Origin of the sequence: Streptomyces sp. NPDC051322, from assembly GCF_040689485.1 — a bacterium.
Classification (GTDB): domain Bacteria; phylum Actinomycetota; class Actinomycetes; order Streptomycetales; family Streptomycetaceae; genus Streptomyces.
The window spans coordinates 513860-570627 of the sequence record NZ_JBFBAK010000002.1 but is presented as its reverse complement, the minus strand read 5'-3'; the positions used below and the strand labels follow the sequence as shown (position 1 = coordinate 570627).

Here is a 56768-nt window from a genome sequence, read left to right as displayed (position 1 = left end):
TAGTGGGTGTAGGCGGCCTCGGCGACCCGCTCGGCGCGGCGCAGGTACGCGCGGTCGTGGGTCACCTCGTAGAACAGGACGTTGACACCGATCGGCACGCCCTGGTTGTAGGACCACACGGTCTTGTCGATGGAGCCCTTCAGGTCGAGGTTGTCCCAGTACAGTCCCTCGGGGCTCTGCAGGTAGGTGTTGGTCCAGTCGTAGAAACGTTTGGCCGAGTCCAGATAGCTGCGCTTGCCGGTGATCTGATAGAGCCGGAGCCCGAGTTCGGCGGCCGGCATGTTGGACACGGTGTTGCGGGCTTGGCTCCAACCGGCCTGGGTCCAGAACACACCCCCGGGATCTGCGTGGCCCGGGTCGGTGTCCCAGCCCGACTCGACGAGCTCGAAGATATGCTCGGCGCGCGACAGCGCCGCGGGGTCGCCGGCCTGCAGGTAGCGCTGGATTTTCTCCAGCCCCACCCACTCGTTGTCGTCGTAGAACATGTCGCCGCCCGATCCGTACGGGGCGACGGGGTAGGAGGCGTAGCCCGGGAGTCCGGTCGTTCCGCCGGCCGCATTCCAGTAGTGCTCCTGGGACTTGGCGACTTCGGCGAGCTGCGCCTCGTAACGCCGGTCCACCACCGAGATGTCGAGCGCGGCGATGTGAATCTGGGAGTGCGGCCATTCGTACGAGTACGGGTTGTCGTCGGCGGCTGCAGGGTACTGCTCGCGGAAGAGCCCGGAACCATCGGTCGTGCCGAGGTACTTTTCCAGAGCGGTGTACGCGGCGGTGGCCCGTGCCGTCGCTTCCGCTCTGCCCACCGGGGCCGGTCGGTTCGGATCCGGCGCGGCTGCGGAGACCGTCCCCGCAGCCAACACCGCGAGCACGACGCCGGCCAGAACGGTCCGGGAACGACGCGCGTGCATGGAGTACCTCCGTTGGTTGTCGATAGCGCGGACTATTCCCCGGTCCCAACGGCGTGGTGCGTGCCCCGGGGCACCGCCGCGACGAGGGCGCCCAATGCACTGGCCTGGGTACGCCAGTCATGGGCGTTGGGATAACCGGCGGGGTCCGCACCGGACCAGCGCTGCCCCAGACGGTTCTGGGCGTCCCGGTCCCGGGTCCAGATGCTGTTCGCCTGCTGGACGGTGAAAGCGCGGTAGGTGCCATCGCCGGTGGTGTCGGCCAGGTCCATCATGTAGCGCATGAAAACGCCCTTGAACTGCTTGGCGTTGTCGTCGCAGGTCCGGTCGAGGGCGTCGCACTGCTCGGTGAGCACGCCCTGCTGTACGAGGTCGGGCGAAGCGAGCGCCGCGTCGGCCAGGTGCCGGGCGGTCGCCAGCGCTGTTTGGTCGCCGGTGGCACGGTAGACCTCCAACGCACCGCCGATCGCGGCGCCCTGGTTGTACGTCCAGACGGTCCCACCGTTGTTGCGGCAGTCGTTGGTCAGTCCGTCGTTGACCAGACCCGACTTGTTGATCAGTCCGCTGCCGGCCAACCACGTCCAGGCCGTCTGCGCCCGGCCCGACCAGAGCGTATCGCCCGGTATGCGGTTGTGCAGCGCCGCGGTGAGTCGCACGTACAGGCCGTTGGTGATGGAGTTCTTGTAGGTCCGCTCCCGGTCCCACCAGACCCCGCCGCCGCACGTGCTGGTATCCCAGTAACCGTGCACGTAGTCGGCTATGGTGACGGCCTCGCTCAGATACTTCCGCTGCCCCGTCAGGTCATACGCCTGCAACCAGGCCAGTCCCCACCACTCGGAGTCGTCGATGGCGCGGCTGGTGAAGTCCCCCTCGATCGGGTCGCTGCTGCGTTCTCCAGCCGGGAAGGCCCCACGGTTGACCTCGAAGGTGTGGTCGACGATGGGCAGCCAGCGGGTGTTCCCGGTGCGCTGCATGTAATCCATCATCGTGGTCAGTGCGACAGCCGAGTTCCACCAACTGGACGGCCACCAGGCAGTGTTCTGATCGTATGACTGCATCAGCACATCCGCGGCGGCCTCGGCCCTGCCCTGCGGCGTCACTTGCTTCGTGGACGCGCCGGCTGGGCTCGCTGCTCCCAGCAGCATCGCCAGCAGCCCGGCCAGCAACGTGCAGAGGGCTCTGTTCCGGTAGCTCTTTGTCCGCGTGCCCTTACGCATGCCCGCTCCCTCCCTGTTCGTATCGATCAGTTCGGATCTCTGACAACGTTGTCAGAGCGGAAGGTCGACGGTACTCGCGGATCTGATCCGGCGTCAATGGGGCGGCGGACCTCACGGAAGCAGAGCCGGCGCCTCCCGCAGGTTGTGGTCGGCGACGACTTGCATGAATCGCCGGTCGGGATGTCGATGCGGACGGCGCGCCCGGCAGAGTCGATCAGGACGCGGTCGGGGCCGCAACCCCGCTCCAGCAGGTCCACGCTGCCGTAGCGGGGGGGGCATGGTGGCACCGCATGACGTCGAGCGTCCGGGCCAAGTCGTCCACCGCAAACAGCACCCGCGGAATACGCGCCCCGAACTGGTCCGGTCTGCGGCGTGCGGCCAGGAACGGCCGCCGCCCCGGAGGCGAGCGCGAACGGGTCCGCCGCGTCCTCCGGGGCGGCGCCGGCCGGTAGTTCTCCTCGCCCACCACCCCTCAGCCGGGCGGCGCGGTTGGCGAACATCACATGCCATTACATCGGTCAATTCAGACAATTCGCCCCAATTTTTCGAAGAGCTCGTCACCGAGACCCGTACCGTGGCTGCGACCCAGGAACGGAAATCCGAGCCGCCGCGCACCGTGGTCGGCGCCTGGGCTGCCCGCCGAACGCCCTTGCCGGGTGGGGCTCCAGAGTGCCCCCAGGCCACCGTGGGAACAGGACACACCCTCATGCACCGATCACCGCTGTCGAGCTGCGCGCTGCGCGGGCTGACCGCTGCCGTAGCCGCCGGGACCTTGCTCACTGCGGCGGGCCCCGCCTCCGCGAGCGACATCCATGCCGCAACCACCGTTGCCGGCGGCTCCAAGGTCGTATGTGCGTCGAACAAGCCGGGACTGGCGCCGAAGCTCTCGCGGGACATCGCGAACGCCCTCAAGAAGCGCCACGGCACGTCGGCGCTGGCCCTCTACGACCGGCGCTCCGGGACCAGCTGCACGCTCAACGCCGGAAAGCACTTCGACTCGGCCAGTGTCGTGAAAGTCACCGTCCTCGGGGCGCTGCTGCGGCGGGCCGAGGAGGCGCACCGGAAGCTGACGCCGCACGAGGTGAAATTGACCACCGCCATGATCACCAAGTCGGACAACGACTCGACCTCCGCCCTGTGGCGCGAGGTCGGGGTCGCCGGCGTCAAGCACTTCCTGTCCCTGGCGAAGATGCGGCAGACCACCCCGGGGGCGGACGGATCGTGGGGGCTCACCCAGATCACCGCGGCCGACGAGGTCACCCTGATGCGGCTGCTGACCACGGAGAACGCAGTCCTCAGCGCGAGCGCCCGCGGCTACGCGCTCGGGCTGATGAAGCGGGTCGTGCCCGAGCAGCGGTGGGGCGTGCCCACCGGAGCACCCACCACCGCGACGGCGCACGTCAAGAACGGGTGGCTGCAGCGCGCCACCGACGGATGGCGGGTACACAGTGTCGGCGCCTTCACCGGCGGTGGCCACGACTACGGGATGGCGGTTCTCTCCCAGGGCAACCACACCATGGGCTACGGCGTCGCCACCATCGAGGGAGCTTCCCGCGTCATCCACCGTGATCTGGACAGCGCAGTCACGACGACGGGCGGCTGAAAGCGCCGGCGTCGCGACCAGCGGTGGTGGCCGGCTGTCGCTCGGGCCGCCGGGCGCGTTCGTCGTCCCGGGGCCATCCTGAGACGCATGACATCTGAGATAGCCGAGAGCCGGACGACGGCCGAGCAGACGGTGGCCGCACAGCCCGTGGCCGCACCGACCGTGGCCGAGCAGCCAGTGGGCGCCCCCACGGCTTTCCCCTTCGGCAGCTGGGACGACATCGAAAGGCGGCGGCCGGTCGGTCACCTCGCGGGCCGACGCCGCCTGAGCGCACGAGCGGTGCGGGCGGCGCGCCTCGATCGGGCGGCGCGGACGGGGGTCTCAACGACCCCGGTCGGGGCAGTGCGGCAGGCCGCGCGTCACCCGGACGGCCGTTGATCGACTGATCGACGTCGTCGGCGCTCCGGGCCGGTCCCGGTTCACGCTTGCCGGATGGCGTATCCGGGCGCGACGCACAGGACGGGCCGATGAACGGCGAGGCGGGGCAGGACCGCGGGGGCGGAGACCAGGACGGCGGTGGTCTCGGCCGCAGGCACTTGCTCGGTGCGGCGGTGGCAGCCGGTGCCGGGCTCGGCATGGCGATAGCAGGCTGCGATGCGCCGCAGGGCAGGCGCACCCCGTCGTCCCATTCGTCCGCCGGGCTCCGGACCGGCAGCCGGGACTGGCGTATCCGTACGTTCGGTCTGCCTGAGGCCGTGCAGGCTACACCGACAAGGTGGGCGTCCGGCCGGGAGGGACGTTCCGGCTGTACGTGTCGACCACCGCTCAGGGGTTCCGGGTCTCGGCCTACCGCGTCGGCTGGTACGGCGGAGCGCAGGCGGCGCTGGTCTGGAGATCGGGCAGCTTCCCCGGCCACGACCAGGGCAAGCCACGCATGGTCTCCGGCACCCGAACGGTTCAGGCGGACTACCGTGGAGAGCGGTGCCGGTGTCTTCGGCTCCGGCACGATGCGGTGGGTCGAAGGCATCATGGCGGGAACTCCGCAGGACGGCAGCCGGCGCCCCGGGACTACGTCCGCAGCGTGTGGCCGCCGTGTGAGGGAAGCCGATCCGCCGGCGGGCCGGGTACGGTCGGCTGGTGGAACTCGACACGTTCACCGATGTGCTCAACTACCCGATGTACCTCGTGACAGCCTCGGCAGCGGGGGAACAGGCGGGGTGCCTCGTGGGCTTCGCCTCGCAATGTTCCATCCATCCGGTGCGGTACGTGGTCTGGCTGTCCAAGGCCAATCGCACCTACCGCGTGGCGCGACAGGCCACACACCTCGGGGTACACCTGGTGCGCCGTGAGGACGAAGCACTGGCCGCCCTGTTCGGCGGCGAGACCGGTGACCGCGTCGACAAGTTCGACCGCGTCGGGTGGCAGCCGCGGGACGGTGGTACGCCGGTGCTGGACGATGCCTGGGCGTGGTTCGTCGGACGGGTACTGGATCGTTTCGAGGGAGGCGACCATGAGGGTTTTCTCCTGACCCCGGTGACCGAATCCCCCCGCCCGTCCGGCCGTCCTCCGTTGCTCTGCCTCACCGACGTCGTGCACCTCTCCCCCGGCCACCCGGCCTGACCGGAAGAGCCGTCACCGCGTCGCCGGAAGCGCCGCAGCGAGCATGGCGCCGGCATTCCGCCGGACGACGAACAGGACGCACCCCGGCAGCACGGCCAGACCCAGCAGCGGATCCTGGTTGACCAGCAGCACGGCAACGGCGAGCAACCCGAGATTCATGAGTCCGAGCATCCAGCGCCGGGTGACGGCGTAGAACGCGGCCAGACAGCTCCGCCCGCCGACGCGGACGGAATCGTCAGTGGCCAGGTGGACCATGGCCACCACCCCCGAGTTTCCGGTCAGGAGGGCGAGGACGACGAGCGCCGGGACAAGGGCGAGGCCCGGAGCGGTCTCCCGGAGGAGTACCGCGTCGGCTGCGGCCGTACCGGCGAGGAGCGCGAACGGCGCCCACATGGCCACGGCCCGCGGGAAGAGGCGGCCGTAGGCGCGGAAGTAGTCGGCTGTGGGCGCGCGTTCGTCCTCCTCGGCCCGCCCGAGGTAGTCGAAGGCGGCCGCGAGTGACGGGCCGATGCCCAGGGAGAACAGCAGGAAAGCGATCGGGTGCCGCCATGGCTGGTGGGTGGCCTGCAGGGCCACGAGAAGCGGCAGGTTGGCCGCCGCCAGGCCGAGGTTGACGACGAGCACCCGGTGGACGTGGGACCAGATGAGATCCCACGATCCGTACGCGACGTTGAGCCGGGGGCGTCGGCCGGCGTTCGGCAAGCCGCTCATCGGGCTCATCCCTTCATTCCGCTGGCGGCGATGCCGCGTACGAAGTAGCGCTGGCCGAAGAGGAAGATGGCGAGGATCGGCAGCACGGAGAGGACCGACCCGGCCATGATCATCGCGTACTGCGCGTTGTACTGGCCGATGAACGAGCGCAGGCCGATCTGGACGGTCCACAGGTTGTTGTCCGTCAGGTAGATGAACGGCCCCATGTAGTCGTTCCAGGTGTTGACGAACGTCAGCAGCGCGAGGCTGGCGAGGGCGGGCTTGGACAACGGCAGGATGATGCGGGCCCAGATGCCGTACTCGCTGAGCCCGTCGAGACGCGCGGCCTCGCTGAGCTCGTCCGGGATGGTCAGGTAGAACTGCCGCATCAGGAAGACGCCGAAGGCGCCGAACGCCTGCAGCAGGATCAGGGACCAACGGGAGTTCACCAGCCCGAGGTGCTGCATGATGATGTACTGCGGCACCATGTACGCCTGCCAGGGCACGGCGATCGTCGCGATGTAGCCCATGAACAGCACGTCGCGGCCGGGGAAGCGCACCTTGGCGAAACCGTAGGCCGCGAAGCTGCCGGTGAGCACCTGGAGGAACGTGATGACGACGCTGAGGATCAGCGAATTCCCCAGGTAGGTCGCGAGCGGGATGTCCGTCCAGATGTGGATGAAGTTGTCCCAGTGGTAGCTCGTGGGGATCCACTGGATGGGCACCGTGAAGACATCCCGGTCTGCCTTGACCGAGGAGATCACCATCCAGACGAACGGCAGAAGGATGACCGCCGCCAGGACCACGAGGACCGCGTAGAGCCCCAGGCGACCTGTCATCCGGCGGATCCCCCGGGCAGCGGGCCGGTTCGTCCGGTCGGCCGGCAGGCTCGGTGTCGCCCGGTCCGGCGGGCTGTCCTTTCGCACCACGGTCGTGTTCATCGCTCGCTCCTGCGCTGGAATTGGAACTGGACGAGGGTGATGACCAGGACGATCGCGAAGAGCGCCAGCGAGATGGCCGAGGAGTAGCCGAACCGGCCCTGGGTGATGCCTTCCCGGAAGATCAGCTGGGAGAGCACCAGCGAGGAGCGGCCCGGGCCGCCCTCGGTCATCACCTGCACCAGGTCGAAGATCTTGAAGCTGGAGATGGTGAGCATCATCAGCACGAAGAAGGTGGTGGGACGCAGGCCCGGCAGGGTGATGTGCCAGAACCGCTTCCATGATCCGGCGCCGTCGACCCGCGCTGCTTCGTACAGCTCGATGGGAATGGTCTGCAGGCCGGCCAGGAAGAGCACCATGTAGTAGCCCATGTCCCGCCATACGCTGGTCAGGATGAGCGCGGGCAGCGACCACTGGGTGGAGGTCGTCCACCCCGGAGGGTGTGCCACTCCGAGGTGATGCAGCAGTTGGTTCACCGGCCCGACGTCGGGGCTCAGCAGCATGTTCCAGACGACGGCGACCGCCACCAGCGAGGTGATGTACGGGAAGAAGAACGCGGTGCGCAGGAGCCCCACCCCGCGCAGTTTCTGGTTGAGGAGTACCGCGAGGCCGAGGGAGGCCGCCAGCGTGAGAGGGATGTGTCCCGCCGCGTACCAGGACGTGTTCTGCACCGCGGTCCAGAAGTTGTCGTCCTGCGCCATCCGCCGGAAGTTGGCGAAACCGATCCACTTCGGGGTCGAAAAGGAGTCCCAGTCGGTGAATGCGACCACGAAGGCGCCGATCACCGGCACGAGGGTCAGGGCGGCGAAGCCGATGAAGTTGGGCAGGATGAAGCTCCAGCCGACCAGTGCGCTGCGCCGCCGCCGCCTTTTGACGGCGGCGGCGTTCGTCGTGGAGAGCGTGGTCACTGGACTTCGGTCTTCACGCGGTGGTTCATCTCTTCGATGCCCTTGTCTATGGACTTCTCGCCCGTCATCACCAGCTCGTGCTCCTCGGTGAGGATCTGGTCGATGTCCGAGGACTTGTCGCTGATCGGCATTTCCAACTGCACCTTGGAAGGCTTCATGGCCTGCCGGGACAGCGCGTCGCTGGGCATGCCCTTCACCCCGAAGAAGGCCTTGGTGATCGCGGCGTCCGTGTACGACGGCACGATGCCGATCTTGGCAACGGCCGTGGCGCCTTCGGGACCGGAGGCCCACTCCACGAACTTCTTGGCCGCGTCGGCGTTGCGTGCCTTCTTGTTCACGGCGAAGGCGGTCGGTGAGCCGAAGGTCACGGTCTTGCCGTTTTCGGTGATCTGCGGCATCGGCGCCATCCCCCAGTCGACCGGGTTCTTGCCCTGGGTCTTTTCCGCCAGGAGGGCTGCGGCCCACCAGGTACCCATCGGGACCGTCGCGGCCTTACCGGTGGTGAACTGGGAGTCGTAGCTGACCTTCTGGCTCTTGGCGGTGGCGAACGACAGTGCGGCGCCGGACTTCTGCAGGTCCAGGGCGGTTTTGTACTGGTTCTTCATCCACCCGTAGTCACCGCTGAGCAGGTTTCCGCCGGTCTGCGCGGAGGCGACGGCCTGGACCACCGAGCGCCAGGTCTGCTGGTAACTGCCGTAGACCTTGGACGACCCCGAGCCGTGGGTGAGGCTCTTGGCCAGGGCGTCGTAATCGGCCCAGGTCAGATGGGACAGATCCTTCTTGCCGACCATGGCCTTGTTGTAGAACAGCACCCAGAAGTCCTGCCGGTAGGGCAGCGCGTAGTAGTTGCCCTTGAGGTCGAAGTTCTCGAGTCCGGCGTACGACGCCTTGTTCAGCTTCTTGACGTCGTCGGTGAGCGGCAGGAGCTGGCCGCGGGTGGCGTACCTGGCATAGTCCGTGACGTTCTTCATGGTGAGCACGTCGGTCGTGTCCCCGCCGGACAGCATGGTGGTGACCTTGTCGGAGTAGTTGTCGGCAAGGATGTCGACGGGCTGGACGTCGATCTTCGGGTACTTCTTCTCGAAGCCGTCGATCAGCGTTTTGAACTCGGGGGTGCTCTGGTAGTTCCACAGCGCGATCTTGACGACGGTCCGCCCGTCGGAGGTGGTCCCTGATCCGCTGCTGCCGCAGCCCGCGGCACCGAACAGGGCAACGGCGAGCGCGACAGGCAGCACTCGTGCGGTGGTCTTTCTCATGGTGCGGCTCCTTCGGGGGTTGCGGTGATGTGCGTGGGGGCTCAGGCGCTCAGGCCCTGGGCCCAGCTCTCCGCGGTGATCTCTGCGGAGAACGGCTGTCGGGTGGTCCAGCGGACCAGTTCGTCCAGCGCGTGGTCGGTCAGGCGGCCGATCTCGGTGCCGAGTGAACCGGCCACATGGGGTGTGACCATGACCCGGGCCAGGCGCCGCAAGGGGGACTCCGGCGGAAGCGGCTCCGGGTCTGTGACGTCGAGGATGGCGAACAGCCGCCCGGACAGGCACTCGGCGGCCAGCGCGTCGGAGTCGATCAGGCTGCCGCGGGCGGTGTTGATCACGGTCGAGTGGTCGGGGAGTCTGCGAAGCTGCTCCGCCCCGATCAGGTGCCGGGTCTCACGGAGTTCCGGGGCGTGCAGTGACAGTACGTCCACCCGGGGCAGCAGATCCTCCAGGTCCATCAGCGTGGCACCGGCGCGTGCGACCTCTTCGGGATCGGCGTGCGGGTCTGCGACGAGGCAGGTCGTATCTCCCAGCATGTTGAGCAGGTCGACGACCTTGCGGCCGATCCGGGAGAAGCCGACGACGCCCACCGTCCGGCCGTAGTTGGACAGGTCCCCGTAACCGCTGACCGATCCCCAGCCCCCGTAGGCCCGGCCTTCGTCGGCAGCGAGAAAAGGGGCCTTCTTCCCGGCGAAGATGATGGCTGCCAGGGTGTATTCCGCGACGGGTATCGCATTGGCATCAGCCCCACTGGTGACACGGATCCCGCGCCAGTAGACCTCGTCGTCGACCAGTCCACGCACGCTGCCGGCGCAGTGCAGCACCGCGCGGAGCGCCGGTGCCGCCGCCAGACGCTCACGGGTCAGCCGTGGCGCTCCCCACGAGGTCAGCAGGACCTCCGTCTCGGCCAGGCGTCTGCGCACCTCGTCGCTGTCGAGTTCGTCGGTCCAGACCGGGTCCCCCAGGGTCGCCAGCTCTGTGAGCCGTGCGATGCGGTCCGCGTCGAAGTGGGCATCGAAGCTCGACCTGCTCATCACGACCAGCACGTGCGGCTTCGTCTGCATCGAGTCTCAAGTCCTTCCGGAGGGAGCGTTACCTGAGCGAGATGGGGTTCCGCTCCGAACATGTTGAGACAGGAATAGTGGTAGACAGACCCCAACCACTAGTGGTGAAACAACTCTGAACTTGAACGTTCAGAAACGAACATCAGACAGTGAGGGTGCCGCCGATGACCGACGACCGACTCTTCGCTTCGCAGCGCCGGGAACGTCTCATGGAGGAGTTGCGTCGGCACGGCGCTGTCCGGGTCGGCGACCTGGCACAGTCCCTGGGGGTCAGCGAGCTGACCGTCCGGCGGGACATCGCCGCCCTGGCCGAGCGCGGTCTGCTCACCAAGGTGCACGGAGGGGCGACGCTGCCGACCGACCTCGACCCGTCACGGGCGCCGGTTCGTCGTCAGCGTTCCGGAGCGGCCCAGTTCACCATCGGCATCGTCGTGCCGTCGCTGGACTACTACTGGCCGCAGATAGTCAGCGGCGCCCGCACCGCGGCCGCCGCGCTCGGCGTCAACATCCAGCTGCGCGGGTCGAGTTACGACCCGGTCGAGGACCGTCGGCAGATCAGCCGGCTGATCGCGTCGCAACAGGTGCAGGGGCTGTTGCTGGCGCCCAGCCTGGAGGACGACGGCGTGGACGAGATGATCGACTGGATCGGCCGACTGCCGGTGCCCACCATCCTGGTCGAGCGGCAGACACCGCACTGGACGCCGACCCCACGCCAGTTGGAGTGGGTGCGCAGCGACCACGCCCTCGGCATGGAGATGGCCGTGCGCCACCTCCACGAACACGGGCATCGCAGGATCGGCCTGGTGCTGTCCAAGGGCAGCCCGACCTCGGCCCATCTCGACGTCGGTTGGACGCGAGCCTGCACAGAGCTGGGCCTGCCCGGTGATTTCGTGGTCAGGGAGAGCGTGGGTCTGGACGTGCCCGGCCACCGCGACATCATCAAGGGTGTCCTCGACCGCTGCATCGCCTCGGGCATCACCGCGCTGATCGTGCACAGCGATCCCGACGCGATGTCCATCGCCCAATACCTCACGGAGCAGGGCGTCTCCATCCCCGGCGACATGGCGATGGTCAGCTACGACGACGAGGTGGCGCACCTGGCAGAGCCTGCGATGACCGCGATACGTCCGCAGAAAGCGCGAGTGGGACGGGTAGCCGTGGAGATGATGGTCTCCCGCCTGATGGAGGGCAAGCGTCGCCCAGGACAGCGGATCCTGGTCCTGCCCGAACTGGTCATCCGCAACTCCTCGGTGTCGGCGGCTCATCGGACGGGGACCGCCTGGACGTGACGGAAGCCGTGTCGAGAGACCGGCCTCAGCTGCTGCCTTCGTTTGTGTTCGCCTCTGTTCGCTCCGGTGCGTACTGGTTGACGCGACCGGCACGGAAGTCTTGAGTGAACGGCCGAAGAGCATCAGGAGTCACCGTGAACGTGAAGCACCCTCCAACGACCGGATTGCTGCACCGGCGGCTCGCCGGGGTCCTCACCCCGGATGGCGGGCGCGATGCGCTGGCCGAGGCGCTCAGCGGTGCACGGTGGCGCATATCCGCGCCCCGCGTCGAGGACCGCGCGGCGTGGGACACGGTCGACCGGCAGACACGTCAGCGGCTGCTGGAGGAAGCGCGGAAGGTACTCGGCACACCGGCGCCCGTGCTGCGCGGTTCCGACTGGGCGAGGACCTTTCGCGACGGCGTGCGCACGGCGTACGAGGACGCGGCCCGGGCTCTGCGGGAGCGCGCCGCGCTGCTCGCTGTCGCGGCGGTGCTCACGAACGAGGCAGCGCCCGCCGGCGCACCGCCCGGCAGCGCGCCGTACCTTGACGCCACGGCGGACGCGTTGCTGGTGCTGCTCGAGGCGAGCACCTGGTGCTGGGCGCCGCACGACCGCTTCGCCGCGGAGCATGCCGAGATGCTGCCCGACCCGGACCGGCCGTTCCTGGACCTCGGTGCGGCCGAGACGGCACTCCTCCTCGCGTGGGCCGATCACGTACTCGGCGTGCGGTGGGACGAGCGTGTGCCCGGGCTGCGCCGCAGGATCCGCAGAGAAGTGACGCAGCGGGTACTCGGGCCGTTCCGCGACGTCAGGGACTGGCACTGGATCGGACGGGACGGCTCGGCACACAACTGGAACGCCTGGATTCACCACGCGGTGCTCACCTGCGCCCTGCTGCTGGTCGAGGACGACGCGGAGCGGGCCGGGCTCGTCCGGCTGGTCGTGGAAGGGCTCGATCACTACCTCGCCGTGCTGCCCGACGACGGAAGCGTCGATGAGGGAGTCGCCTACTGGTGGCTCGGGGCGGGGCAGCTTCTGGAGTGCCTGGACCTGCTGGCCGATGCGGGCGGCCCGCCTCTCGACGCGCGCGATCTGCCTGTCTTCAGGGAGCTCATCCGCTATCCGCACCGGATGCACCTGGGCGACTCCTGGTACGTCAACGTCGGTGACGCGCCGGCCCGGTCATCCGGTGATCAGCCCTGGCACCTGCTCTTCCACTGGGGCCGGTTGCTCGGCGACGGCGAGGTCCGCGGCCACGCACGCGCGAGCAGCCACCGCACCGGAACCGGCAGCGCGCATCCCCGCCAAGGGCTCGGCCGTGCGCTCGCGGGGCTGACGGATCCGGAATGGCGCGCCGCGACAACCGGCTCGAAGACCTCGGAGCCCTCGGACCCCGATGAAGGCAGCTGGCTCCCCCGGGACGTCTGGCTGCCGCGTGCTCAACTGCTGGTGACACGTGAGCGTGCCGGTACCAGCGAGGGGCTGACGCTGGCGGTCAAGGGCGGCCACAACGAGGAACGCCACAACCATCTCGACGTGGGTTCGTACTGGGTGGCGCTCGACGGCCGGCCGATGATCGTGGACATCGGCAAACCGACCTACACCGCCGCCAGTTTCGGGCCCGACCGTTACGAGGCCTGGCCCCTCCGGTCGAGTTGGCACAACGTCCCGGAACCGGGCGGCGAGCAACTGCCCGGCGCCCTGCACGCCGCCACGGAGGCGGCCGTCGATCTGGGCCGAAACGCGACCGCCTGGCGCGCGGATCTCGCAGGTGCCTATCCCGACGGGCTGGTGGACCGGTGGAGCCGCCGAACTCGCCTGGTGCGCGCCACCGGTTCCCGGCCCGCCCACATCGTGGTCGAGGACGAGCCGCGCCCCGCGCCGGACCGGTTCCTGCTGCGCCATGTCCTCGCGGGGCGGGTCCGTCTCGACGACGGATTCGCTGTGGTCAGTGACGAAGGCGGGCGGGCCCTTCGGATGAGCTGGGACCCGGCATTGCTCGAGGCCCGCGCCGAGGTCCGCTCGCTGGATGATCCCCAGTTGCGGGCCTCCTGGGGTGATGCGCTGACTCGGCTCACGCTGGCCCGGCGCAGCAGCGCCCCGCGCTCGGCCGGAGAACCCGCACGGGTGCGCATCGAACGGGCCGGTTGACCACTACAGTGAGGGCATGTCCGGTGAACTGGTGCCCGATCGCGGCGAGCTGCGCGCGTCCCATGAGGATCGAGACCAGGTAGTGGAGCAGCTGCAGATCGCTGCCGGAGACGGTCGGTTGACCGTCGACGAGCTGGAGGAACGGCTCGACGTGGCCCTGACGGCCCGTACCCATGGAGAGCTCGCGGCGCTGCTGACGGATCTGCCGGCAGCCGGGTCGGCCTGGGCAGGGGAGGTCGCCGCGGCTGCTCCGAAGGAACTGTCGCGGATCACGGTCGACAGCGGGAGCGCGAAGCGGGGCGGTGCGTGGGTGGTGCCGCAGCGCATCGAGATCGAGGCCAGGAGCGGCAGTGTCGTTCTTGACTTCACCCGGGCCGTCATCGCGTTGCCCACCTTGGAGATCGAGGCGTCGGTGCGCAGCGGGTCGGTGAAGCTGGTGGTTCCGCCGGACGTTTTCGTGGATGTGGATGACGTGGCGGTGAGCAGCGGGAGCGCGCACAGCCGCGCGCAGATCGTCCCCGGGGCACCGGTCCGGCTGCGCGTCCATGTGACGGGAAAGGTACGCAGCGGCAGTATCACAGCGGGGCCGCCCAGGCCGCCGCGTCGCAGTTTCCTGCAATGGCTGTTGCGGCGCCCGCGGCCGACGCCGGCACTCACCCGCTGACGCACCACCGGCTCATCTGCTGACAGCGCCGGGATCCCGCGCCCCGCCGGATGTCCGGCGGGCGCGCGGCCCGAACCCGCCGACACCAGGGTCCGGTTCTGGTCCGTGCCCGAGGACGCTGTGACCTGCACCACGGCGGTGCCCTGTGCGGTGCTCCTGCCTCCGGGTCACCCGACGACCCGTGCCATGAGCAGCGCCACATCGTCATGTTTGTCCGGGTTCCGGAGCTCGCCCAGCAGCCGGTCGCAGGTGTCCTCCAGCGTCCGGTCCTCCGTGCGGAGCAGTTGGAGCAGGGCGTCCAGCCGGGTGTCGATGTCGTCGTCGTGGGTTTCCACCAGGCCGTCCGTGTAGAGGACGATCCGGTCACCCGGCGCGAGGTCGATGGTCACGTCCTTGAAGGGGACGCCCCCGACGCCCAGCGGCGCACCGGTCGGCAGGTCGAGCAGCTGCGGGGGGCCCGCGTCCCGGACGACCACCGGGGGAAGATGGCCGGCGGTACTCACACAGCACTGGCCGACCGCGGGGTCGAAGACGGCGTAGAGGCAGGTGGCGAGCCAGGGGTCCAGATCGGTGATGATCTCGTCGAGGTGCCGCAGTACCTCGGCGGGCTGGAGCGGCAGTCGGGACAGCGTCTGGGTCGCGGTGCGCAGCCGGCCCATGGTGGTGGCTGCGTTGATGCCGCTCCCCATGACATCCCCCACCACCAGGGCGGTTCTTCCGTCCCGCAGGGCGATGATGTCGAACCAGTCGCCGCCGACCTCGTACCCGGACCCGGCGGGTTCGTATCGGGACGCGACTTCCAGTCCGGCCAGTTCCCTCGGTGTCTTCGGGAGCATGCTGCGCTGGAGAGTGAGTGCGGTGTCACGCTGCTGCCGGTACAGCCGGGCGTTGTCGATGCACACCGCCGCCCGCGCTGCCAGCTCGCACGCCAACAGGGCGTCGTCCTCGGTGAAAGGCAGCGGGTTGCGGGCGCGCTTGAGGTCGAGAGCGCCCAGCACTTCGCCCCGCGCGATCAGCGGTACGGCCAGGTACGAGTGGACTCCGGCCCGGGTGAGCCAGGCCGCCGCCCGGCTGTCGCGCGCGACGTTCGCCATCTTCTCCTCGTCGAGGTGCGCTTCCCTGACCGGCCGGCCGGTGCGTACGCAACGGGTGACAAGCCGGTCTGCGCCGTAGTCGGCTGCCTCTCCCGGACGGTCGGCCGCGGCCGCGGCGATGGTCGGATAGGCCGCGGCGACGGCCAGCGCCCGGATGGCCGCGGGGCCCTCCTTCGGGGTCGGCTGGCCCTGCAGCACGGTCTCCAGGAGGTCCACGGCGGCGACGTCGGCCAGTTCGGGGACGGCGACGCTCGCCAGTTCGCGGGCGGTCTGCTCCAGGTCGAGGGTGGTCCCCACCCGTACGGAGGCATCCGCCACCAGGGCGAGCCGGTGCCGGGCCCGTTCCGCATCGGCGGCCGCCCGGTGCCGGTCGGTCACATCGATCACGGAGACCGCGAGTCCCAGCACCCGCCCCGCGGAGTCCTCCAGCCGGTACAGCGATACCGAGAGGGCCCGGTCGGTCTCCGGTGTGCCGCACCGGTCCATCACCTGCCGGTCCAGGACGGGCTCGCCGGTCTCCAGGACCTGACGCATGGATGCCTCCGCCTCGGCGTCGACGAACGGCAGGATTTCGCCCACCCGCCGGCCGATACGCTCCGTCGACCGCTTTCCGTCCATGCGTTCCAGGGCGGCGTTGACGGCCAGATACCGCAGGTCGGTGCCGAGGACCGCGAGGCCGATCGGCGCCTGGTCCACCAGCCGCACCGACAGCGCGAGGTCTCGTTCCACTCGGCGCAGCGTGGCCTGGTCGGTGGCCAGACCCAGCGCGTAGAAGTCGCCGAGGTCGTCCGTCAGCCGCATGTTGCGGAATTCCAGGAGCCGCGTTTCTCCGTTCTTGTGGCGCACCGGGAACACCCCCGACCAGCCCTCCCCGCTGCTCATCACCTCGGCGAACAACTGAAGCACCAGTTCGAAGTGTTCCTCGGCGACCAGGAGCTTGGCGGCGTAACGTCCGAGCGCCTCTTCGGACCGGTAGCCCAGCAGCTGCTCGGCCTGCGGGCTCCACAGCACCACCCGTCCTTCGGCGTCCAGCACCATGGCGGCGACTCCGAGGACGTCCAGCAGCCCGCCCGCCGGCGAGGGGGCGACTCCGACCCGGTCGGGCTCGCTGTCACCGACCCCAAACCCTTCAGCGCCGCCCATAGCCGACCTTTCCCCTGCCGTCACTGCCGCCGGTCACTGCGTTCGGAACAGCCCTGGCTGTCGCCTTCCATGGTCCCCCCGCGACGCCCGCATGCGCAGTGCGACGCCCCGCGAATCCGGCGGTGGCGTGCCGCACGGGGCCGGCGGTCGAGCGCCGGTCAACCCCGGTAGGTCTCCAGCAGCCGCAGCCAGACTTCGCTGATCGTCGGATATGCGGGTACGGCGTGCCACAGCCGGTCGATGGGCACCTCCCCGGCGACCGCCACCGTCGCCGAGTGCAGCAGTTCGCTCACGCCCGGGCCGACGAACGTGGCACCCAGCAGTACCTCCCGGTCCACATCGACGATCATCCGGGCGTGACCGCGGTACCCGTCCGCGTACAGCCCGGCGCCCGCGACACCGGACATGTCGTAGTCCACGGCCGTGACCCGGTGGCCCGCCCGCTCGGCTTCGGCGAGCGTGAGACCGGCCGATGCCGCCTCCGGGTCGGTGAAGACCACCTGGGACACCGCGGCGTGGTCGGCGGTGGCGCAGTGCGCTCCCCAGCGGTCCGTCTCGAGGAGCGGTACGCCCTGGGCTCTGGCGGTGATCGCCGCGCCGGCGATTCTGGCCTGGTACTTGCCCTGGTGGGTGAGGAGCGCCCGGTGGTTGACATCGCCCACGGCATAGAGCCAGTCGACGCCCTCGACCCGGCAGCTGTCGTCCACGGTCAGCCAGGCTCCGGGGGGCAGTCCCACCGATTCCAGGCCGATGTCGTCGGTGCGCGGAGCCCGGCCGGTGGCGACCAGGATCTCGTCGGCCTCGATCTGCTCGCCGCTCTCCAGCACCACCGTCGCCGGTCCGTCGCCGCGTTCCACCGAGGCGACGGAAGCCCCGGTACGGACATCTGCGCCGGCCTCGGTGAGCGCCGCCGCGACGAGGTCACCGGCGAACGGCTCCATCCTCGGCAGCAGTCCCCCGCCGCGCACCAGCAGGGTGACCTGTGAGCCGAGTGCCTGCCAGGCGGTCGCCATCTCGACGCCGACCACGCCGCCACCGATGATCAGCAGACGTCCCGGGGCCGCCTGGGCGCTGGTCGCCTCCCGGCTGGTCCAGGGCCGGGCCTCGGCCAGTCCCGGAGTGTCCGGCACTACCGCCCGGCTGCCGGTGCACACGGCCACGGCGTGCCGGGCGGTCAGTACCCGTTCGCCGTCCTGACCGGCCACGGTCACCGTCTTGCGGCCGGAGAGCCGGCCGTGCCCGCGGTAGAGGTCCACGCCGATGCCGTCCAGCCAGCCGACCTGGCCGTCGTCCTTCCAGTGGGAGGTGAACGTGTCGCGACGGGCGAGAACGGCCGCGGTGTCGAGGGAGCCCTGCACCGCTGGCCGCACTCCCGGCACCCTGCGCGTGTCGGCGCGTGCCGTCACCGGGCGCAGCAGCGCCTTGCTGGGCATGCAGGCCCAGTACGAGCACTCGCCGCCGACCAGTTCGCTCTCGACCACCGCCGCGCTCAACCCTGCGGCCCTGGCCCGGTCGGCGACGTTCTCGCCCACCGGGCCGGCTCCGAGCACCACAACGTCGTACGCCGTACTTCCCCTGGGATCTGTCATGGGGACAGTCTGATCCGGGGTGTGCCCGGTGGCCACATGGGCAGTCGGAATACGACATGGAAGAGCACGGTTGTCGGGGGCGACGCCCCAAGCAGCCAGGAAAGGCGGACCCCGCATGAGCACGGTCGAACTCACCAAGGAAAACTTCGACGATGTCGTGACCGACAACGACTTCGTCCTCATCGACTTCTGGGCTTCTTGGTGCGGTCCGTGTCGGCAGTTCGCCCCGGTCTACGAGAGCGCCGCGGAGCGTCATGCCGATCTGGTCTTCGCCAAGGTCGACACGGAGGCCCAGCAGGAGCTGGCCGCCGCCTTCGAGATCAAATCCATTCCCACGCTGATGATCGTGCGGGACAACGTCGCGGTCTTCGCCCAGCCGGGCGCCCTGCCGGAATCCGCCCTGGAGGACGTCATCGGGCAGGCGCGCGCGCTGGACATGGACGAGGTCCGCAAGTCCGTCGAGGAAGCGAAGAACGCGTAGCGCCGGCCTGATCGGCGCACACGGCCTCCGGAACCGGCCGGACTAGAAGGGATGGCCGGCCGGTTCCCTGCGGACCGTGGTCCAGCGCAGTTCGGTGAATGCCGCCAGATTGGCCTCACCACCGAAGCGTGCGCCGGTTCCCGATGCCGCCACCCCGCCGAAGGGTGCCACCGCCTCGTCGTTGACCGTCTGGTCGTTGATATGCGTGATGCCGGTGGGGATGCGGTCCGCGAGGTCCAGGCCCAGCGCGGTGTCCCGGGTGACGATGCCGAGCGAGAGACCGTACGGGCCGGTGGCGGCCAGACCTGCGGCCTCGTCGAGGGTGGCGAAGGGCCGCACGGGCGCGACGGGCCCGAAGACCTCCTCCTGGTAGGCGGGGGTGCGGTCCTCGGCGTCCGCGAGCACGGTGGGCCGGTAGAACAGGTCCTGGTGCGACCCGCCCGCGGCGAGCTTCGCACCACCGGCCGTGCTGGCCTCCACCAGTCCGTGGATCTTGGCGAGCTGGGCCGCGTCGATGATCGGCCCCAGGTGGACCTGCGCACGGTACGGGTCGCCGACGGCCAGCGAGTCCGCCTTGGCGGCGAGCCGTTCGACGTACTCCGCGTAGAGCGACGCGTGGACGAGATGGCGCCCGGTGGTCATGCAGATCTGGCCCTGATGGAAGAAGGACCCCCAGGAGGCCTGTGCGACGGCCGCTTCGACGTCCGCGTCCTCCAGGACGATCAGAGCCGAGTTGCCGCCGAGTTCCAGATGGGCCCGCTTGAGCCTGCGCCCTGCCGCCTCACCCACCGCACGGCCTGCGGCGGTGGAACCGGTGAAGGAGATGACCGGCACGCGCGGGTCGTCGACCAGCGCCTGTCCGGTCTCCGCGCCGCCCGGCAGGACGTGCAGCAGTTCGTCCGGCAGCCCCGCTTCGGCGAAGACCGCACCGAGGGAGATCCCCCCGCAGACCGCGGTACGCGGGTCCGGCTTGAGCAGCACGGCGTTGCCGATGGCCAGGGCCGGGGCGACGGAGCGGATGGAGAGGATCAGCGGGGCGTTGAAGGGGGCGATGACGCCCACGACACCGACCGGTACCCGACGGGTGTACGAGAGCCGCGGTTCCTCGCTGGGCAGGACCTGTCCGGTGGGGCGGGAGGCGAGCGCGGCCGCTTCGTAGCACTCCTGCGCCGCGACGTGCAGTTCGAAGGCGGCCTTGCCCGGTACGGAGCCGGATTCGCGGACCAGCCATTCGGTGAGTTCGTCGGCGTGCGCGGAGAAGAGGTCGCCCGCCTTGCGCAGCACGGCGGCGCGCAGGAAGTGCGGCGTACGGGCCCAGGAGCTTTGGGCCGTCCTCGCCGCCTCGGCCGCGACGGCGATGTCCTCGGCGGTGGCGAGGGTGACCGTCGCGAGCGTCTCGCCGGTGGCGGGCTCGGTGACCGGAGACTCACCGCCGCCGAGCTTCCGGGCCTGCCAGGTCTTGGGATCGAGCAGAGGCATGACGCATCTCCAGCGGCTCAGGGATCAACGGGGGTGGTCTGGTGGGGTGTTGAGGACGGTCGTTCACACACGGGCGCCGCGTACGGCATCGTAGTCATCCGGTCGCCGTGGCCTGCCGGAAAGGGTCTCTCCCCGCGGTCTCAGCGTTCGAGTACCAGCGCGAGCCCCTGCCCGACCCCGATGCACAGCGCGGCGAGCCCGGTGCCCGAGCCGGCGGCGGCGAGCTGATGGGCCACCGAGCCGGCCAGACGCGCTCCGGAGGCCCCCAGCGGGTGCCCGATCGCGATGGCGCCGCCGCGGGGGTTGACGAGCGCGGGGTCGAGTTCAGGCCACTCGGCGAGGCAGCCGAGTGACTGTGCGGCGAAGGCCTCGTTCAGCTCGAAGGTGGTGAGGTCGGCTAAGCTCCTGCCCGCTCTGGAGAGCGCCTGCCGGACCGCCTCGACGGGGCCGAGTCCGAAGAGCTGCGGCTCGATTCCGGTCACCGCCGAGGTCCGGATCCGGGCGAGCGGTTCCCGGCCGGTTGCCCGCAGCCCCGCTTCGTCGACGAGCAGCAGAGCCGCGGCGCCGTCGTTGAGCGGTGAGGCGTTTCCGGCCGTGACGGTGCCGCCCGCGCGGAAGGCCGGCTTGAGCTTGGCGAGCGTCTCCATGCTGGAGCCGGGGCGGATGCACTCGTCGCGCAGCAGACCCGCGCCGTCGTACGGCACGACCTCCCCGTCGTACAGGCCCGCGTCCCAGGCCGCCGCCGCCTTGCCGTGGCTGCTCAGCGCGAACGCGTCCTGCTGTTCACGGGTGATGGCATGTTTGTCGGCGATGAGCTCCGCGCCCTCCCCGAGAGCGACGGTCCACTCCTCGGGCATCCGGGGATTGGTCATGCGCCAGCCGAGCGTCGTCGAGTGCAGCTGCTGATGCCCTGCGGGGAAGGCGCGTTCGGGCTTCTGCATCACCCAGGGGGCGCGGGACATCGACTCGACACCGCCGGCGACGGCGACCGAGGCGTCCCCCAGGGCGATGGCGCGGGCCGCCTGGATGACGGCTTCCAGTCCGGAGCCGCAGAGCCGGTTGACAGTGACGCCGGGCACGGTCGCGGGCAGCCCGGCGAGCAGCACGGCCATCCGGGCCACATCGCGGTTGTCCTCGCCGGCCCCGTTGGCGTCACCGAAGTACACGTCGTCGATGCGCCCCGGGTCGAGGTCCGGTGCGCGGTCCACGAGCGCCCGGACCACATGGGCCGCGAGGTCGTCCGGGCGTACGGAGGAGAGCGCGCCTCCGAACTTCCCGATCGGCGTGCGGACTGCGTCGACGATGTACACGTCGCGGATGCTCATCGGATCTCTCCCACGCCCACCCTGCGTCCGCCCGGTGACGTTCGCCTGATGAACTTTTGTTCATGGTTGGCTACGCCTGAGTCTCTGCTCCGTGCCCTCCCATGTCAACGGGCCCGGGCGGTCAGCCGTTCGCGAGTACCTGCCAAAGTCCCGGGTCCTCGAATCCGAGCGCCCACAGCGAGGTGTTGCGCACTCCGTACTTCCGCAGCACCCCCAGATGCACAGCGACACCGCGGGCGTCCTGGTACCAGACGGTTCTGGGCACCTTGCCGTCCCGGTAGGTGAAGTGCGGGGTGCCGGACACCGTGTCGAACTGATAGGAGACGCCTTCCTTGCGGCGCAGCTCCTCAGCCTGCTTCCAGGTGACGTTGCGCGCGCTGCCCTCGCCGTCCGCCCGCCAGTCCCAGCCGTAGGCGGGCAGCGCCATCTCGATCTTCGCCGGCGCCACCAGCGCGGTCGCCCGCCGCAGGATCTCGTCGTACCAGTCGGTGGAGGCCACCGGTCCGGGCTCGCCGCTCGCCCAGTGCAGGTCGTACGCCATGATCCGCATACGGTCGGCGGCGCGGCCGATCGCGGCGTAGTCCCAGATCCGCCCGGTGCCCGCGGTCTGGGCGGAGACGGTCACGACGCACTGTTTGTGCCGGCCGTGGAGTGCGGCGCAGAGGTCGGTGACGAAGGCGGCGTAGGCGGACCGCACCTTTTCGTAGGTGGCCGTGGGCGTCGTGGTGATCGTCTCGTAGTCGATGTCGACGCCGTCGTAACCGTGGCTGTCGGCGAGCGCGACCAGGGCGTTGACCTGCGCGGCACGATCAGTGGGGGTGGTGAGGATCTTCGCGAGCCGGCCGGGCTCCATGGTGTCCATGTCCATGACGGTGGGCACCACGTCGATGCCGGCCCGGTGCAGCCCTTCGACGATCCGGGCGTCGCCCGCGCCGGGGTGTCCTTCGAGCCGGCCGGCCGAGGCGATCTTGTACCAGAAGGGGCTGACGGTGTGCAGTTGACCCGCATGGCTCAGCGCGTCCTGGTACGCGGCCTCCACGTCCCAGTACGGCAGCCAGGCCGAGGCGGTCCGCGGCGCCGCTGCGCCGCGGGAGGAGCCTGCCGGGGGCGGATCCGACGGCGCGGAGAACGCCAAAATGGCGGGAAGTGCTGCCAGCAGCACACAGACGAGCGCGGCCAGTGAACGACGGCCCGGGCGGCATGGTTGCGAAATGACCATGGAGCGAGCCTGCGGCCGGAACCCGGGACCCGCCCCGCGGGATGCTCCGTCCAGGCTCTAACGTGACCCGGATGACGACCTGTCGCGATGCACACGCAGACCTGCCGGGCAGCACCGGCCCGCACGCCACGACGGAGGCGGAACCCCGGGCCATCGGTCCGGTGCGCACCTCCTACGCGCCGGACCGCGACGGCGATCCGGACCCCGGCGAAATCGTCTGGACCTGGGTGCCGTACGAGGAGAACGACGGCCGCGGAAAGGACCGTCCGGTGCTGGTGGTGGCCCGCGAGGCGGCCGGCACCCTGCTGGCCGTGCGGCTCTCCAGCAAGCGCCATGACCGGGACCGCGAGTGGCTGGCCATCGGCGCCGGCCCGTGGGACCGGGAAGGCCGCGACTCCTGGGTGGATCTCGACCGGGTGCTGCGGGTCCACGAGGACGGCATGCGGCGGGAAGCGTGCGCTCTGGACCGGCCGCGGTTCGACGCGGTCGTGCGGCGTTTGAAGGAACGGTACGGCTGGAGCTGAGCAGGCGCGCGGCCGGCCAGGAGGTTCGGCCCAGGCGGTTCGGCCAGGCGGTCCGGCCACGGTGAGCACGAAATGAACGTCCGTGCAACGGCGATCGGGTCCGTCCGTGGCCCACTTGTGCGGACCGCCGGCAGTGGCTTAGGTAGGACGGAGCGTCCTTCGGAAGGCACCGGAGGAGGCTTGCCGGTATCTTCAAAACCGAGGAGCCGATCATGTCCCTACCCCAGCTCAGCGAAGTGGACGCGGAGGACCTGCTCCGATGTATCTGCTTCAAAACGGGCCCACCGCGACGTATAGGTGTCGAGCTCGAATGGCTCGTCCACGATCTGCGCGATCCCCGGCTTCCGCTGTCCGAAGCCCGGATCGCACAAGCCCATGCCGCGGTGCGCGCCCTGCCGCTCGCCGCCGCGCTCACCTTCGAACCCGGCGGCCAGCTGGAGCTCAGCTCGCTTCCCGCCACGTCCCTCACCGAATGCATCGGGTCCGTCTCCGCGGATCTGGACGCCGTACGCAGTGTCCTGCGCGGTCAGGGCCTGATACTCACCGGACTCGGCCAGGACCCCTGGCACGCCCCTCGCCGGCTGCTGCATGAACCTCGCTATGACGCGATGGAAGCCTGTCTGGACCGGAACGGGGCCGCGGGCCGCGCCATGATGTGCGGGTCCGCGTCGATCCAGGTCTGCCTGGACGCCGGGAACGAGGAGCCGGGTCCGCTCGGCTACGGGAGACGCTGGCAGCTGGCACATCTGCTGGGCGCGGTCCTGGTGGCGGCCTTCGCCAATTCGCCGCTCCGGCAGCGGCGCCGCACCGGTTGGCTGTCCACCCGGCAGTCCCAGTGGGCCGATCTCGATCCGGTCCGTTCGCTGGCCCCGGCCCCCGGCGCGGAGCCCCGGGAGGCCTGGGCCGCGCATGTGCTGGACGCGCCGGTGATGTGCATCCGTGACGACAAGGGCCCCTGGACGACGCCGGAGGACCTGACGTTCCGCACCTGGGTGCGCACCGGCCTGCCGAGACCACCGACCCGCGAGGATCTCGACTACCACATGAGCACCCTCTTCCCACCGGTCCGGCCGCGCGGACATCTCGAACTGCGCATGATCGACGCCCAGTCCGGCGAGGACGGCTGGATCGTGCCGCTGGCAGTGACCACCGCGCTCTTCGACGACCCGGCGGCGGCCGAGACCGTGTACCGGGCCGTCAAACCCCTCGCCGAGATCGCCGGCCCCTGCCGGGCGCCACGCAATCCGCTGTGGACGAACGCCGCCCGGTCCGGCCTCGCCGATCCGGAGCTGCGCGCCGTTGCCGCGGTCTGCTTCGACGCGGCACTGGACGCGCTCCCCCGGATGGGCGCATCCACGGCGGTGCAGAACGCGGTCGCCGCGTTCACGTCCCGCTACGTCGATCGGGGCCGCTGCCCCGCCGACGATGTGCTCGATGCGGGGCTCGGCCCCGATCTCTCTCCTGTTCAGCGGCTCGACCACCGGAAGGACATCCGGCCATGACCGACGACTCCACGGCGCTGCGGCAGAGCGCGCTCAAGGCGCTCACCGGCGCACGCAGCCGCACCACCGCCCTGACCGAATGCGTCGACGACCGTGACCTGACAGCGCAGCACTCGCCGCTGATGTCCCCCCTGGTCTGGGACCTGGCGCACATCTCCAACCAGGAGGAGCAGTGGCTGCTGCGCGCGGTCGCCGGCCGGGAGGCGATACGCCCGGAGATCGACTCGATCTACGACGCGTTCGAGCACCCCCGGGCGATCCGCCCCACGCTGCCGCTGCTCGCCCCCGCCGAAGCCCGCAGCTATGCCACCGAGGTACGCGGCAGGGTTCTCGACGTCCTGGAAAGCACCCCGTTGCAGGGGCGGCCACTGGTCGAGGCCGGGTTCGCCTTCGGGATGATCGCCCAGCACGAACAGCAGCACGACGAAACCATGCTGATCACCCACCAGTTGCGCACCGGCCCCGCCGCGCTCACCGCTCCGGCGCCGCCTCCGGCGGACGCCACCGGACTCCCGGACGAGGTTCTCGTCCCGGCCGGCCCGTTCACCATGGGCACGTCCACCGAGCCGTGGGCCCTCGACAATGAGCGGCCCGCACACAGCCGCCTCGTCCCGGCTTTCCGAATGGACACCGCGCCGGTGACCAACGGCGCGTTTCTGCACTTCATCGAGGACGGCGGTTACCGGGACGCACGCTGGTGGACGGAGCAGGGCTGGGATCTGGTCCGCGGCCATGAGCTCGAAGCGCCGCTGTTCTGGCGCCGGGAGGGCGGTCAGTGGCTGCGCCGCCGTTTCGGGGTCGTCGAACCCGTACCGTCCGACGAACCGGTGCTCCACGTGAGCTGGTACGAGGCAGACGCCTATGCCCGCTGGGCGGGGCGCAGGTTGCCGACCGAGGCCGAGTGGGAGAAGGCCGCCCGGCACGATCCGGCGACCGGCACCTCCCGTCGCTACCCCTGGGGCGACGCCGAGCCGACAGCCGAGCGGGCCAATCTCGGCCAGCGGCACCTGGGACCGGCGCCCGTCGGCAGCTATCCCGCCGGCGCGTCGCCGCTCGGCGTACGACAGCTGATCGGCGACGTCTGGGAGTGGACGTCGAGCGACTTCCTGCCCTACCCGGGCTTTGTGGCCTTTCCCTACCGCGAATACTCGGAAGTGTTCTTCGGCCCCGATCACAAGGTGCTGCGCGGCGGCGCCTTCTCGGTGGACGAAGTGGCCTGCCGGGGTACGTTCCGGAACTGGGACCTGCCGGTCCGCCGCCAGATCTTCGCCGGCTTCCGTACCGCGAGGGATGCCTGATGTGCCGTCATATCGCCTCGCTCGGTGAAGCGGAGCCGCTCGGCGAAGTCCTCGTGAAACCCGTGCACGGTCTGGTGCGCCAGTCCTGGGCGCCGCGCCACCAGCGGTACGGAACGGTGAACGCGGACGGTTTCGGCGTCGGCTGGTATGCCGAGGGCGACCCGGTCCCGGCCCGCTATCGGCGCGCCGGGCCCATCTGGGCCGACCTGTCGTTCGCCGATCTGGCCCGGGTGGTGCGCAGCCGCGCGTTGCTGGCCGCCGTCCGGGACGCCACCGCGCCCGGAGCCGACGGTGAGGCCGCGGCCGCGCCCTTCGCCGCCGACCGCTGGCTGTTCAGTCACAACGGTGCGCTGACCGGCTGGCCGGTGACCGCCGCGTCGCAGGCCGCGTCCCTCCCGGTGGTCGAACTGCTCGCCATGGAGTCGCGCTGCGATTCGGCGCTGGTCTGGGCACTGGTGCTGCACCGGCTGCGGGAGGGCGACGGGGCGGGCCAGGCACTGGCCGACACCGTGCTCGACCTCGCCGCCGCGGCGCCCGGCTCGCGGCTCAACCTGCTGCTGACGGACGGCGCGTGCATCACCGCGACGGCCTGGGGCGACACACTCTGGTATCTCGCTGAACCGGGCCGCCGCACGGTGGTGGCCTCCGAGCCCTACGACGACGATCCACGCTGGCACCGGGTCCCGGACCGCACCCTGCTGGAGGCGACCCCCACCGACGTCCTGCTCACCCCTCTCAAGGAGCCCCCCGCGTGAGCCCTTTTCAGCTGACCCGCACCCTGCCGGAGGATGCCACCGATGCCGCACTGCGTGCCGATGTGCTCCACGGCCTGTCCCGTACGCCGAAAACGCTGCCGCCGAAGTGGTTCTACGACGCCCGGGGCAGCGAGCTCTTCGAGGAGATCACGGCGCTGCCCGAGTACTACCCGACCCGCGCCGAACGGGAGATCCTGCTCGCCCGCGCGGACGAGATAGCGGCCGCCACCGGCGCGCGCACCCTGATCGAGCTGGGTTCGGGCTCCTCCGAGAAGACCCGTCACCTGCTCGACGCGCTGCCCGGCATGGAGGCGTACGTTCCGGTGGACGTCAGCGGGAGCGCGCTGAGCGCTGCCGCCGACGCGCTGCTCGCCGAGCGGCCGGCCCTCTCCGTACACGCGCTGATCGCGGACTTCACCCGCGAGCTGACACTGCCCCGCACCCCGGGCCCCCGGCTCGTCGTCTTCCTGGGCGGGACGATCGGCAATCTGCTGCCCACCGAGCGTGCCGCCTTTCTGCGCGCCGTGCGGGAACGGCTGGAGCCCGGCGACGCCCTGCTGCTCGGCACCGACCTGGTCAAGGACGAGTCCGTGCTGGTGCCCGCCTATGACGACCGGAGCGGTGTCACCGCCGCGTTCAACAAGAACGTGCTGAGCGTCATCGACCGCGAGCTCGGCGCCGACTTCGATCCGGCCGCGTTCGACCATGTCGCCGTCTGGGACAGCGAGAACGAGTGGATCGAGATGCGCCTGCGGGCCAACAGGGCGCTCACCGTCAAGATCCCGGAGCTCGATCTCGTGGTGCACTTCGACGCCGGTGAGGAGATGCGCACCGAGGTGTCGGCGAAGTTCCGGCAGGACGGCGTCCGGTCCGAGCTGTCCGCCGCCGGCCTGGAACTCCGGCACTGGTGGACCGACACCGAGGGGAGGTTCGCGCTGTCGCTCAGCGCTCCACCAGCTCGTCGGTGAGCAGTTTCGACGCGGCCTTCGCGGCTGTGCCGGGGTCCTCGCCGTTGAGCACCTTCGTCATGTACGGCTTGATCGGGTTGTCCGCCTCGACCGCCGCCCACTGCGGCGAGTTCGGGGTGGCCCGCCCGCGGGCGGCGCCCGCGGCCATCGCCGCGGTGCCCTCCTCGCCCTTGACGGCGCCGGCCAGGGTGGTCTTGTTGGGGACGTAGCTCATGGTCCTGGCCAGCTCGGTTTCCCACTTCTCGCCCGCCAGGGCTTCGACGACATCGACCGCCGCGTCGGCGTCGTCGGCCTTTTCCGGGATGATCAGGTCGGAGCCGCCGGTGAACACCGCGGCCGGCTTTCCGGCCGTCTTCCCGGGGATGGGGAAGAACCCGAGCTTGCCCTTGAGTTCCGGATTGCTCTTCACGATGGCCTGCGCGGTGCCGGGCACGGCGATGATCTGGGCGATGTTGCCGCCCGCGAAGACGTCGGCCTGCTGGGGGTGCGCCTCGTCGGCGTTCTTGGGGCCGTCGCCGAGTGCCTGCAGGCGCCGATAGAAGTCCATGGCCCGGAGCGCCGCCGGGGTGTCCAGGGCGCCGGTGAACAGGCCGCCCGACTCGACGGCGAGTTCGCCGCCCTCGTCCCAGATGAAACCGGAGAGGGTGTACCAGTCCTGGCCGGCCAGATAGATTCCCTGCTGATCGCCCTGGTCCAGCTGCTCGGTGTCCTTGATCCACTCTTTGCGGGTCCGGGGCAGCTCGGTGATCCCGGCGCTCCTGAAGAGATCCTTGTTGTAGACGACGACCCGGTTGGCCGCGTACCAGGGGATGCCGAACTGTGCGCCGTTGATGCTTCCCGGGTCGGCGAGCCCGGGAAGCCAGTCCTTGCTGCCGAGGTCCCGGACCGATTCGAGGGTGAGATCGCGCAGGGCCCCGCTGTCCGCGTACATGGCGACCTGGGTGTTGCCCACCTCGATCACGTCGGGGCCCCCAGTGGTCTTCGGCCCGTCCTTCAGTGCGGCGTTCACCTTCGCGCCGATGCCGCCCCACTCCTGGATCCGGATGTCCAGGCGGGTGTCCCGGTGCTTGCTCTCGAAGTCCTTGGTGAACTGCTGGATGAACTCGTCGGACGCGCTGCCCTTCATCAGCCAGACCCGCACGGTCCTGGAATGGCCGCCGGTGCCCGGCAGCGAACCGCAGGAGGTGAGCGACATGACCGAGAGCAGGGCCGTGCAGACGAGGCCGAAACGGCCCTTCACGACATGGCGGTATTTCACGAAGGTCACCTCTGCGTATGGAAACGGCAGTTCATGACCCGACGTGGGGGAAGCTCAGACGGCTTGACCGGGTATTGAGGGGAGTTTGGTACAGACCAATCGCCGCGGTCAAGGGGTAACCGCCCTGTCGTAAGCGGCTTGTGACGTGGCACGACGTCTCGCGGAGCGCGGGCAGGTGGGGCACCGTGGAGTAATCCACCGTCGAGCGACGGGGCGAAAGGAGTGCGACGCCATGTCGGATAACACCTACCGGGTGACGGAGATCGTCGGCAGCTCACACGAGGGCATCGACCAAGCCATCCGCAACGGCGTGACCCGGGCTTCCCGGACGCTGCGCGAGCTCGACTGGTTCGAGGTCACCCAGGTCCGCGGCCACATCGTGGAGGGGCGGATCGAGCATTACCAGGTCGGCCTCAAGGTCGGTTTCCGGCTCGAGGACGGCGATTGAGGCCGGCTGCCGGGCCACGGCCGGAGCGGGGAATGCGGGACCTGCCGATGCGTTGAACCCTGTGTGAGTTCCGCCATCTCCGCCACCCGCTTCTCCGTACTCGACCGCTCGCGCGTCCGCGCCGGGCACGACGGTCCCGGGGCGCTGCGTGACACCGTGCGCTTCGCACAGCAGGCCGAGGCTCTCGGATACCACCGGTTCTGGGTCTCGGAGCATCACAGTGTGCCGGGCGTCGCGGGCTCCGCTCCCACGGTCCTCGCCGCTGCCGTGGCGGCAGCGACCTCGACGATCCGGGTCGGTACCGGCGGGGTGATGCTGCCCAATCACCAGCCGCTGGTGGTGGCCGAACAGTTCGGCGTGCTGGAGTCGCTCTTCCCCGGCCGGATCGACATGGGTCTCGGCCGTTCCGTGGGGTTCACCGACGGGATACGCAGAGCTCTCGGTCACGGCAAGAAGGACGCCGAGGAGTTCGCCACCCGGGTGGCCGAACTGCTCGGCTACTTCTCCGGCGAGCAGTCCGCACATCCCCACGTACACGCCCGGCCGGCCGAAGGGCTGCATATCCCCGCTTTCGTGCTGGCGACGGGCGCGGGCGCGCAGGTCGCGGCCGCGGCGGGACTGCCCCTGGTGATCGCCGCCGTCCGCGGCGAGGACGAGATGCTGCGCGCCGTCGACGGCTACCGCGACGCCTTCCGGCCGTCCGCCTGGGGCGAGCAGCCGTACGTCGTGCTCTCCGGCACGGTGGCGGTGGCGGCCACCACCGAACAGGCCCGCCGGATCCTGCTGCCCGAGGCATGGTCCACCGCGTACTCCCGGACGCACGGCGAGTTCCCGCCGCTCGTCCCCGCCCAGACGATCCCGGGCCTGCGGATGACCGGACGCGAGCGCGCCCTCTTCGAGGAGGCGCAGCGCGGACAACTGCACGGCACCGAGGACGAGGTCGCGGACGGCCTGGAGAAGCTCCTCGACCGCAGTGGCGCCGACGAGTTCCTGGTCACCACGAGTACGTACGACCGCACCGCCCTGCTCGACTCGTACCGGCGGCTGGCGCGGATCGCTGCCTCGCGCTGATCGCCGCCGGGCGACGCTTCCAGTGGCCGGACGTCAGCGGCTGACCTTGCGGGTGGCGCGCAGCCACTCCTTGTTCATCGCGGTGATCGAGGGCAGCGGGATTCCCTTGGGACAGGCGGTGGCGCACTCGCCGGTGAGGGTGCAGCCGCCGAAGCCCTCCTCGTCCATCTGCGCGACCATGTCCAGCACCCGCGTCTCCCGCTCCGGCGCGCCCTGCGGCAGCACGTTGAGATGGTTGACCTTCGCCGAGGTGAAGAGCATCGCCGATCCGTTGGGGCAGGCCGCCACGCAGGCGCCGCAGCCGATGCACTCGGCGTGTTCGAAGGCGAAGTCGGCGTCCGGCTTGGGCACGGGCGTGGCGTGCGCTTCGGGAGCCGCGCCGGTCGGGGCGCTGACATAGCCGCCGGACTGGATGATCCGGTCGAAGGCCGAGCGGTCGACCACCAGGTCCTTGACGACCGGGAAGGCCGAAGCACGCCACGGTTCGACGTCGATGGTGTCGCCGTCCTGGAAGGCCCGCATGTGGAGCTGGCAGGTGGTGGTGCGCTCGGGGCCGTGGGCGTCACCGTTGATGACGAGGCTGCAGGCGCCGCAGATGCCTTCGCGGCAGTCGTGGTCGAAGGCGACGGGTTCGTCGCCCTTGACGGTGAGTTCCTCGTTGAGGGTGTCGAGCATCTCCAGGAACGACATGTCCGGCGAGACGCCGTCGACTTGGTAGGTGGTCATGGCGCCGTCGGTGGTCGCGTTCTGCTGGCGCCAGACGCGCAGGGTGAGCCTCATGCGTAGCTCCGCTGAGTGGGGTGGACGTACTCGAAGACCAGGTCTTCCTTGTGCAGCACGGGTGCCTCTCCGGTACCGCTGAACTCCCAGGCCGCGGCGTAGGAGAACTCCTCGTCCCGGCGCTCGGCCTCGCCTTCGGGTGTCTGCGACTCCTCCCGGAAGTGGCCGCCGCAGGACTCGGCCCGGTGCAGGGCGTCGAGGCAGGTCAGCTCGGCGAGCTCCAGATAGTCGACGACGCGGTTGGCCCGCTCCAGCGACTGGTTGAACTCCTTGCCGGTGCCCGGCACCTTGATCCGGCGCCAGAACTCCTCGCGGAGTTGCGGCAGCCGGTCGAGGGCCTTGCGCAGCCCCTCCTCGGTACGGGACATCCCGCAGAACTCCCACATCAGTTCACCGATCTCACGGTGGAAGGAGTCTGCGGTGCGGTCCCCGTCGACGGAGAGCAGCAGATGGAGCCGGTCCTCGGTCTCCGCGATCGCGGAGACGACGGCCGGGTGGTCCGCGTCGACCTCGTCGTGGTGCGGGTTGCGGGCCAGGTAGTCGTTGATGGTGGACGGCAGCACGAAGTACCCGTCGGCGAGGCCCTGCATCAGCGCCGAGGCCCCGAGCCGGTTGGCCCCGTGGTCGGAGAAGTTGGCCTCGCCGATCGCGAACAGACCGGGCACGGTGGTCTGCAGGTCGTAGTCGACCCAGAGCCCGCCCATCGTGTAGTGCACGGCCGGGTAGATGCGCATCGGCGTCTCGTACGGGTTCTCGGCGGTGATGCGCGCGTACATGTCGAAGAGGTTGCCGTACTTCTCCTCGACTGCCTTGCGGCCCATCCGGGCGATCGCGTCGGCGAAGTCCAGGTAGACACCCTGCCCGCCCGGTCCCACTCCGCGGCCTTCGTCGCAGACATTCTTCGCGGCGCGTGACGCGATGTCGCGGGGCACCAGATTGCCGTAGGACGGGTAGGTGCGCTCCAGGTAGTAGTCGCGCTCGCCCTCGGGGATCTGGTTGGCCGGGCGGTTGTCGCCCTTCGCCTTCGGGACCCAGATCCGGCCGTCGTTGCGCAGCGACTCGCTCATCAGGGTGAGCTTGGACTGGTGGTCCCCGGTACGCGGGATGCAGGTGGGGTGGATCTGGGTGAAGCACGGGTTGGCGAACCAGGCACCGCGCCGGTGGGCCCGCCAGACCGCGGTCGCGTTGGAGTTCATGGCGTTCGTCGACAGATAGAAGACATTCCCGTAACCGCCGCTGGCCAGCACCACCGCGTCCGCGAAGTAGCTGCTGATCTTCCCGGTGATCAGGTCCCGGGCGACGATGCCGCGGGCTTTGCCGTCGACGACGATCAGGTCGAGCATCTCGGTGCGCGGGTGCATCTCGACGTTGCCCGCCGCGATCTGCCGGCTCAGCGCCTGGTAGGCGCCGAGCAGCAGCTGCTGGCCGGTCTGGCCGCGGGCGTAGAAGGTGCGCGAGACCTGCACCCCGCCGAAGGAGCGGGTGTCGAGAAGTCCGCCGTACTCCCGGGCGAAGGGCACGCCCTGGGCGACGCACTGGTCGATGATCTCGACGGAGATCTGGGCGAGCCGGTGGACGTTGGACTCGCGGGACCTGAAGTCCCCGCCCTTGACGGTGTCGTAGAACAGCCGGTAGACGGAGTCGCCGTCGTTGCGGTAGTTCTTCGCGGCGTTGATGCCGCCCTGCGCTGCGATGGAGTGGGCCCGCCGCGGGGAGTCCTGATAGCAGAACTGCACGACGTGGTAGCCCTGTTCGGCGAGGGTGGCGCCTGCGGAGCCGCCGGCCAGGCCGTGCCGACGACAATCACGGTGTGCTTGCGGCGATTGGCCGGGTTGACCAGCTTGGCCTCGAAGCGACGGGTGTCCCACCGCTCGGCGACCGGGCCGCGCGGGGCCTTGGTGTCGACGACCGGAGCGCCGGTCCGGTACCGCGCATAGTCGTTCATGTGGGGTTCGGTCATGTGGGGTTCGGTCATGTCAGTTCACGACTCCGGTCATGACGGCGACGGGTACGGAGATGAATCCCACCGTGAGCACCAACGCGAGAACGTTGGCGGTGGTCTTGAGCACCCGGTCACGGGTGGGCTTCCCCGCGCCGAGAGTCTGTGCCGCGCTCCAGAAGCCGTGCCTGATGTGCAGGCCGAGTGCGAGCATCGCGACGATGTAAATGACATCGCCGTACCAGGTGTTGAAGGTCGCGACGACGTTCTCGTACGGGTGGCCCGGCTGGGCGTTGCTGTTCACCGTGAGGGTGGTGAGGTCCAGCAGGTGCCAGACGATGAAGAGCGCCAGGATGATGCCGCCCCAGCGCATGGTGCGCGTCGCGTAGCTGGCGCGTCCGCGTTTGTGCGCATAGGCGACCGGGCGGGCCCGCACGTCCCTGCGGCTGAGCTGGTAGGCACAGACGGCGTGCAGCACCACCGCTGCGACGAGCACCACTCGGATGATCCACAGCGCCCACTCGTAGTGCAGGAACGGCTCACCGATGGTGCGCAGCCAGTGCGCGTAGTGGTTGAAGTCCCCCGAACCGAAGAAGATCTTGAGGTTCCCCAGCATATGGACGACCAGGTACAACAGCATGATCAGGCCGCTCCCAGCCATGATCGTCTTTTTGCCGACGGTCGAACCCCAGACCGTCCGAGCCAGGGACGGCCTTCGCTCCGTCTTCGTTGCCAGTGCCATGGCAAGAGACGTTACGGCGACACCGGGCAAGAGGTCCAAGACATGGAATACCTCATGTCCATAGCCATGCGCTATCGCGGCGTTAGGGTGGGCCGTATGCAGCTCCAGCAGCTCAGTTATTTCGTCGCCGTCGCCGAGACCCGGCACTTCACCCGCGCCGCCGAGGAGGTCCATGTCGCTCAGCCGTCGCTCTCCCAGCAGATCCGTGCGCTGGAGAAGGAGCTGGGCGCGGAGCTGTTCAGCAGGGCGCGGGGCAATATCGCTCTCACCCAGGCCGGCGAGACCCTGCTCCCGCTCGCCCGCCGCATCCTGGCCGACGCGGAGACGGCCCGCCATGAAGTGCAGGAGCTGGCGCAGCTGCGCCGGGGCCGGGTCCGGCTCGGTGCGACGCCGAGTCTGTGCACCGGACTGCTGCCGGACGTGTTGCGCGCCTTCCACGACCAGCACCCCGGTATCCAGCTGCTGATCGAGGAGGGCGGCTCGCACGATCTCGTACGGGAACTGGCGCGCGGCGCACTCGATCTGGCCCTGGTGGTGCTGCCGCTGCCCACCCCCTCCCCCGCGCTCACCACGATCGAACTGCTCCGGGAGGATCTCGTCGTGGTGTCGTCGACGGCAGCCGGCGCCCCACGCTCACCGCTGCGGATCACCGATCTCGAAGGGGAGCCGATGGTGATGTTCCGGCACGGGTACGACCTGCGGGATCTCACCCTGTCGGCCTGCCGGGCGGCCGGTTTCGAACCCTATTTCACCGTCGAGGGCGGCGAGATGGACGCGGTACTCGGTTTCGTGCGCGCCGGGCTGGGTGTCGCCGTGGTCCCCAGCATGATCGCCGCGCGGGCCGGGAGCGGACTACGGGTGACACCGCTGGCCCGCCCGGGACTTCGGCGTACGATCGCGCTGGCGCACCGCAGCGACGTCGCGCCACCGCGTGCGGCGCGCGTTCTGCAGGACGTACTGCTCGCCAGTCACACGGCGTCGGCCAGCGACAGACTGTGAATCCGGTCGGGTGCGCCCGGCCTGGCGTAGTACCAGCCCTGGGCGGTGTCGCAGCCGAGGTCGCGCAGCTGCTCGGCCTGCGTCCCGGTCTCCACCCCCTCCACGGTGACTGCCAGCTGCAGGCTGTGTGCCAGCGCGACGATCCCCTCGACGATCTTGAGATCCACCGGGTCGGCGGGCAGCTGCTGCATCGACTGGGTGAAGGAGCGGTCCAGCTTCAGCACGCTCACCGGCAGCCTGCGCAGATTCGCGAGGTTGGAGTAACCGGTTCCGAAGTCGTCGAGTGCGATGTCCACCCCCATGTCGGCCAACTGCCGCAGGGGCTTCAGGAGATCGTCGTCCGCCCCGATCAGCGCCGATTCGGTCACCTCGAGGCACAGCGCGCCGGGGTCCAGGCCGGTGCGTTCGAGCACGGCGACCGTGTCGGCGACCAGCCCGGGATGGTAGAGCTGAGTGGGCGAGAGGTTCACATTGATCCGCAGCGGACCGCCGTCGTGGTGCGCCGGATGCCGCTGCTGCCAGCCCCTGGCCTGCCGCACGGACTCCTCCAGCACCCAGCGGCCCAGCGGCACGATCAGCCCGGTGTGCTCGGCGAGCGAGATGAACCGGTCGGGTCCGAGCACTCCGTGCTGCGGATGCGACCAGCGCACCAGGGCTTCCGCGCCGTGCACGCTGCCGTCGCCGAGATGCACCAGCGGCTGGTACTCGATGAAGAACTCGCCGCGCTCCAGCGCCGTGGGCAGGGCGGTGGTCAGTCCGTGCCGGGTGATGGCCCGGGCATCCGCCTCCGCATCGGCCAGCTGGAACCGGTTACCGCCGGCGGCTTTGGCCCGGTACATCGTGATGTCGGCACTGCGCAGCACCTCGGCGGGGCTCTGCATACCGGACGGTCCCTCGACGACGCCGATGCTGCCCCGGACGGTGAGCTCCCGGCCGTCGATCCGGATGGGAGTGGCCAGCGCCGACAGGATGCGCGCCGCGAGCTCCTCGACCTCGTGTGCGGTGTCGTCCCCGGTGGTGAGGGCCACGAACTCGTCGCCGCCGAGCCGGGCCACCATCTCGCCGGACGCGGTCGCGCAGCTCTGCAACCGGTCGGCCACCTCGACGAGCAGCCGGTCACCGGCCGAGTGGCCGAGTGAGTCATTGATCGCCTTGAAGCCGTCCAGGTCGAGATAGCACAGACCGAATCGGGTCCCGTTCTTGGCGGCGAGCGCCTTGTCGAGCCGCTCGAAGAACAAGGTCCGGTTGGGCAGGCCGGTCAGCGCGTCGTGCGTCGCTTCGTAGCGCAGCCGCAGATTGAGCAGCCGGCGCTCGGTGGTGTCCTCCATCAGCGCGAGCTGGTACTGCGGCCGGCCCTCCGCGTCACGCAGCAGCGACACGGTCAGGTTCGTCCACAGGACCGTGCCGTCATTGCGGTAGTAAGGCTTTTCGACCCGATAGTGCTCGCGCTCCCCGCGCACCAGCTCTGCATGCAGGCCCCACACCTGAGGAGCGTCCTCGGGGTGCACCCACTCGTTCACTTTGCGGCTGCGTACGTGATGGTCGAGGCCGCCGAACATCTGCAGAAGGGCATCGTTGACCTCCAGGATGTTCCCGTCGAGGTCGGCGATGCCGATACCGATCGCCGCGTCCTCGAACACCGCGCGGAACCGGGTTTCGGTGACGTGCAGCGCCGACTCGGCGGCGCTGCGTGCGGAGAGCGCCGAGCGGGCGATGGCTTCCTGCTCGGTGAGGGTGCGTTCCCGCAGCGCCTTCGAGAAGCCGGCCGCGATGGCGTGCTGCAGACGGGCGCAGCGCGCCCGGATCTCCTCGGGGGTCAACTCGGCCGATACCGCGCTGCTGCCGCAGTAGAGCACCAGATAGGAGTCGACCACTCCGAGGGTGTGGCTGAGCGCGTCGGGGTCGGTGCAGTGCGCGGCGACCAGATCGGCCCCGACCCGATGCGCGGGGGACGGGTCGAAGGGCCAGGCGTGCAGGGCGTCGCTCAGCCGGCGGGCCAGCGGCAGCAGGTGCTTCTCGAACTCGGGCCTGGTCAGGGAGGTGGCGGTGGACGGGAAGATGGCCCGGCTCCAGATGGTCGCAAAACGGCCCAGTCTGTCCTCGGGGCTGTCCTGGTCCGCGGTGGATCCCGACTTCCGCTGCGGCATGTTCACGCCTTGAGCCCCACACCGACGTAGCCGGAAAAGGCGTACGGATCCTCCTGGTCGACCGGTGTGTCGGGCCGCCACTCCGGCATCTTGACCAGGCCCGGCTCCACGAGTTCGTACCCGTCGAAGAACCGGGCGACCTCCTCGCGGGTACGCATGACCAGCGGGTTGCGGATGTTCTTGTAGACGCCGACCGCTCCGCCGGCCTGTTCCTGCGGTACGGGGATGCCCTCGTACGAAGCGTGGGTGACGATCAGCACGCTGCCGGGCGCCAGGGCGTCCCGCAGTGCCACCACGGCCGCGGACGGGTCGTCGGCGTCCTCGATGAAGTGGAGCACGGCGACCAGCAGCAGCGCCACCGGCCGGTTCAGGTCGAGGAGTTCCCCGACCTCCGGGCTGTCCAGGATGTCCTGGGGCTTGCGCAGATCGGCGGCGACCACAGCGGTCAGGTCGTTGCCTTCCAGCACGGCCTTGCTGTGGGCGACAGCGACCGGGTCGTGGTCCACGTAGACCACTCGGGACTCCGGGGCGACCGCCTGGGCTACCTCGTGGACATTTCCGAAGGTGGGGATACCGGAACCGATGTCCAGAAATTGCGTGATTCCCCGGTCGACCGCGAATCGGACCGCGCGGCGCATGAAGGCACGGTTCGCCTGCATCACCTTGGGCAGGCCCGGCATGAACTCCATGGCTTTGCGGGCGGCTTCCCTGTCCACCTCGAAATTGTGCGAACCGCCCAAGTAGTAGTCGTAGATCCGCGACACACTGGGCACCGAAAGATCGATGCCCTGCGGGGCCCAGGCAGGACGCTCCATCAATGTCTCCAACGAGTCGGCACGACGGCCCGGCCATGTCCATGGCCAGTGTTCGAGCCGAATCTACTGACCCACCGGCAAGAGAGCGAGCGAAAACGGAAATTGGCGGTCCGTTATTGGTCACACGCCGCTGGCAAGTGCGCCCGGCCCGTCCCTGCGTGGGGGTGCAGGAACGGGCCGGAGTACCGGAAAGAAGGCACGGAGCAAAGGGGCCGGCGCAACGCGGTAGGGCGCAGGGTACTGGATCCGTTACTTCCCGGCACCCACCAGTTTCGCCTCGGGCGTGATCGCGTACCAGGTGCCGCCGACCCCCTGACCGTTGGTGTCGCCGGGTTTGATGTCCCCGGAGAACGTGTAGACGGGCCAGCAGTTGATCGACTGCTGCTTCAGACCGTCGGGGCGGTTGAAGGTGACGAAGCCCTTCTTGATGATGCCGGCCGTCCGGTCCTTCGGCACCGGCGCGACGACCGGCCACTTCGACAGGCAGGCCCCGGTGCACGCCGACTTCATCGGCCAGGCGGAGTCCTTCGTCAGGCGGTAGACCGTCATCCCCCGCTTGTCCACGATGATGTTGCCGAGCTTCGGGTCCTTCCGTACCGAGAGCCCGGGCAGGGAGTCCGCCGAACCCGCCGCCGTGGCGCCCGCTGCGGCGGGTGCCGCCTTCTTGCCGTCGGGCGCCGACGCGTACCAGGTGCCGCCGACACCCTGGCCGTTCGCGTCACCCGCCGCGGTGTCCTTCGCGTACCGGTACATCGGCCAGCCGGCGATCGTGAGCTGCTTGCTGCCGTCGGCCCTGGTGACCTCGCCGAGCAGTGCGGCGTCCGTGCCGGGGGCCGGGGTGACACTGCCGGCGGGCACGGCCGGCCATGCCTTCGCACAGTCGCCGTCGCAGTTCGACTTCGGCGGGCTCGCGGTGTCCTTGTCGAAGCGGTAGAGCGTGAATCCCGCGCTGTCCGTGACCACCTTGCCCAGCTTCTTGCTGTTCCAGACGGCGAGCTGACCGGCCGGCTTCTGGTCTCCTGCGGCGGAGGCCGATCCGTATCCGCCGCCCGTCCCGTATCCGCCGCCTGTCCCGTACCCGTCGTCGCCCGGCTGATCTGCCGCCTGCCCGGCGGGCTGCGCGTCGCCCACGGTCTGCCCGTTGGGGGACGATGCGCCCTTGTCCTGACCGCACGCCGTCGTCAGCGCCAGCACTGCCACCGCCGTCACCGCGAGTGAGGCGTTCCGCCAGGTATTCATGTGAACTCCTGCTGTCTGTTAGGGGGTCGCGGCGCACGGTGTGCGCCGTAGTTGGCCCTAGGTACGGGTGGCGGACCCCCTGCCGTTCAACGGAGCGCGAGATAGGTCAACCGACCCGGGCTCCGGGAGCTGCTCGACGAGACGGCGGTCGGCGACACCATCCGCGCGCTTGCTACTCGACCCCCTGATTCCGGTACGCCGACGCTCAGTTCGGCGCCCCAAACACAAAGCAGTGGATCTCCCCTCGTTCCGGCGAATCCGGGCCGATGGCGGAGTGGCCACCGGCGGCCTGGATCATGCTCCTCGGCATGGACCGATCGCCGGGGACGCTCATTCCGCTTGCCGCACGGCTGGTGGCCGCCGCAGCCTTCGTCTGGCTGACGCTGATTCCCGTACCGGCGGCTGCGAGCGACTGCTCGTACGCCTCCATCTCCCAATCGGGGGAGGCCGCACCGGGCACCGTGGTGGCGGTCGGCGGCAGCGGAGCCGTCAGCTGTTCGGCGGGGCCGAAGCCTGCGCCGAAACCCCCGCCGCCCGCGCCGGCCCCTCCCCCGCCACCGGCTCCCGTCCCGCCGCCGGTGTACCACCCGGCGCCTGCCCCGCCGCCCGTTCCACCGCCTCCGCCACCTCCTCCGCCCCGACCGTCGGTGCGGCCGAAACCGTCGCCGAAGCCGGTAGCGCTCCCGGACTATCGGGCACCGGTACGCAAGAAGCCGTCGAACGGGCCGTCCATCGTCACCCTCACGCTCCTGATCACGGCTCCCGCGGTCTTCGCCGTGGCCGTGCTCCGTCCACGCTCCTCCCGCTGACCGTCGGAGACACCCTTGTCGGAATGGCTTGTTCTCACGATCGCGATGGCGGCCGCCTGTGCCGTCGTCCTGACCATCGCTTTTCTCAACAATCGGCGCGTCGGCGATGACGACGACCCCTCGGAGACTCCGGACGTCATCGAATACATGACGATGATGATCGGCGTGATCTACGCCATCGTGCTGGGCCTCGCCATCGCGGGCGTCTGGGAGGGCCGCAGCGCCGCGCAGGAATCCGTACGCCAGGAGGCCCAGGCCCTGCACGAGGTGGATGCGCGCTCCGCGGTCTATCCGGCCGAGGTCCGAGGACGCATCCGCACCGATGTCGGCACGTACGTCAGCTATGTGCTGGACACCGAGTGGAAGCACATGAGCGAACACGGCGAGCTCACGCCCCAAGGCGGCCGGCTCCTCGAACAGGTACGCAGGGATGTCACCGACTACAAGCCGCGGAACGACCACGAGGGTCAGGCGTATCAGCCGCTGGTGGACCAGGTGGCGGCGGCCGACGACGCCCGGAGTTCCCGTGGACAGGACGCGGGGGCGACCATGCCGGGGGTGGTCTGGTTCGGCCTGATCATCGGTGCGCTGATCACCGTCGGACTGATCTTCACGCTGCAGATCCGGCGCTCCGCCAAGGAGTTGCTGCTGGCCGGGCTCTTCAGTGCGCTGATCGCGTTCCTGCTGTTCCTGATCTGGGATTTCGACGCACCCTTCGGCCGTGGCATCTCGGCCACCGCCGCACCGTTCCTCGATCTCTTCCCCCAGGTCATGAAATAGGCGGCCGAACGCAGAAGCGATAACCTCCTCGCGTGACAGATCAGCAGCCTCACCAGTTCGAACGCGGTACCGACGGTCCCAAAGTGATCGTTGCCGGCATAGACGGTTCTGAGTCGTCGCTGCGTGCCGCCGCGTATGCCGGGGGGCTCGCGCGACGGCAGAACGCGCTTCTCGCGATCGTGTACGTGCAGCCCGTGCTGTCGACGGGGGCCTCGCTCGGGGCCCCCGTTTCCGACACGACCGGGGAGATTGCCGAAGAACTGGTGGCCGAACTCCGGGCCGCGACGGAGCGGGTGAAGGGGATATTCGCTGTGCGCTGGGAGTTCCACACCTTCCGTGGGGATCCCTACAACGGTCTGGTCACCGCTGCCGACGAGCTCAAGGCGGACGCGGTGGTGGTCGGCGCTTCGGAGTCGGCCGGACACCGGATCATCGGGTCGGTGGCCGTCCGGCTCGTCCGGGCCGGCCGGTGGCCGGTCACCGTCGTCCCCTAAGGGCTTGCAGGGAATCAAGGTGTTGCTTCCCTGCAAGCCCTTATCCGGTCCGGCCGCGTACGCACGGACCAATCCTGCGCTTCTGGCCACGCGCCGCCTCCAGCACCGGTTCAATGCACTCTGGAGTGCCTGGGCAATCCCGGGCGACACCTGGCCGAGGTATGAAAGAGGCGAAACGGGATGCGTCCCGAGAGCACCAACGGGACCGGCGACGGCGAACTGCTGGTACCGATGGCCTGGATGTACGCCGAGTACATCGCCGATGAACTGCTGCGCACCGGTGAGCTGATGCCGCCGACCACGATCGAGTACCGGGCGGGGCGGGACGCCCTTGCGCTGACCGTCTTCCTTTCGGACGGTGCAACCGGCGATGTCCGAACGGTGGCGCGGCTCGACGAGTGGCTGTCGCTCACGGCTTACGACTCCGGCTGGCGGGAGTGGGTCTGCGGACGGCTCGACCGGCTCGCAGCGACGGGCTCCGGCGGTCCTGATCTTCCGCTGGCCGCAGCGGCCTGGCACTGGCTCGAGGACACCGAGCTGCTGGCAGCGGACCTCGACGCGGTCGAGCCGGGTGGTGCGGCTCCCGATACGGCGGAGGGTGACTGGCCTCAGGTGTGGACCCCGGCTTGGCAGTTGGGGCTGCCGCTGGGCCACCTGGCGATCCACCTGTTCTAGCACGCCAGGTCGAAAGCGTCCCGCCGCCGGAGTGGACTCCGACCCGGGCGGGTGCCGGCGCGTGGGCCGGGGTGAGTGATTCGGCGGTGTGCCGCGTACCTGAAGGTGACCTGAAAGGACGGCTGCATGAGGTCACCTGAACTCCACCGCGCTGTCGGCGCGTATGCCATCGGGGTCCTTGGCCCGGCGGATGCCTTCCGCTTCGAGGAACACCTGGTGGGTTGTCCCCGGTGTGCGGTGCTGCTGGAGGAATTCGGCAGTGTGGAGGCATTGCTGGCGGATTACGCGCGCCAACTGCCACCGGGCGTGGAGCCCGGCGTCCCGACGAGCGAGGCGCTGCTGCACCGACTGCTCGACGGGGTGCGGGCCCGTCGGCGCTCAGTTCGCACACGGCGGCTGGCCCTGGTGGCGGCGGCTGTGGTGCTGGCCGGCGGCGGTACTTTCTCGGTCGCCCGGCCGGCCGGGGACGGACCGGGGGCCGGGGTGCGGTGGGCCGCCACCGACCGCACCACCGGGGTATCGGCGGCGGTGGCCGTGCGGTCGGCCGACTGGGGAACGGATGTCGAGGTCGACGTGCGGGACGCTCCGCACGACGAGGTCTGCAGCCTGGTCGCGGTGGGCTGGACCGGAGAGGTGCAGACGGTGGCGACCTGGGCGGCGGGCAGGCGCGGACCGCTGCAGGCGAAGGGCGCGGCCGCGCTCCCGCCGGACGCGATCGATCACTTCGAGGTGCGCACATCGGGCGGCAAGCGGCTGTTGTCGGTGGGGCCTCAGATCCCGTAGACCCGTGAGGCGGTGGTCTCGAAGACCTGCCGGCGTTCGTCGGGGCTCAGCCTCACGGTGAGTCGATGGGCCGTGTCGACCACCTCGGCATACGACGCGTCGAGGGTGCACACCGGCCAGTCGGAGCCGAACATCAGCCGTTCCGGGCCGAATGCCTCAAGGACGGTGTCGGCGTAGGGGCGCAGCCCTTCCGTCGTCCAGTCGTGGCCCGCTTCGGTGACCATCCCGGAGAGCTTGCACACGGTGTTGGGCCGGGCGGCCAGGGCACGTATGTCCGCAGCCCACGGTTCCTGGATGCCGGAGGCGATGGGCGGCTTGCCGAGGTGGTCGAGCACGAAGGTGAGTTCGGGCAGTTGTGCCGCGGCCACGGCCGCGACCGGCAACTGGTGGGGCAGCACGACAAGATCGTAGGCGAGCCCCGCGGCTGCGACGGCGGCCAGTCCGCGCCGCACGTCCGGGCGCAGTAGCCAGGCGATGTCCGGTTCACCCTGCACCTGGTGGCGGATCCCGACGAGCTTGTCGCCGCCGGGGAGTTCCCGCAGAGCGGCAAGCGTGTCGCCGACCCCGGGGGCGGTCAGGTCGGTCCAGCCGACGACCCCGGCAACCGGTTCACCGGCCGCTGCCAGGGCCAGGAGTTCGGGTGTTTCCCCGGCGACGGTGACGGTCTGCACGACCACCGTGGCGTGCACGCCCGCGGCGCGGGCCGGCGGGAGAAGGTCGTCGAGAACGAAATTCCTGCGCAACGGCGCGAGTTCGGGGCCGGTGAGCCAGTCCTGGTCCCGGACGGACAGGTCCCATACGTGGTGGTGGGCGTCGACGATTCTCACCGGGCCACCGCCCCCGACTGCTGGATCGCGGAGAGTTCGTCCCAGAGCGCGTCCGGCAGTGGCAGACGCAACAAGTCGGCGGCGTCGTTCACCTCGGCGGCCGACCTGGCACCCGTCAGCACGCTCACGACGGCAGGATGACGGGACGGAAAGCGCAGCGCGGCGGCCCGCAGCGGCACGCCGCGCCGCTCGCAGACCGCCTTCATCCGCAGTGCGCGGTCCAGCACGGCCGAGGACGCGGCGCTGTAGTTGTACCTGGCTCCTGGCCTGGGATCGGCGAGCAGACCGGAGTTGAAGACGCCGCCCACCACCACGCTCCTGCCGCGAGCGGCAGCCTCGGGCAGCAGCTCGTCGAACGCGGACCGGTCGAGCAGCGTGCAGCGCCCGGCACACAGCACCAGGTCCACATCGGTGTCGCGGAGGAAACGGGTGAGCATCCGGGTCTGGTTCATACCGGCGCCGATGGCGCCCACCACGCCCTCGGAGCGGAGACTCTCCAGCGCCGGGTAGGCATGTCGGAAGGCGTCCTCGCCGTGGTCGTCGGGGTCGTGCAGAAAGACGACGTCGACACGGTCCAGGCCGAGTCGGGCCAGACTGTCGTCGATACTGCGCCGCACACCGTCCGCGCTGAAGTCCCAGACCCGGTGGTGCGAGGCCGGAACGGCGAAACCGTTTCGGAGGTCGTCACCCTGGCCGGGCCCGGGCTCGAGCAGTCGTCCGACCTTGGTCGAGACGACGTACTCCGCTCGGGGCCTGTCACGCAGTGCCGAGCCCAGTCGGCATTCCGAGAGACCGAGTCCGTAGTGCGGTGCCGTGTCGAAGTACCTGATGCCCGCGTTCCAGGCCGCGTCCACGGTGGCCTGGGCTTCCGCCGGGTCGACAGGTGTGTACAGGTTGCCGATACCGGCCGCCCCGAAGGCGAGTTCCGTGACTTCGACCGAACTGCTTCCGATCTTGGTACGCCGCATGGTTCGAATATTCATCGGATCACTGGAGGCGTCAACACCTCTGCGGCTATCTCTCGTTCGTTGCCTCGAGCAGTTCGGCCAGCTCCACGGGGAACAATTCCGCGAGCCGTTCCGCATCCGGCATCGCCCTGCCGTCCACCACCACCCCGACATGCACCTGCCCACCGTATGCGGAAAGCGCCACCGCGAGGCTCTGGCCGCGGGCCAGAGGTGCCATCGGATAGATCTCCCGCAGCGGGCTGCCACCGAGCGACAGCGTCGAGCGCGGCAGCGGCACGCTGGTCACCAGGACGTCGAAGAGCATCCGCGCCGCGTTACCCGCCAGTTGGGCACCGAAACGGTGGGCCAGCGGGGGGAGCCGGTCGGCCAGTACCGCCACCGCACCGGCTCCGCGCAGCGGTCCGGCAGCCTTGTTGCGGTCCATGGCGCAGCGCACCGCGCCGAGCCGCCGCCAGGGGTCCGGCTCGGCGACCGGCAGCCCCAGCAGATACGCCGAGAGGGTGTTGCCGGAGCCCTGCGGTGCACCCGGGCGACGCCGGGACACCGGCACCAGCGCACGCGGGTCCGCCGAGGGCAGTTGCTCACCGCGCTCCAGCATCCATCGCCGCAGCCCGCCGGCGACCACGGCGAGCAGTACGTCATTGGCGGTGCCGCCCGCCCGCCTGCGGATGCTCAGGACGGTCTTCTGATCCAGGACGGCAGTGGCCAGCTGCCGGGTGCCGCTGGAATGCGCGGCCAGCACCGAGCCGCCCCACAGGTCGAGCCGGCTGGCCCGCACCACCGACGCCCCGATCCCCACGGCCTGTCCGAACTCCTCGATACGCTCCCGGGCGAATCCGGCGACCTGATGGGGCCCGGGCAGCCAGGAACGGGGCGGCACGCTGCGGACCCGTCTGTCTCCTGCCGTGCGGTCATCGGCGATCTGGTCGAAGATTCCGGCGCCGATCGCGACGGCCCGCATTCCGTCCGCCAGCGCGTGGTGCAGCTTGACCAGCACCGCGAAACGGCCGGCGCCGGCACCCGTCAGTACGTACATCTCCCAGGGCGGCCGGCCCCGCCGCAGCGGACGCTCCATCAGCTCCCCGGCGAGTCGGTTCACCTCGGTCGCGAAGTCCCCGCCGGGGAGCCCGACCAGTCGTACATGGCGGCGCACGTCGAACTGCCGGTCCTCGGACCAGGCAGCGCCGCCGAGCGGGAGCCAGACACCTCGTACGCACATCCGCAGGCGGGGGATCGCAGCGGCGCGGGCCGCCAGGAGATCCAGAGTCTGCTCGTCGGAGGCGTCCGGCGCGGCCTCGAAGACCGCGAGAGCACCCAGGTGCATGGGGTGTTCGGCCGATTCGAGGTGCCAGAAGGCGAGATCAAGCGGGGCCAGTAGCTCGGAGCTCAACAGATCCTCGATGTCGTCGGTGGGCGGATGCCGACCCCCGGCAAGCTCCCGGGTTCAGCAGTCAAGCGGTAAGGGTCGGTTACGGTCAAGTACGACGACGATACTTACCGTTACCATTCGGTATCCATCACATTGCCACTCGTTCCGCGATCGCGGTCAGCTCGTCGGCGGCCAGCTCGAGCTCGTCCGCGTGCTCCGGGGCGCATCCAGGCTCTGGCGTCGGAGCAGCAGCAACGCGACATCGTCCTCGCCGCCCCGCTCGTCGACGACGCCGCACAGATGGTCCGCGAGCAGCTGCAGATCCCGGGGTCCGCTCCGGACCATGCCGATGAGGTACTGCATCCCGTCCTCGAGGTCGGCGCCCGGCCGTTCGACAAGCCCGTCGGTGAAGAGCACCAGGGTGTGCCCGGGGTCCAGTTCCGCTGTGGCCACCGGATACTCCCGCCGGCCGAACACTCCGGACAGACCCAGTGGCAGACCGCCGTCGGCCGGCACGCTTCGGCAGCTTCCGTCCGGCGCGCGCAGCAGGGGGTCGAGATGCCCGGCCCTGACCAACTGGACCACGCCGGTGGCGAGATCCGCCTCGGCGTACAGGCAGGTCGCGAAGCGGTCGGTGTCCAGCTCGTGCAGAAAGTCGGAGGCGCGCGCCATCACGGTCGCCGGGGTGTGCCCTTCCGCCGCGTACGCCCGCAGCACGATTCTCAACTGGCCCATCACGGCTGCGGCGTGAGTGTCGTGCCCCTGCACGTCACCGATGACGGCCCCGACTCTTCCGTTGGGCAGCCGGATCACGTCGTACCAGTCACCGCCGATGTCACGCCCCATCCGCGCGGAGCGGTAGCGGACCGCGATCTGCGCACCGGGGATGGCGGGTATCAGGCGTGGCAGCATGGCTTGCTGGAGACCCTGGGCCAGATCGTGTTCCTGCTCGTAGAGCACGGCCCGCTGGAGACTCTGCGCGATGGAGCTGCCCAGCGCGATCAGCAGACTGCGCTCGTCCGCGCTGAAGCCCACCTTGTCCCGGTAGAGCAGCCCGACCGCACCGATGGGGCGGGCCTGCGCGATCAGCGGCAGATAGGCGGCCGCGCTCAGCCCGAGACTGTTGATGTGCGGCCACAGCTCCGGATAGGAGGCAGCGAAGTCGTCGGCCGATTCGATGAACCGCGGAGCGAGGTTCCGGATCACCTCGCTCATCGGAGATCGCTCGTCCACCCGGGTGTAACGGGTGCCCGGCACGTAGCTGCCCCGGGGGCCTTCGGCGACGAGCAGGATACGGCCCGCCTCGACCAGTCCCATCACCAGGCTGCTGGCTCCCAGATACTCGAGCCCCCTGGAGTCCCTGAGCACGTCGATGACGTCCCGGACGGTGCGGGCGTGGGCGAGAGCCGCCGTGGTGCCCTCGACGACGCTCGCCCGGCGGCGGCCCTCGATGTCCTGCGCGATGCGGACCGAGGCGTCGGCGAGTTCCTGGGCCGCGTGTCTGACGATGCCGATGATCCGGCGCGGCCTGCCGTCCTCGTCACGGCGGATGACACCCTGGGTGTGGGTCCAGCGTGCCGAGCCGTCGCGCCGGTGGATGCGGAAGTACGCGCCGTAATACGTGCTCCCGTTCTTGAGCGCCTGCGACACACGGGCGTCGAGGCCGGATGCCTCGTCGGACGGGACCCGGCAGGCGAGGCTCTCCGGGCGGCCGTCGTACTCGTCGGCGTCGAGATCGAACACGTCGAGTGCGGCCTGATCGAGATGCATCAGCCCGCTGTCCAGGTCCCAGTCGAAGCTGCCCATACGGTTGAGGGCGAGGCTCAATTCAGGATGAGCCGGCCAGTCCGCAGGAAGGGACAGAGCGCCCGGTGCCCGTTCAACCATGTGGTCACTGTGTCACGTTTTGCCCGATTCTTCGAGGTGCGCAGAACGACCGGAACCCGCCCGGGCACACATGCGTCCGGCGCCCCGCGGCATCGGTGAGGATGCCGCGGGGCGCCGGGAGTGCGCACGGCAACCGTCAGTCGATCCCCTGCAGGATGTGCGGCTCGGCGAGGTCGTCCTCGTAACCGGCCAGCCTGATGGGGGCCGACCTGGCCCAGACGTCGAGGCAGAGCAGCTTCTCGGGCCGGCCGGCCCGCTCGCTGCGCTCTGCTGGACGCTGCTCGCGCTTTGTCATGGTCTCTGATGTCACCGCGCACTCCTCTGTGTCGCGTAACCGCATGGACAAGGGCAGTTCGGACGCGGTGGCGCCGGTTTCCTGGCGGGACCGCGGCCTCGGTGCGTGCCTGTCCCAGAACGGGCCGGGGAGTCTGGTAGGGCCCCATCGGAAGTCCGTCATCCACCAGAGTAACCAAATGAGCGGGGTTCCGCTCGATAGGGACCGAACCCGTTGGCCAAGTTTTCTTTGCCTGCCGTTCAGCTGCGAGCCGCTTCGGCCATGATCGGCCCGGATCCCGAGAACGGCATCCGGGGAGGAGTCGCCCGGATGCCGCTGTGCCTGTGTCGAATGTGCCTGTGTCCGAAGCGCCCGATCCGTGGCGCCGGAGTACGCCCCCGCCCTACCAGTTGGCTGGGGCGTAGTCCTTGAGGAAGACGCTGTGCAGATCCTCGCCCGACTCTCCGCGCACGATCGGGTCGTACACCCGGGCCGCGCCGTCGACCAGGTCGAGCGGGGCATGGAAGCCTTCGTCCGCGAGCCGCATCTTGTCCGGGTGCGGGCGCTCGTCGGTGATCCAGCCGGTGTCCACCGCGGTCATCAGAATGCCGTCGGACTCGAACATCTCCTGGCCGCTGGTGCGGGTGAGCATGTTCAGCGCGGCCTTCGCCATATTGGTGTGCGGGTGTCCCGCACCCTTGTATCCGCGGCTGAAAACGCCCTCCATCGCCGAGACGTTCACCACGTACTTCCGCTTGGCGGCGGACGCGGCCATGGCCGGACGCAGCCGGCTGATGAGGATGAAGGGCGCGGTGGAGTTGCAGAGCTGGACCTCGAGCAGTTCGACGGCGTCCACCTCCTCGACCGTCTGGATCCAGCTGTTGGTGTCGTGCAGATCCGGTACCAGTCCACCGGCGTCGATCGCCGTGCCGGCCTCGATCCTGGCCGGCGAGGCGGATCCGGTGACCAGCGCCAGCTCGGCGACGTCCTGGGCGCTGAGCCCGCCGGGGCGCGCACTGGGCAGGGTCAGTTGAGCGCCGCTGCCGAACGCTCCGATGACCTCCGAGGAGGGCAACTCACCGACGGGCAGCGGCGCTGCTTCGGCGGCGACCAGTTCGCTGTACGCCTGGGGAGAACGCCGCACCGTCTGCGCGGCGTTGTTGATCAGAATGTCCAGCGGCCCCGCGGCGGCAACCGAGTCGGCCAGCGCGACGACCTGGGCGGGGTCGCGCAGATCGATGCCGACGATCTTGAGCCGGTGCATCCAGTCCGCGCTGTCCGGCATCGCCTTGAAGCGGCGCACCGCGTCCTTGGGGAAACGGGTGGTGATGGTGGTGTGCGCACCGTCGCGCAGCAGCCGCAGGGCGATGTACATGCCGATCTTCGCCCGGCCGCCGGTGAGCAGCGCCCGCTTGCCGCTCAGGTCGGTCCTGGCATCGCGGCGGGAGCGGTTCTCTGCGGCGCAGGCCCGGCAGAGCTGGTGGTAGAAGACGTCGACCTCGACATACCGGGTCTTGCAGATGTAGCAGGACCGGGGGCGCTGGAGTATCCCCGCGATCTCCCCGCCGGCCCTGGACGAGGGCAGCACACCCTGGGTCTCGTCGTCGATGCGGTCCGCGGAGCCGGTGGCGGTGGCCTCGGTGACCGCCTTGTCATGGGCGGTCTTGGCGGCCCGGCGCTCCTGGCGACGGCGTTGCTTCACGGTCCGGTAGACCCCGGCGGTGGCGCGGCGGACCGCGACGGCGTCCGGGTGGTCGACGTCGATCTTGTCCAGCTCGTCGAGCACGCTGAGGCAGAGAGCCAGTCGTTCCGGATCGATGCCGGGGCCGAACGCCTGGCTGTCCTCTGTCACGGTCATTGCGGTTCCTCTGTCGTAGTCCCGGTCGCAAGCGGCAGTCGGAAGCGCAGAAGCGCTGGTCAGACGCGCATCGGGGCCCAGTCGGCCATCGACCAACTCACGAAGGTATACGCAGTCCGGCCGAATGCCAAAATCCGCCCACTGTCTCCCGGATGACGGCCGCGGGCAATTTCTGCGTCACACATTCGGCGGCCCCTCGCCGTTTCGTCGGAAGGGGCAGCCGATTTTGTGAGTATTGTCCGCCTTGCGCCAATGGACTTCATGGCGCGACAGGTATGTGCGTCACGAACAGGAGCCTTCCTTGCCCACGACCGCCACCCCCCGCACGCCCTTCCGTAAGAGCCTCACGGTCGCAGCCGGCGCTCTGGCCACCGCCGCGACCATCGGCGCCACGCTGCTCGCCGCCGCCCCGGCCCAGGCCGCGCCCGCCCAGCCGTACGGCACCGTCACCGCGCGGACCGGCCTGAACATGCGCCAGTTCCCCAGCACGGACTCCTCCACCCGCGGCGTTCTGGCGTACCACCAGCAGGTCGGTCTGCAGTGCAAGGTCCGCGCCCAGTACATCGACGGCAACACCGTCTGGTACCGCCTCCGCACCAGCCACAACTGGATCTCCGCGCGCTACGTGAACAACACCGGCTACGTGCCCTACTGCAAGGACGTGCTGAAGAGCGACTTCGCGCCCGACCTCGCAGCGCAGCACGCCATGGGCTGATCCGCCCCCGGCACGAAACCGCCCGCCCCGGTCTCCGGAGGCGGGCGGTTCGCATGCGAGGGTCAGCCGATGGCCGGCGGAGCCGCGGAAGCCGCAGTGCCCCAGTCGGATGGCTTGGAGCCGACCGTGAAGGTCAGGTCGTGGCCGGAGCGGATCTCATCGGTCGTGAGATACGTCTTCGCGTGCGCCTTCCCGTTCACGGCGGCCGACTGGATGTAACGGTCGGTGTCCGAGGCGCCCGGCGCGCTCACCGTGAGGTGGCCGTGCGGGTAGTAACGCCGGTCCAGGGTGAGGTCCACCCGCTGGAAGGCGGGCGTCGAGAGGCCCCAGGTGTCGGTGCCCGGCTGCACCGGGAAGATCCCGATGGAGGACAGCACGTTCCAGGCGGACATGGTGCCCAGGTCGTCGTTGCCCGTCATACCGGTCGGCGTGTCCGTGAAGAGCGTCAGCGCGGCATGCACCACGTCGGTCGTCTTCCAGGGCTGGCCGGTGGAGAGATAGGTGTAGGGCGCGATCAGGTCGGGCTCGTTCTGCGGGTTGTACTTGTCCGCGTTGTAGTAGTCGTACGGGCCGTTGACCCACACCTCACGGGCGGTCTTCGCCGGGTCGGCGAGCAGCTGGTCGTAGGCGAAGAAGGAGTCGAGGCGCTGGTTGGCCGCGTCCTTGCCGCCGATCAGGTCCACCATGCCGGGGATGTCCTGCGGGACCATCCACTGGTACTGCCAGGACGTGCCCTCGTGGAAGCCCTCACTCTGTGCCGGGTCGGCGGGACCGGTGAAAGCGCCGTTCTCGTCGCGGGCACGGAAGAACCCGGTCGACGGGTCGAAGATGTTCCGGTAGCTCTGGGCGCGGGCCGCGTAGCGCTTGGCGTCCGCCGTGTGACCGAGCTCGCCGGCCATCTGGCCGAGCATGGCGTCCGAGAGGGCGTATTCCAGCGTGGCCGAAGCGCCGTGATCGAAGTCCGAGTCACCGGGCTTGGCGTGCGGGCGGTTCTTGATGTACGGCGCGAAACCGTCCTTGATGTACTGGACGTTGGCCTCACGGCCCACGGCGGCGGAGTCCGCGGGCGGGGTCCCGTCGGCGTTCTTCTTGAGTGCCCGGTACGCCTGCTCCTCGTACCCCTTGAGCAGCCCCTGCTGATAGGCGTTGGTGAGGAAGGGAGTGACCGGGTCGCCGGTCATGATGTTCGTCTCGACCGTGCCGTAGCCCCACTTGGGCAGCCAGCCGCTCTGCTCGTCGATCTTCAGAACGGAGATCGCCATGTTCCTCTCCTCACGTGGAGCGAGGAGAGAGAGGAGCTGGGTCTGGGTGCGGTAGGTGTCCCACAGCGACCAGTTCTGGTAGTAGTCGAACCCCTTGGCGCGGTGGATCTTCTGGTCCCAGCCGGTGTAACGGCCGTCCACGTCGCTGCCGATGTTCGGCGCGAGGAAGGACCGGTAGAGCGACGAGTAGAAGGTCCGGCGCTGGGTGTCGGTGCCGCCCTGGGCCCGGACGTCGTCCAGTCGGTCCTCCCAACTCGACTGTGCGGCGCGGTAGGCGCGGTCGAAGCTTCTGCCGCCCTCGGCGCGCAGATTCCGGGCGGCGCCCGAGGCGTCGACATAGCTGATGGCCGTGGTGGCCTCGACCGTGCGGTCCTTGGTGGTGTCGAAGCGGACCCAGGCGCCGTTGCCCGCCGTACCGGTGGACGTCTTCGAGCCCTCGGTGACCGTGCCGCCCTTCCAGGTGCCCGATGTGGTGAAGGGACGGTCGAAGTGCGTGACGGTGTACACGGTGTACGGCTTGGTGTCCTGGCAGAATCCGCGGCCGGTGATGGCCGTGCGGATCGTCCGGGAGTCGAGGACCTGGACGGTGCTGGACACCGTGCTGTGCAGCGACTGCCCTGCGTTCAGCAGAACGTTGGCCTTGTCGGTGGCGGGAAAGGTGTAGCGCTGGACGCCGGTGCGCTTGGTGGCGGTGAGTTCCGCGGTGATGCCCGAGTCCAGACCGACCCTGTAGTAGCCGGGGCTCGCCGTCTCATTGTCGTGGCTGAACTTCGCCGCGTACTTCGCATAGTCGGTCTCGGTGATGTCACCGGTGGTGGGCAGGACGGGCAGATCGCCGCCGAGCCCGCAGCCCACACCGGAGATGTGCACGCTGGAGAAGCCGCGGATCTGGTTCTGGGCGTGGTCGTACCCGGTGTTGTGACCGGTGTCCGGGGAGAGCTGGACCATACCGAAGGGGACGGCGGCACCCGGGTAGGTGTTGCCCTCGTTCTCCGTTCCGATGAACGGGTTGACCAGGTCGGTCAGTTGCTCGCCGCGGTGTGCTGCGTCGGCCTGGGCCGTCGGCGCGGCAAGGACTCCGCCGAGCAGCGTGACAGCCGCGACGGCCGTCCCTGCTCCGCGCAGCCGTTGGGTCCAGTGCATGGGTGTGATCCTCCAGAGGCTCATCGGCATCGCTGTCGGCCCAGGCCCCCGGCCCCCTCCCGACAACGTTGTCAAACGCGATCATTCTTGGTTCCTGTCGGGCTCGCGTCAAGGGTTTTGACCGGAAAGCCCGGCCGGCCGGACGGGAAACACCGCCGGGAGGACGACTTGCGACGGACGGCCGTACTGCTCTGGTAGTACACAGGATTGGGTGCCTGAGGACGACGACTTATCGTGCCGCGCGGGAGATCGTTGAGGACATGAGCGCCCTGGTGTGGTCCGTGCTTCTGTCGCTGGTCTCCGCGGTCGCGTATGCGGCCGGGGCGATTGTGCAGGAGCGCGTGGCCGCGGCCGCCCCTGGGCGCCCCTATGCGCCGCTGCGCCATGGGCGCTGGTGGGTCGCCATGGCGCTGAACGGTTTCGGCGCCGCGCTCCATGTGGTGGCGCTGGCTTACGGACCGCTGAGTCTGGTGCAGCCGCTGGGCGCGCTGACCATAGTGTTCGCACTCCCGATGGCGACCCTGTTCGTCCGGCGCAGGGCCGGGGCGACTGCCTGGCGCGGTGCCGTTATGGCCACCGTCGGTCTCGCCGGGCTTCTGTCGCTCACCGGCAGCGCGGACACCTCATCGCTTCCCGGCGGCGAACGGGTCGTGCTGGCGCTCGCGACCTTCGGCGGTCTCGCCGTGCTGTGGCTGGCCGCGCGCCGCATGCGCAAGCCGGTGGCGCGCAGTGTGATTCTCGCGGCGGCCGCGGGCATGGCGTTCGGTGCCGCCTCGGTGTTCACCAAGACGGTCGCGGTGGACTGGACCTCCGGGGTGCCGGCCGCCGAATGGGCGAGCCTGCTGGCGATCGCGGGCCTCGCGACCACCGGGATGCTGCTCTCCCAGGCGTCGTATCGCGGAGCCGGACTGGCCGTTCCGCTCGCGACGGTCACCGTCGTCAACCCGGTGCTTGCGGCGGCGATCGGCGTCACGCTCTTCGGCGAGAACTTCCGGTACGGCGCGCTGGGCACCTCGCTCGCGCTCGGCTGCGGCGCGCTGGCGGCCTGCGGACTGGTCCTGCTGACCACCGAGCGGCTCACCGCCCGGACCGCGGGGTCGCGGGCCGACCGGACCGCGCAGGGGGAACCGCCGCCTCGGGTGACGGCGCAGTACGGACCACCGCAGAGGGAGCGTCTGTCGGGCGGCGCGGCGGACCGGGTCAGTGATCAGACGGTGACACCGCCTGCCTTGAGGTAGGCCAGCGGGTCGATGTCGGTGCCGTAGCCGGGGCCGGTCCGGATTTCGAAGTGCAGATGCGGGCCGGTGGCGTTGCCCGTCGATCCCGAGCGTGCGATCCGTTGGCCCTCGCCGACGGTCTGGCCGGCCCGTACGGTGAGCGCGGACAGATGCCCGTACTGGCTGTACTTTCCGTCCGCGTGCCGAATGACGACCTGGTAGCCGTATGCTCCTCCCCACCCTGCGGAGACCACCCGGCCCGCCGCTACCGCCTTCACCGAGGTACCGGTCGGGACCGGGAAGTCGATGCCGGTGTGGTGGCCGCTGGACCAGGAACTGCCCGATGCGCGGTAGGGGGTGCTGTGGTGGACGGTCACCGGTGCGGTGAGTCGGGATTTCCTGACGGCCGCGGCCGGTCGGCGCTGCTGCGGTGCAGCGGTCGGCTTGCTCGCGGCGGGACCGGCTTCGGCCGTGTGCCGTTCTCCGGATCGCGTCGTGGGCTGCGGCTGTCCCTGCTGCCGCCCCCTCAGATCCAGTCGCTGGCCGGGAAAAATCAGGTCGGGGTCGTCGCCGACCACGGCACGGTTCGCCGAGTACAGCTGCTGCCAGCCGCCGGTGACCTTCTCGGTCTCCGCGATCCGCGAGAGCGAATCGCCGCTGACGACGGTGTAGCCGGCGAGGTGGCCGACGGGGCGCATTGCGGCCTGCTCCTCATGCACGGCAGCCGGCTTCGCTCCGGCCTCGGGCCTGGTCGTGGACCTGGGCGTGTGCTTGGTCGTGTGCTTCGTCTTCGGCTGCACGACGATCCTGGGCTCTGTGCCGCCCCGGGTGAGCCCCGCCCGTACCGAGCAGACCGGCCAAGCGGTGGGCCCCTGCGCCTGCAGCACCTTTTCGGCTACCGCGATCTGCTGCTCCTTGGTCGCCAGATCGGCATGCGGGGCGTAGACCGCGCCGCCGTAGGCCTGCCAGGTGGAACTGCTGAACTGCAGGCCGCCGTAATAGCCGTTCCCGGTGTTGATCTTCCAGTTGCCGGTGGACTCGCACCGTGCCACCTTGTCCCAGACATCGACCGACGCGGCGCCCGCCGAACCGGCGGTGAGCAGCGGCAGTGCGAACCCGGCACCGCCCGCGGTGACCATCAGCGACGCACGGTTGATTCGGCTCTGCTGGTAACGGCGATGACGACCGGTCGCGGCCATACTCGGCTCCCCCACTCGCGCGTACGACATGGCGCACGCGCAAAAGTACGGGCCCGGCGTAGGTACTGACAAGAGCGCGGGGGACACGCTTCCCGGGGGTGACCGCCCGTCACCGGACCGGTTCCGTTCCGACCGTGGAGGTGACGTCGCGCGGCCATGCCGTCATCGTCACATGCCCGATCGCACGTCCCTCGGGGTTCAAAAGCCTGCCCATGCGCTTGGCTGCATAGAGGGTGACGTCGCTCTGGGCGATGTCGATCCGGGCGCAGCAGTCGAGGATCTGCGCTTCCATCGCGCGGCAGTCGGCGGTCGAGCGGAGCCAGACCGACAGCAGGAGATTGTGGGAGCCGGTCACAGCGACGCACAGGCGGGTCTGTGGCAGAGCTGCCAGCGCCAGGGCCGTGCTGTCGAGCAGGTGGGCGGGGACGCGCAGCCGGTAGGTCACGCCGACCGGCCAACCCACGAGCAATTGCGTGACGTCGCAGCGGAAGTGGAGCTCGCCGCTGCTCGTCATCCGGTGCAGCCGTCGGCGCACCGTGGTTTCGGAAAGCCCGCATTCCCGGGCCAGCTCGGCGTAGCTGAGGCGCGCGTCAGCGCTGAGGGCGAAGAGGAGCTGCCGGTCGGACTCACGTGGCCCGGTCGGCGCGGACTGGACGGCCCTCCCGTCACCTGCGAGGAAGGAGCGTTGTCGGCCGTTGAGCGCGTGGATCAGCCAGCCGCTGCCCTCGTGGTAGACCCGTGTGCCGATACTCAGCCGTAGCGACCGCACACCGTCGAGCTGTCCCAATCGCCTTGTGATGAGGGCATCCAGAGCAGGCAGGTCCCGTGCGGCCAGGCCGAGAAAGAGCTGGTGATCTCCGCTGGTCCGCTCGACGCTGAACACATACGGCCACCGGCGTAGTTGTTCGGTGAGGCCGTCGAGTGCGTCCGGACGGCAGGCGAGGTCCGCGTAGCCCACGGTGGCGCAGTGGTGGGTCGGGTAGGCGGTCATCCAGGCGAGACCGTGACGGGTGAGCTGCTGCCAGCGCCGGGCCGCGGTGGTGGCGTCGATTCCGATGACCTCGGCGACACGTGTCCAGGACGCGCGCGGCTGCACCTGGAGCGCCTCGATCAACGTCAGGTCCGTCTCACTCAGTCCGGCGGAACGCGGCGACAGGCGTACCTCTGTGCCGGATTCCGGCGAAGTGACGGCACTCAACGGCATGGAGCCCATTGTGTCAGCACCGTCCGCGGACAAGAAGAGCCGAGACCGAAACGGCTCCGCGCAGGCGGGCCCCTGAGCAGGCAGCAACCGCAAGGGATGTGGCATGGGTTTCTCTCTCACCAGGTACGCCGACGAGATCTGGAACGGCACCGAGGACGACAACGTCGTGCACAGCGGGCTCGACGGTGCGGGGGTGCTGGACGTGGCCGATGGAGTCGGCTGGCATCCGGGGTTCGGCAATGTGATCGTTTTCCGTACCGCCGGAC

Annotated in this window: 48 protein-coding genes and 2 pseudogenes (2 of these 50 running past the window's edge); 22 read left to right on the top strand and 28 right to left on the bottom strand. The window is 69.6% G+C overall.

The features are described from left to right. On the bottom strand, positions 1-908 hold the 5' portion of the coding sequence (locus AB0436_RS06655; RefSeq protein WP_366466605.1) for a glycoside hydrolase family 76 protein. Its footprint begins 274 nt before the window's first position; 908 of the gene's 1182 nt are visible here — the first part of the coding sequence; it begins with the start codon at positions 906-908; its stop codon lies off the left edge, out of view. Positions 909-940: 32 nt separating this feature from the next. Beyond that, positions 941-2122 (bottom strand): glycoside hydrolase family 76 protein, encoded by a 1182-nt coding sequence (locus tag AB0436_RS06650; RefSeq protein WP_366466604.1) that lies wholly within the window; start codon positions 2120-2122, stop codon positions 941-943. Positions 2123-2828: 706 nt separating this feature from the next. On the opposite strand from AB0436_RS06650, the gene AB0436_RS06645 reads away from it, so the two are divergent. From AB0436_RS06645 to AB0436_RS06635, 3 genes are all read left to right on the top strand, one after another. After that, a complete protein-coding gene (locus tag AB0436_RS06645; RefSeq protein WP_366466603.1) occupies positions 2829-3725 on the top strand; it encodes a serine hydrolase in 897 nt (298 codons plus the stop codon). An 87-nt stretch (positions 3726-3812) separates the two neighbouring features. Further along, positions 3813-4103, top strand: coding sequence for a hypothetical protein (locus tag AB0436_RS06640; protein ID WP_366466602.1), 291 nt, complete (start codon positions 3813-3815; stop codon positions 4101-4103). 696 nt (positions 4104-4799) lie between these two features. Then, positions 4800-5285: a flavin reductase family protein gene (locus AB0436_RS06635; RefSeq protein WP_366466891.1), complete on the top strand. Its 486-nt coding sequence runs from the start codon at positions 4800-4802 to the stop codon at positions 5283-5285. A gap of 12 nt (positions 5286-5297) precedes the next feature. On the opposite strand, the gene AB0436_RS06630 is transcribed toward AB0436_RS06635, so the two are convergent. Genes AB0436_RS06630 through AB0436_RS06610 form a run of 5 tightly spaced genes read right to left on the bottom strand, consistent with a single transcriptional unit; the run spans position 5298 to position 10138 of the window. Then, positions 5298-5996, bottom strand: a complete 699-nt coding sequence (locus tag AB0436_RS06630) for a hypothetical protein (protein ID WP_366466601.1) — start codon at positions 5994-5996, stop codon at positions 5298-5300. 5 nt (positions 5997-6001) lie between these two features. Further along, positions 6002-6916 (bottom strand): carbohydrate ABC transporter permease, encoded by a 915-nt coding sequence (locus tag AB0436_RS06625; protein ID WP_366466600.1) that lies wholly within the window; start codon positions 6914-6916, stop codon positions 6002-6004. Further along, positions 6913-7821 carry a sugar ABC transporter permease gene (locus AB0436_RS06620; RefSeq protein WP_366466599.1) on the bottom strand — a complete coding sequence of 303 codons (909 nt, stop codon included), beginning with the start codon at positions 7819-7821 and terminating at the stop codon, positions 6913-6915. Before AB0436_RS06620 ends, AB0436_RS06625 begins: the two co-directional genes overlap by 4 nt. After that, positions 7818-9077 (bottom strand): sugar ABC transporter substrate-binding protein, encoded by a 1260-nt coding sequence (locus tag AB0436_RS06615; protein WP_366466598.1) that lies wholly within the window; start codon positions 9075-9077, stop codon positions 7818-7820. The genes AB0436_RS06620 and AB0436_RS06615 overlap by 4 nt, the downstream gene beginning before the upstream one ends. Before the next feature lie 41 nt (positions 9078-9118). Next, positions 9119-10138, bottom strand: a complete 1020-nt coding sequence (locus AB0436_RS06610) for a hydroxyacid dehydrogenase (RefSeq protein ID WP_366466597.1) — start codon at positions 10136-10138, stop codon at positions 9119-9121. Positions 10139-10302: 164 nt separating this feature from the next. Between AB0436_RS06610 and AB0436_RS06605 the strand changes: the two genes are divergently transcribed. The 3 genes from AB0436_RS06605 to AB0436_RS06595 all read left to right on the top strand — a co-directional run bounded on the left by AB0436_RS06605 (position 10303) and on the right by AB0436_RS06595 (position 14223). Beyond that, entirely contained in the window at positions 10303-11427 is a 1125-nt protein-coding gene (locus AB0436_RS06605) for a substrate-binding domain-containing protein (RefSeq protein ID WP_366466596.1), read from the top strand. A 140-nt stretch (positions 11428-11567) separates the two neighbouring features. Beyond that, entirely contained in the window at positions 11568-13559 is a 1992-nt protein-coding gene (locus AB0436_RS06600) for a heparinase II/III family protein (RefSeq protein ID WP_366466595.1), read from the top strand. 16 nt (positions 13560-13575) lie between these two features. Beyond that, positions 13576-14223 (top strand): DUF1707 domain-containing protein, encoded by a 648-nt coding sequence (locus tag AB0436_RS06595; protein WP_366466594.1) that lies wholly within the window; start codon positions 13576-13578, stop codon positions 14221-14223. 167 nt (positions 14224-14390) lie between these two features. Here AB0436_RS06595 and AB0436_RS06590 read toward each other — a convergent pair whose 3' ends face one another. Together AB0436_RS06590 and AB0436_RS06585 are read right to left on the bottom strand one after the other, a co-directional pair. After that, the gene (locus AB0436_RS06590; RefSeq protein ID WP_366466593.1) at positions 14391-16460 is read right to left on the bottom strand and encodes a SpoIIE family protein phosphatase; all 2070 of its coding nucleotides are present in this window, start codon (positions 16458-16460) and stop codon (positions 14391-14393) included. 158 nt (positions 16461-16618) lie between these two features. Further along, positions 16619-18049, bottom strand: coding sequence for an NAD(P)/FAD-dependent oxidoreductase (locus AB0436_RS06585; RefSeq protein ID WP_366466592.1), 1431 nt, complete (start codon positions 18047-18049; stop codon positions 16619-16621). 115 nt (positions 18050-18164) lie between these two features. Here AB0436_RS06585 and trxA point away from each other — a divergent pair, with 115 nt between their 5' ends. Beyond that, a complete protein-coding gene (gene trxA / locus AB0436_RS06580; RefSeq protein WP_366466591.1) occupies positions 18165-18530 on the top strand; it encodes a thioredoxin in 366 nt (121 codons plus the stop codon). A 42-nt stretch (positions 18531-18572) separates the two neighbouring features. Here trxA and AB0436_RS06575 read toward each other — a convergent pair whose 3' ends face one another. From AB0436_RS06575 to AB0436_RS06565, 3 genes are all read right to left on the bottom strand, one after another. Beyond that, complete coding sequence (locus AB0436_RS06575) at positions 18573-20009, bottom strand: aldehyde dehydrogenase family protein (protein ID WP_366466590.1); 1437 nt, start codon at positions 20007-20009, stop codon at positions 18573-18575. A gap of 140 nt (positions 20010-20149) precedes the next feature. Further along, a complete protein-coding gene (locus tag AB0436_RS06570) occupies positions 20150-21334 on the bottom strand; it encodes a thiolase family protein (RefSeq protein ID WP_366466589.1) in 1185 nt (394 codons plus the stop codon). A gap of 121 nt (positions 21335-21455) precedes the next feature. Then, positions 21456-22553 (bottom strand): glycosyl hydrolase family 18 protein, encoded by a 1098-nt coding sequence (locus AB0436_RS06565; protein WP_366466588.1) that lies wholly within the window; start codon positions 22551-22553, stop codon positions 21456-21458. 71 nt (positions 22554-22624) lie between these two features. Here AB0436_RS06565 and AB0436_RS06560 point away from each other — a divergent pair, with 71 nt between their 5' ends. From AB0436_RS06560 to egtD, 5 genes are all read left to right on the top strand, one after another. Continuing rightward, complete coding sequence (locus AB0436_RS06560) at positions 22625-23077, top strand: type II toxin-antitoxin system PemK/MazF family toxin (RefSeq protein WP_366466587.1); 453 nt, start codon at positions 22625-22627, stop codon at positions 23075-23077. Between the two features lie 212 nt (positions 23078-23289). Continuing rightward, the gene (gene egtA / locus AB0436_RS06555; RefSeq protein WP_366466586.1) at positions 23290-24579 is read left to right on the top strand and encodes an ergothioneine biosynthesis glutamate--cysteine ligase EgtA; all 1290 of its coding nucleotides are present in this window, start codon (positions 23290-23292) and stop codon (positions 24577-24579) included. Further along, the gene (gene egtB, locus AB0436_RS06550) at positions 24576-25877 is read left to right on the top strand and encodes an ergothioneine biosynthesis protein EgtB (protein ID WP_366466585.1); all 1302 of its coding nucleotides are present in this window, start codon (positions 24576-24578) and stop codon (positions 25875-25877) included. The genes egtA and egtB overlap by 4 nt, the downstream gene beginning before the upstream one ends. Then, positions 25877-26632, top strand: a complete 756-nt coding sequence (gene egtC, locus AB0436_RS06545) for an ergothioneine biosynthesis protein EgtC (protein ID WP_366466584.1) — start codon at positions 25877-25879, stop codon at positions 26630-26632. The genes egtB and egtC overlap by 1 nt, the downstream gene beginning before the upstream one ends. After that, positions 26629-27600: an L-histidine N(alpha)-methyltransferase gene (gene egtD / locus AB0436_RS06540; RefSeq protein WP_366466583.1), complete on the top strand. Its 972-nt coding sequence runs from the start codon at positions 26629-26631 to the stop codon at positions 27598-27600. Before egtC ends, egtD begins: the two co-directional genes overlap by 4 nt. On the opposite strand, the gene AB0436_RS06535 is transcribed toward egtD, so the two are convergent. Further along, positions 27575-28795 (bottom strand): extracellular solute-binding protein, encoded by a 1221-nt coding sequence (locus tag AB0436_RS06535; RefSeq protein ID WP_366466890.1) that lies wholly within the window; start codon positions 28793-28795, stop codon positions 27575-27577. The genes egtD and AB0436_RS06535 overlap by 26 nt on opposite strands. Positions 28796-29090: 295 nt before the next feature. On the opposite strand from AB0436_RS06535, the gene AB0436_RS06530 reads away from it, so the two are divergent. After that, positions 29091-29306, top strand: coding sequence for a dodecin (locus AB0436_RS06530; RefSeq protein ID WP_366466582.1), 216 nt, complete (start codon positions 29091-29093; stop codon positions 29304-29306). Positions 29307-29369: 63 nt separating this feature from the next. Then, complete coding sequence (locus AB0436_RS06525; protein ID WP_366466581.1) at positions 29370-30377, top strand: MsnO8 family LLM class oxidoreductase; 1008 nt, start codon at positions 29370-29372, stop codon at positions 30375-30377. 33 nt (positions 30378-30410) lie between these two features. Here the strand turns inward: AB0436_RS06525 and AB0436_RS06520 are convergent, their stop codons facing one another. From AB0436_RS06520 to AB0436_RS06510, 3 genes and pseudogenes are all read right to left on the bottom strand, one after another. Then, positions 30411-31157: a succinate dehydrogenase/fumarate reductase iron-sulfur subunit gene (locus tag AB0436_RS06520; protein WP_366466580.1), complete on the bottom strand. Its 747-nt coding sequence runs from the start codon at positions 31155-31157 to the stop codon at positions 30411-30413. After that, positions 31154-33102: pseudogene (locus AB0436_RS06515) on the bottom strand (fumarate reductase/succinate dehydrogenase flavoprotein subunit). The gene AB0436_RS06520 and the pseudogene AB0436_RS06515 overlap by 4 nt, the downstream one beginning before the upstream one ends. Positions 33103-33133: 31 nt before the next feature. Beyond that, positions 33134-33838, bottom strand: a complete 705-nt coding sequence (locus AB0436_RS06510) for a succinate dehydrogenase (protein ID WP_366466579.1) — start codon at positions 33836-33838, stop codon at positions 33134-33136. Positions 33839-33934: 96 nt separating this feature from the next. Here AB0436_RS06510 and AB0436_RS06505 point away from each other — a divergent pair, with 96 nt between their 5' ends. Further along, positions 33935-34837, top strand: a complete 903-nt coding sequence (locus AB0436_RS06505; RefSeq protein WP_366466578.1) for a LysR substrate-binding domain-containing protein — start codon at positions 33935-33937, stop codon at positions 34835-34837. On the opposite strand, the gene AB0436_RS06500 is transcribed toward AB0436_RS06505, so the two are convergent. The 3 genes from AB0436_RS06500 to AB0436_RS06490 all read right to left on the bottom strand — a co-directional run bounded on the left by AB0436_RS06500 (position 34807) and on the right by AB0436_RS06490 (position 39038). Then, positions 34807-36990: an EAL domain-containing protein gene (locus tag AB0436_RS06500; RefSeq protein ID WP_366466577.1), complete on the bottom strand. Its 2184-nt coding sequence runs from the start codon at positions 36988-36990 to the stop codon at positions 34807-34809. The two genes, AB0436_RS06505 and AB0436_RS06500, sit on opposite strands and share 31 nt — an antisense overlap. Further along, on the bottom strand, positions 36987-37799 hold the full coding sequence (locus AB0436_RS06495; protein WP_366466576.1) for an SAM-dependent methyltransferase: 813 nt from the start codon (positions 37797-37799) through the stop codon (positions 36987-36989). The genes AB0436_RS06500 and AB0436_RS06495 overlap by 4 nt, the downstream gene beginning before the upstream one ends. A gap of 249 nt (positions 37800-38048) precedes the next feature. After that, complete coding sequence (locus AB0436_RS06490) at positions 38049-39038, bottom strand: SCO0930 family lipoprotein (RefSeq protein WP_366466575.1); 990 nt, start codon at positions 39036-39038, stop codon at positions 38049-38051. An 824-nt stretch (positions 39039-39862) separates the two neighbouring features. Here AB0436_RS06490 and AB0436_RS06485 point away from each other — a divergent pair. The 4 genes from AB0436_RS06485 to AB0436_RS06470 all read left to right on the top strand — a co-directional run bounded on the left by AB0436_RS06485 (position 39863) and on the right by AB0436_RS06470 (position 42579). Then, entirely contained in the window at positions 39863-40627 is a 765-nt protein-coding gene (locus AB0436_RS06485; protein WP_366466574.1) for a hypothetical protein, read from the top strand. 32 nt (positions 40628-40659) lie between these two features. Next, a complete protein-coding gene (locus tag AB0436_RS06480) occupies positions 40660-41121 on the top strand; it encodes a universal stress protein (protein ID WP_366466573.1) in 462 nt (153 codons plus the stop codon). Between the two features lie 180 nt (positions 41122-41301). Beyond that, positions 41302-41796 (top strand): hypothetical protein, encoded by a 495-nt coding sequence (locus tag AB0436_RS06475; RefSeq protein ID WP_366466572.1) that lies wholly within the window; start codon positions 41302-41304, stop codon positions 41794-41796. Positions 41797-41922: 126 nt separating this feature from the next. Further along, positions 41923-42579, top strand: a complete 657-nt coding sequence (locus tag AB0436_RS06470; RefSeq protein ID WP_366466571.1) for a zf-HC2 domain-containing protein — start codon at positions 41923-41925, stop codon at positions 42577-42579. On the opposite strand, the gene AB0436_RS06465 is transcribed toward AB0436_RS06470, so the two are convergent. The 6 genes and pseudogenes from AB0436_RS06465 to AB0436_RS06440 form a co-directional block, all read right to left on the bottom strand. Continuing rightward, positions 42567-43406, bottom strand: a complete 840-nt coding sequence (locus AB0436_RS06465; RefSeq protein WP_366466570.1) for an amidohydrolase family protein — start codon at positions 43404-43406, stop codon at positions 42567-42569. The two genes, AB0436_RS06470 and AB0436_RS06465, sit on opposite strands and share 13 nt — an antisense overlap. Further along, complete coding sequence (locus AB0436_RS06460; protein WP_366466569.1) at positions 43403-44374, bottom strand: aldo/keto reductase; 972 nt, start codon at positions 44372-44374, stop codon at positions 43403-43405. The genes AB0436_RS06465 and AB0436_RS06460 overlap by 4 nt, the downstream gene beginning before the upstream one ends. Positions 44375-44420: 46 nt before the next feature. Beyond that, on the bottom strand, positions 44421-45764 hold the full coding sequence (locus AB0436_RS06455) for a wax ester/triacylglycerol synthase family O-acyltransferase (RefSeq protein ID WP_366466568.1): 1344 nt from the start codon (positions 45762-45764) through the stop codon (positions 44421-44423). A 195-nt stretch (positions 45765-45959) separates the two neighbouring features. Further along, positions 45960-47630, bottom strand: a pseudogene (locus AB0436_RS06450) (SpoIIE family protein phosphatase); the annotation flags it as partial. Positions 47631-47766: 136 nt separating this feature from the next. Further along, on the bottom strand, positions 47767-47940 hold the full coding sequence (locus tag AB0436_RS06445; protein WP_366466567.1) for a hypothetical protein: 174 nt from the start codon (positions 47938-47940) through the stop codon (positions 47767-47769). Positions 47941-48307: 367 nt separating this feature from the next. After that, complete coding sequence (locus AB0436_RS06440; RefSeq protein ID WP_366466566.1) at positions 48308-49762, bottom strand: SDR family NAD(P)-dependent oxidoreductase; 1455 nt, start codon at positions 49760-49762, stop codon at positions 48308-48310. Positions 49763-50063: 301 nt separating this feature from the next. On the opposite strand from AB0436_RS06440, the gene AB0436_RS06435 reads away from it, so the two are divergent. Continuing rightward, positions 50064-50477 carry an SH3 domain-containing protein gene (locus tag AB0436_RS06435; RefSeq protein WP_366466565.1) on the top strand — a complete coding sequence of 138 codons (414 nt, stop codon included), beginning with the start codon at positions 50064-50066 and terminating at the stop codon, positions 50475-50477. Between the two features lie 62 nt (positions 50478-50539). Here AB0436_RS06435 and AB0436_RS06430 read toward each other — a convergent pair whose 3' ends face one another. Beyond that, positions 50540-52882: a GH92 family glycosyl hydrolase gene (locus tag AB0436_RS06430; protein ID WP_366466564.1), complete on the bottom strand. Its 2343-nt coding sequence runs from the start codon at positions 52880-52882 to the stop codon at positions 50540-50542. Positions 52883-53142: 260 nt separating this feature from the next. Between AB0436_RS06430 and AB0436_RS06425 the strand changes: the two genes are divergently transcribed. Next, positions 53143-54120 (top strand): DMT family transporter, encoded by a 978-nt coding sequence (locus AB0436_RS06425; RefSeq protein ID WP_366466563.1) that lies wholly within the window; start codon positions 53143-53145, stop codon positions 54118-54120. On the opposite strand, the gene AB0436_RS06420 is transcribed toward AB0436_RS06425, so the two are convergent. Next, on the bottom strand, positions 54090-55298 hold the full coding sequence (locus AB0436_RS06420; RefSeq protein ID WP_366466562.1) for a transglycosylase family protein: 1209 nt from the start codon (positions 55296-55298) through the stop codon (positions 54090-54092). The genes AB0436_RS06425 and AB0436_RS06420 overlap by 31 nt on opposite strands. Positions 55299-55407: 109 nt before the next feature. Beyond that, positions 55408-56502: an Lrp/AsnC family transcriptional regulator gene (locus AB0436_RS06415; protein WP_366466561.1), complete on the bottom strand. Its 1095-nt coding sequence runs from the start codon at positions 56500-56502 to the stop codon at positions 55408-55410. Between the two features lie 103 nt (positions 56503-56605). On the opposite strand from AB0436_RS06415, the gene AB0436_RS06410 reads away from it, so the two are divergent. Then, positions 56606-56768 carry the start of an alkyl sulfatase dimerization domain-containing protein gene (locus AB0436_RS06410; RefSeq protein WP_366466560.1) on the top strand. Its footprint extends 1157 nt past the window's final position, so the window shows 163 of its 1320 coding nt (coding positions 1-163); its start codon is at positions 56606-56608; its stop codon lies beyond the right edge, outside the window.

Bases quoted from the DNA above. Each gene is read 5' to 3' on its own strand.
- AB0436_RS06490 (WP_366466575.1), bottom strand. From the start codon at position 39,038: ATGAATACCTGGCGGAACGCCTCACTCGCGGTGACGGCGGTGGCAGTG.
- AB0436_RS06575 (WP_366466590.1), bottom strand. From the start codon at position 20,009: ATGCCTCTGCTCGATCCCAAGACCTGGCAGGCCCGGAAGCTCGGCGGC.
- AB0436_RS06590 (WP_366466593.1), bottom strand. From the start codon at position 16,460: ATGGGCGGCGCTGAAGGGTTTGGGGTCGGTGACAGCGAGCCCGACCGG.
- AB0436_RS06615 (WP_366466598.1), bottom strand. From the start codon at position 9,077: ATGAGAAAGACCACCGCACGAGTGCTGCCTGTCGCGCTCGCCGTTGCC.
- AB0436_RS06595 (WP_366466594.1), top strand. From the start codon at position 13,576: ATGTCCGGTGAACTGGTGCCCGATCGCGGCGAGCTGCGCGCGTCCCAT.
- AB0436_RS06650 (WP_366466604.1), bottom strand. From the start codon at position 2,122: ATGCGTAAGGGCACGCGGACAAAGAGCTACCGGAACAGAGCCCTCTGC.
- AB0436_RS06565 (WP_366466588.1), bottom strand. From the start codon at position 22,553: ATGGTCATTTCGCAACCATGCCGCCCGGGCCGTCGTTCACTGGCCGCG.
- AB0436_RS06430 (WP_366466564.1), bottom strand. From the start codon at position 52,882: ATGCACTGGACCCAACGGCTGCGCGGAGCAGGGACGGCCGTCGCGGCT.
- AB0436_RS06460 (WP_366466569.1), bottom strand. From the start codon at position 44,374: ATGCGGCGTACCAAGATCGGAAGCAGTTCGGTCGAAGTCACGGAACTC.
- AB0436_RS06520 (WP_366466580.1), bottom strand. From the start codon at position 31,157: ATGAGGCTCACCCTGCGCGTCTGGCGCCAGCAGAACGCGACCACCGAC.
- AB0436_RS06585 (WP_366466592.1), bottom strand. From the start codon at position 18,049: ATGACAGATCCCAGGGGAAGTACGGCGTACGACGTTGTGGTGCTCGGA.
- AB0436_RS06415 (WP_366466561.1), bottom strand. From the start codon at position 56,502: ATGCCGTTGAGTGCCGTCACTTCGCCGGAATCCGGCACAGAGGTACGC.
- egtC (WP_366466584.1), top strand. From the start codon at position 25,877: ATGTGCCGTCATATCGCCTCGCTCGGTGAAGCGGAGCCGCTCGGCGAA.
- AB0436_RS06475 (WP_366466572.1), top strand. From the start codon at position 41,302: ATGCGTCCCGAGAGCACCAACGGGACCGGCGACGGCGAACTGCTGGTA.
- AB0436_RS06470 (WP_366466571.1), top strand. From the start codon at position 41,923: ATGAGGTCACCTGAACTCCACCGCGCTGTCGGCGCGTATGCCATCGGG.
- AB0436_RS06630 (WP_366466601.1), bottom strand. From the start codon at position 5,996: ATGAGCGGCTTGCCGAACGCCGGCCGACGCCCCCGGCTCAACGTCGCG.
- AB0436_RS06420 (WP_366466562.1), bottom strand. From the start codon at position 55,298: ATGGCCGCGACCGGTCGTCATCGCCGTTACCAGCAGAGCCGAATCAAC.
- egtB (WP_366466585.1), top strand. From the start codon at position 24,576: ATGACCGACGACTCCACGGCGCTGCGGCAGAGCGCGCTCAAGGCGCTC.
- AB0436_RS06530 (WP_366466582.1), top strand. From the start codon at position 29,091: ATGTCGGATAACACCTACCGGGTGACGGAGATCGTCGGCAGCTCACAC.
- trxA (WP_366466591.1), top strand. From the start codon at position 18,165: ATGAGCACGGTCGAACTCACCAAGGAAAACTTCGACGATGTCGTGACC.
- AB0436_RS06560 (WP_366466587.1), top strand. From the start codon at position 22,625: ATGACGACCTGTCGCGATGCACACGCAGACCTGCCGGGCAGCACCGGC.
- egtA (WP_366466586.1), top strand. From the start codon at position 23,290: ATGTCCCTACCCCAGCTCAGCGAAGTGGACGCGGAGGACCTGCTCCGA.
- AB0436_RS06440 (WP_366466566.1), bottom strand. From the start codon at position 49,762: ATGACCGTGACAGAGGACAGCCAGGCGTTCGGCCCCGGCATCGATCCG.
- AB0436_RS06645 (WP_366466603.1), top strand. From the start codon at position 2,829: ATGCACCGATCACCGCTGTCGAGCTGCGCGCTGCGCGGGCTGACCGCT.
- AB0436_RS06505 (WP_366466578.1), top strand. From the start codon at position 33,935: ATGCAGCTCCAGCAGCTCAGTTATTTCGTCGCCGTCGCCGAGACCCGG.
- AB0436_RS06640 (WP_366466602.1), top strand. From the start codon at position 3,813: ATGACATCTGAGATAGCCGAGAGCCGGACGACGGCCGAGCAGACGGTG.
- AB0436_RS06495 (WP_366466576.1), bottom strand. From the start codon at position 37,799: ATGGAGCGTCCTGCCTGGGCCCCGCAGGGCATCGATCTTTCGGTGCCC.
- AB0436_RS06610 (WP_366466597.1), bottom strand. From the start codon at position 10,138: ATGCAGACGAAGCCGCACGTGCTGGTCGTGATGAGCAGGTCGAGCTTC.
- AB0436_RS06605 (WP_366466596.1), top strand. From the start codon at position 10,303: ATGACCGACGACCGACTCTTCGCTTCGCAGCGCCGGGAACGTCTCATG.
- AB0436_RS06570 (WP_366466589.1), bottom strand. From the start codon at position 21,334: ATGAGCATCCGCGACGTGTACATCGTCGACGCAGTCCGCACGCCGATC.
- AB0436_RS06535 (WP_366466890.1), bottom strand. From the start codon at position 28,795: ATGTCGCTCACCTCCTGCGGTTCGCTGCCGGGCACCGGCGGCCATTCC.
- AB0436_RS06510 (WP_366466579.1), bottom strand. From the start codon at position 33,838: ATGGCACTGGCAACGAAGACGGAGCGAAGGCCGTCCCTGGCTCGGACG.
- AB0436_RS06625 (WP_366466600.1), bottom strand. From the start codon at position 6,916: ATGAACACGACCGTGGTGCGAAAGGACAGCCCGCCGGACCGGGCGACA.
- AB0436_RS06425 (WP_366466563.1), top strand. From the start codon at position 53,143: ATGAGCGCCCTGGTGTGGTCCGTGCTTCTGTCGCTGGTCTCCGCGGTC.